Source organism: Sphingobium xenophagum NBRC 107872, assembly GCF_000367345.1.
In the GTDB taxonomy this organism is placed as follows: domain Bacteria; phylum Pseudomonadota; class Alphaproteobacteria; order Sphingomonadales; family Sphingomonadaceae; genus Sphingobium; species Sphingobium xenophagum.
In genome coordinates this window covers 1-54432 of sequence record NZ_BARE01000010.1, presented here as the reverse complement: position 1 = coordinate 54432, position 54432 = coordinate 1, and the positions used below count along the sequence as shown (strand labels likewise).

The 54432-nt window shown below is 65.0% G+C and carries 60 protein-coding genes (1 of these 60 only partly in view); 19 read left to right on the top strand and 41 right to left on the bottom strand.

The window, feature by feature from the left end:
• The 6 genes from pheS to SX1_RS05650 all read right to left on the bottom strand — a co-directional run.
• A protein-coding gene (gene pheS, locus SX1_RS05675; protein WP_019052279.1) for a phenylalanine--tRNA ligase subunit alpha crosses the window boundary here: on the bottom strand, positions 1 to 302 show its start. It extends 790 nt beyond the left edge of the window; 302 of the gene's 1092 nt are visible here — the first part of the coding sequence; its start codon is at positions 300 to 302; the stop codon falls past the left edge of the window.
• 64 nt (positions 303 to 366) lie between these two features.
• Positions 367 to 693 (bottom strand): GIY-YIG nuclease family protein, encoded by a 327-nt coding sequence (locus SX1_RS05670; RefSeq protein ID WP_019052278.1) that lies wholly within the window; start codon positions 691 to 693, stop codon positions 367 to 369.
• 58 nt (positions 694 to 751) lie between these two features.
• On the bottom strand, positions 752 to 1366 hold the full coding sequence (locus tag SX1_RS05665) for a LysE family translocator (RefSeq protein ID WP_017184256.1): 615 nt from the start codon (positions 1364 to 1366) through the stop codon (positions 752 to 754).
• A 215-nt stretch (positions 1367 to 1581) separates the two neighbouring features.
• Entirely contained in the window at positions 1582 to 1944 is a 363-nt protein-coding gene (rplT, locus tag SX1_RS05660; protein ID WP_017184255.1) for a 50S ribosomal protein L20, read from the bottom strand.
• Between the two features lie 13 nt (positions 1945 to 1957).
• Positions 1958 to 2161: a 50S ribosomal protein L35 gene (rpmI, locus tag SX1_RS05655; protein WP_004208916.1), complete on the bottom strand. Its 204-nt coding sequence runs from the start codon at positions 2159 to 2161 to the stop codon at positions 1958 to 1960.
• A 130-nt stretch (positions 2162 to 2291) separates the two neighbouring features.
• Positions 2292 to 3101 carry an inositol monophosphatase family protein gene (locus tag SX1_RS05650; RefSeq protein WP_019052277.1) on the bottom strand — a complete coding sequence of 270 codons (810 nt, stop codon included), beginning with the start codon at positions 3099 to 3101 and terminating at the stop codon, positions 2292 to 2294.
• A 65-nt stretch (positions 3102 to 3166) separates the two neighbouring features.
• Here SX1_RS05650 and SX1_RS05645 point away from each other — a divergent pair, with 65 nt between their 5' ends.
• Together SX1_RS05645 and SX1_RS05640 are read left to right on the top strand one after the other, a co-directional pair.
• Positions 3167 to 3589 carry a VOC family protein gene (locus SX1_RS05645; RefSeq protein WP_026149538.1) on the top strand — a complete coding sequence of 141 codons (423 nt, stop codon included), beginning with the start codon at positions 3167 to 3169 and terminating at the stop codon, positions 3587 to 3589.
• 55 nt (positions 3590 to 3644) lie between these two features.
• The gene (locus SX1_RS05640; protein WP_017184252.1) at positions 3645 to 3881 is read left to right on the top strand and encodes a hypothetical protein; all 237 of its coding nucleotides are present in this window, start codon (positions 3645 to 3647) and stop codon (positions 3879 to 3881) included.
• Between the two features lie 5 nt (positions 3882 to 3886).
• On the opposite strand, the gene SX1_RS05635 is transcribed toward SX1_RS05640, so the two are convergent.
• On the bottom strand, positions 3887 to 4822 hold the full coding sequence (locus SX1_RS05635) for a ribose-phosphate pyrophosphokinase (protein ID WP_006952279.1): 936 nt from the start codon (positions 4820 to 4822) through the stop codon (positions 3887 to 3889).
• Positions 4823 to 4956: 134 nt separating this feature from the next.
• Here SX1_RS05635 and SX1_RS05630 point away from each other — a divergent pair, with 134 nt between their 5' ends.
• Both SX1_RS05630 and gltX read left to right on the top strand, forming a co-directional pair.
• The gene (locus tag SX1_RS05630) at positions 4957 to 6618 is read left to right on the top strand and encodes an NAD+ synthase (RefSeq protein WP_019052275.1); all 1662 of its coding nucleotides are present in this window, start codon (positions 4957 to 4959) and stop codon (positions 6616 to 6618) included.
• A 39-nt stretch (positions 6619 to 6657) separates the two neighbouring features.
• Positions 6658 to 7986: a glutamate--tRNA ligase gene (gene gltX / locus SX1_RS05625; RefSeq protein ID WP_019052274.1), complete on the top strand. Its 1329-nt coding sequence runs from the start codon at positions 6658 to 6660 to the stop codon at positions 7984 to 7986.
• 46 nt (positions 7987 to 8032) lie between these two features.
• Here the strand turns inward: gltX and SX1_RS05620 are convergent, their stop codons facing one another.
• The 4 genes from SX1_RS05620 to hemC all read right to left on the bottom strand — a co-directional run bounded on the left by SX1_RS05620 (position 8033) and on the right by hemC (position 11385).
• Positions 8033 to 8776, bottom strand: a complete 744-nt coding sequence (locus SX1_RS05620; protein WP_017184249.1) for an esterase/lipase family protein — start codon at positions 8774 to 8776, stop codon at positions 8033 to 8035.
• Positions 8777 to 8885: 109 nt separating this feature from the next.
• Positions 8886 to 9794, bottom strand: a complete 909-nt coding sequence (locus tag SX1_RS05615; RefSeq protein ID WP_019052273.1) for a hypothetical protein — start codon at positions 9792 to 9794, stop codon at positions 8886 to 8888.
• Positions 9791 to 10462, bottom strand: coding sequence for a uroporphyrinogen-III synthase (locus SX1_RS05610; RefSeq protein ID WP_019052272.1), 672 nt, complete (start codon positions 10460 to 10462; stop codon positions 9791 to 9793). Before SX1_RS05610 ends, SX1_RS05615 begins: the two co-directional genes overlap by 4 nt.
• Complete coding sequence (gene hemC / locus SX1_RS05605) at positions 10459 to 11385, bottom strand: hydroxymethylbilane synthase (RefSeq protein ID WP_019052271.1); 927 nt, start codon at positions 11383 to 11385, stop codon at positions 10459 to 10461. Before hemC ends, SX1_RS05610 begins: the two co-directional genes overlap by 4 nt.
• Positions 11386 to 11429: 44 nt before the next feature.
• On the opposite strand from hemC, the gene tsaD reads away from it, so the two are divergent.
• Genes tsaD through SX1_RS05590 form a run of 3 tightly spaced genes read left to right on the top strand, consistent with a single transcriptional unit; the run spans position 11430 to position 15011 of the window.
• On the top strand, positions 11430 to 12464 hold the full coding sequence (tsaD, locus tag SX1_RS05600) for a tRNA (adenosine(37)-N6)-threonylcarbamoyltransferase complex transferase subunit TsaD (RefSeq protein ID WP_026149536.1): 1035 nt from the start codon (positions 11430 to 11432) through the stop codon (positions 12462 to 12464).
• A gap of 11 nt (positions 12465 to 12475) precedes the next feature.
• Positions 12476 to 13447 carry an NAD(P)H-dependent glycerol-3-phosphate dehydrogenase gene (locus SX1_RS05595; protein WP_019052269.1) on the top strand — a complete coding sequence of 324 codons (972 nt, stop codon included), beginning with the start codon at positions 12476 to 12478 and terminating at the stop codon, positions 13445 to 13447.
• A 22-nt stretch (positions 13448 to 13469) separates the two neighbouring features.
• Complete coding sequence (locus tag SX1_RS05590; RefSeq protein WP_370670732.1) at positions 13470 to 15011, top strand: lipopolysaccharide biosynthesis protein; 1542 nt, start codon at positions 13470 to 13472, stop codon at positions 15009 to 15011.
• Here SX1_RS05590 and SX1_RS05585 read toward each other — a convergent pair whose 3' ends face one another.
• Positions 15012 to 16025, bottom strand: a complete 1014-nt coding sequence (locus tag SX1_RS05585; RefSeq protein ID WP_019052268.1) for an adenosine kinase — start codon at positions 16023 to 16025, stop codon at positions 15012 to 15014.
• 111 nt (positions 16026 to 16136) lie between these two features.
• Between SX1_RS05585 and SX1_RS05580 the strand changes: the two genes are divergently transcribed.
• On the top strand, positions 16137 to 16805 hold the full coding sequence (locus SX1_RS05580) for an EI24 domain-containing protein (RefSeq protein WP_026149535.1): 669 nt from the start codon (positions 16137 to 16139) through the stop codon (positions 16803 to 16805).
• Positions 16802 to 17176, top strand: a complete 375-nt coding sequence (locus SX1_RS05575) for a hypothetical protein (protein WP_019052266.1) — start codon at positions 16802 to 16804, stop codon at positions 17174 to 17176. The genes SX1_RS05580 and SX1_RS05575 overlap by 4 nt, the downstream gene beginning before the upstream one ends.
• Here SX1_RS05575 and queG read toward each other — a convergent pair.
• Positions 17173 to 18207, bottom strand: a complete 1035-nt coding sequence (gene queG, locus SX1_RS05570; protein WP_019052265.1) for a tRNA epoxyqueuosine(34) reductase QueG — start codon at positions 18205 to 18207, stop codon at positions 17173 to 17175. The genes SX1_RS05575 and queG overlap by 4 nt on opposite strands.
• A 34-nt stretch (positions 18208 to 18241) precedes the next feature.
• Between queG and SX1_RS05565 the strand changes: the two genes are divergently transcribed.
• Genes SX1_RS05565 through msrB form a run of 3 tightly spaced genes read left to right on the top strand, consistent with a single transcriptional unit; the run spans position 18242 to position 20889 of the window.
• A complete protein-coding gene (locus SX1_RS05565) occupies positions 18242 to 19207 on the top strand; it encodes an ABC transporter ATP-binding protein (RefSeq protein ID WP_019052264.1) in 966 nt (321 codons plus the stop codon).
• Entirely contained in the window at positions 19204 to 20394 is a 1191-nt protein-coding gene (locus SX1_RS05560) for an ABC transporter permease (protein ID WP_026149533.1), read from the top strand. Before SX1_RS05565 ends, SX1_RS05560 begins: the two co-directional genes overlap by 4 nt.
• An 18-nt stretch (positions 20395 to 20412) precedes the next feature.
• A complete protein-coding gene (gene msrB / locus SX1_RS05555) occupies positions 20413 to 20889 on the top strand; it encodes a peptide-methionine (R)-S-oxide reductase MsrB (protein WP_019052262.1) in 477 nt (158 codons plus the stop codon).
• On the opposite strand, the gene SX1_RS05550 is transcribed toward msrB, so the two are convergent.
• The 4 genes from SX1_RS05550 to SX1_RS05535 form a co-directional block, all read right to left on the bottom strand.
• Positions 20870 to 22633 (bottom strand): hypothetical protein, encoded by a 1764-nt coding sequence (locus tag SX1_RS05550; RefSeq protein ID WP_174302221.1) that lies wholly within the window; start codon positions 22631 to 22633, stop codon positions 20870 to 20872. The two genes, msrB and SX1_RS05550, sit on opposite strands and share 20 nt — an antisense overlap.
• Positions 22611 to 23000 carry a GtrA family protein gene (locus SX1_RS05545; RefSeq protein WP_019052260.1) on the bottom strand — a complete coding sequence of 130 codons (390 nt, stop codon included), beginning with the start codon at positions 22998 to 23000 and terminating at the stop codon, positions 22611 to 22613. The genes SX1_RS05550 and SX1_RS05545 overlap by 23 nt, the downstream gene beginning before the upstream one ends.
• Before the next feature lie 10 nt (positions 23001 to 23010).
• Complete coding sequence (locus SX1_RS05540) at positions 23011 to 24534, bottom strand: NAD(P)/FAD-dependent oxidoreductase (RefSeq protein WP_019052259.1); 1524 nt, start codon at positions 24532 to 24534, stop codon at positions 23011 to 23013.
• Positions 24535 to 24716: 182 nt separating this feature from the next.
• Positions 24717 to 25049 carry a UrcA family protein gene (locus tag SX1_RS05535; RefSeq protein WP_017184300.1) on the bottom strand — a complete coding sequence of 111 codons (333 nt, stop codon included), beginning with the start codon at positions 25047 to 25049 and terminating at the stop codon, positions 24717 to 24719.
• Between the two features lie 195 nt (positions 25050 to 25244).
• Here SX1_RS05535 and SX1_RS05530 point away from each other — a divergent pair, with 195 nt between their 5' ends.
• Positions 25245 to 25631 (top strand): hypothetical protein, encoded by a 387-nt coding sequence (locus tag SX1_RS05530; RefSeq protein ID WP_019052258.1) that lies wholly within the window; start codon positions 25245 to 25247, stop codon positions 25629 to 25631.
• 402 nt (positions 25632 to 26033) lie between these two features.
• On the opposite strand, the gene purH is transcribed toward SX1_RS05530, so the two are convergent.
• The 5 genes from purH to SX1_RS05500 all read right to left on the bottom strand — a co-directional run bounded on the left by purH (position 26034) and on the right by SX1_RS05500 (position 32077).
• Positions 26034 to 27623 carry a bifunctional phosphoribosylaminoimidazolecarboxamide formyltransferase/IMP cyclohydrolase gene (gene purH, locus SX1_RS05520; RefSeq protein WP_019052256.1) on the bottom strand — a complete coding sequence of 530 codons (1590 nt, stop codon included), beginning with the start codon at positions 27621 to 27623 and terminating at the stop codon, positions 26034 to 26036.
• 113 nt (positions 27624 to 27736) lie between these two features.
• On the bottom strand, positions 27737 to 29488 hold the full coding sequence (locus SX1_RS05515; protein WP_043145346.1) for a heparinase II/III family protein: 1752 nt from the start codon (positions 29486 to 29488) through the stop codon (positions 27737 to 27739).
• A gap of 14 nt (positions 29489 to 29502) precedes the next feature.
• Entirely contained in the window at positions 29503 to 30165 is a 663-nt protein-coding gene (gene rpe / locus SX1_RS05510; RefSeq protein WP_019052254.1) for a ribulose-phosphate 3-epimerase, read from the bottom strand.
• 78 nt (positions 30166 to 30243) lie between these two features.
• Positions 30244 to 30735, bottom strand: coding sequence for a hypothetical protein (locus SX1_RS05505; RefSeq protein WP_019052253.1), 492 nt, complete (start codon positions 30733 to 30735; stop codon positions 30244 to 30246).
• A 52-nt stretch (positions 30736 to 30787) separates the two neighbouring features.
• On the bottom strand, positions 30788 to 32077 hold the full coding sequence (locus tag SX1_RS05500) for an RsmB/NOP family class I SAM-dependent RNA methyltransferase (protein ID WP_019052252.1): 1290 nt from the start codon (positions 32075 to 32077) through the stop codon (positions 30788 to 30790).
• 140 nt (positions 32078 to 32217) lie between these two features.
• Between SX1_RS05500 and SX1_RS23720 the strand changes: the two genes are divergently transcribed.
• The 3 genes from SX1_RS23720 to SX1_RS05485 all read left to right on the top strand — a co-directional run bounded on the left by SX1_RS23720 (position 32218) and on the right by SX1_RS05485 (position 33996).
• Entirely contained in the window at positions 32218 to 32391 is a 174-nt protein-coding gene (locus SX1_RS23720) for a DUF1674 domain-containing protein (RefSeq protein ID WP_019052251.1), read from the top strand.
• A gap of 176 nt (positions 32392 to 32567) precedes the next feature.
• A complete protein-coding gene (locus SX1_RS05490; RefSeq protein ID WP_017184308.1) occupies positions 32568 to 32996 on the top strand; it encodes a hypothetical protein in 429 nt (142 codons plus the stop codon).
• A 103-nt stretch (positions 32997 to 33099) separates the two neighbouring features.
• On the top strand, positions 33100 to 33996 hold the full coding sequence (locus SX1_RS05485; protein WP_019052250.1) for a UTP--glucose-1-phosphate uridylyltransferase: 897 nt from the start codon (positions 33100 to 33102) through the stop codon (positions 33994 to 33996).
• Positions 33997 to 34053: 57 nt separating this feature from the next.
• Here the strand turns inward: SX1_RS05485 and SX1_RS05480 are convergent, their stop codons facing one another.
• The 7 genes from SX1_RS05480 to SX1_RS24760 all read right to left on the bottom strand — a co-directional run bounded on the left by SX1_RS05480 (position 34054) and on the right by SX1_RS24760 (position 39383).
• Complete coding sequence (locus SX1_RS05480) at positions 34054 to 35016, bottom strand: NAD-dependent epimerase/dehydratase family protein (protein WP_019052249.1); 963 nt, start codon at positions 35014 to 35016, stop codon at positions 34054 to 34056.
• Between the two features lie 33 nt (positions 35017 to 35049).
• Complete coding sequence (ssb, locus tag SX1_RS05475; RefSeq protein WP_017184311.1) at positions 35050 to 35598, bottom strand: single-stranded DNA-binding protein; 549 nt, start codon at positions 35596 to 35598, stop codon at positions 35050 to 35052.
• Between the two features lie 28 nt (positions 35599 to 35626).
• Entirely contained in the window at positions 35627 to 37486 is a 1860-nt protein-coding gene (gene feoB, locus SX1_RS05470) for a ferrous iron transporter B (protein WP_019052248.1), read from the bottom strand.
• Positions 37483 to 37737, bottom strand: coding sequence for a FeoA family protein (locus tag SX1_RS05465; RefSeq protein ID WP_017184313.1), 255 nt, complete (start codon positions 37735 to 37737; stop codon positions 37483 to 37485). Before SX1_RS05465 ends, feoB begins: the two co-directional genes overlap by 4 nt.
• An 88-nt stretch (positions 37738 to 37825) precedes the next feature.
• The gene (locus SX1_RS05460; protein ID WP_019052247.1) at positions 37826 to 38491 is read right to left on the bottom strand and encodes a COQ9 family protein; all 666 of its coding nucleotides are present in this window, start codon (positions 38489 to 38491) and stop codon (positions 37826 to 37828) included.
• 9 nt (positions 38492 to 38500) lie between these two features.
• Positions 38501 to 38857, bottom strand: a complete 357-nt coding sequence (locus tag SX1_RS24765) for an EamA family transporter (protein WP_255209705.1) — start codon at positions 38855 to 38857, stop codon at positions 38501 to 38503.
• Between the two features lie 76 nt (positions 38858 to 38933).
• Complete coding sequence (locus tag SX1_RS24760) at positions 38934 to 39383, bottom strand: EamA family transporter (RefSeq protein WP_255209704.1); 450 nt, start codon at positions 39381 to 39383, stop codon at positions 38934 to 38936.
• Positions 39384 to 39452: 69 nt separating this feature from the next.
• On the opposite strand from SX1_RS24760, the gene SX1_RS05450 reads away from it, so the two are divergent.
• Entirely contained in the window at positions 39453 to 40547 is a 1095-nt protein-coding gene (locus tag SX1_RS05450) for an alkene reductase (protein WP_019052246.1), read from the top strand.
• 110 nt (positions 40548 to 40657) lie between these two features.
• Here SX1_RS05450 and ribH read toward each other — a convergent pair whose 3' ends face one another.
• The 9 genes from ribH to SX1_RS05405 all read right to left on the bottom strand — a co-directional run bounded on the left by ribH (position 40658) and on the right by SX1_RS05405 (position 51289).
• A complete protein-coding gene (gene ribH / locus SX1_RS05445; protein WP_017184317.1) occupies positions 40658 to 41080 on the bottom strand; it encodes a 6,7-dimethyl-8-ribityllumazine synthase in 423 nt (140 codons plus the stop codon).
• 10 nt (positions 41081 to 41090) lie between these two features.
• Positions 41091 to 42371, bottom strand: coding sequence for a 3,4-dihydroxy-2-butanone-4-phosphate synthase (gene ribB, locus SX1_RS05440; protein WP_026002606.1), 1281 nt, complete (start codon positions 42369 to 42371; stop codon positions 41091 to 41093).
• 72 nt (positions 42372 to 42443) lie between these two features.
• A complete protein-coding gene (locus SX1_RS05435; RefSeq protein WP_019052245.1) occupies positions 42444 to 43058 on the bottom strand; it encodes a riboflavin synthase in 615 nt (204 codons plus the stop codon).
• A gap of 80 nt (positions 43059 to 43138) precedes the next feature.
• Complete coding sequence (gene ribD / locus SX1_RS05430) at positions 43139 to 44092, bottom strand: bifunctional diaminohydroxyphosphoribosylaminopyrimidine deaminase/5-amino-6-(5-phosphoribosylamino)uracil reductase RibD (protein WP_019052244.1); 954 nt, start codon at positions 44090 to 44092, stop codon at positions 43139 to 43141.
• 35 nt (positions 44093 to 44127) lie between these two features.
• Positions 44128 to 44604 (bottom strand): hypothetical protein, encoded by a 477-nt coding sequence (locus tag SX1_RS05425; RefSeq protein WP_017184321.1) that lies wholly within the window; start codon positions 44602 to 44604, stop codon positions 44128 to 44130.
• A gap of 99 nt (positions 44605 to 44703) precedes the next feature.
• Positions 44704 to 45423, bottom strand: a complete 720-nt coding sequence (locus tag SX1_RS05420; protein WP_019052243.1) for an energy transducer TonB — start codon at positions 45421 to 45423, stop codon at positions 44704 to 44706.
• A 116-nt stretch (positions 45424 to 45539) separates the two neighbouring features.
• Positions 45540 to 46805 (bottom strand): DUF445 domain-containing protein, encoded by a 1266-nt coding sequence (locus SX1_RS05415; protein WP_019052242.1) that lies wholly within the window; start codon positions 46803 to 46805, stop codon positions 45540 to 45542.
• A gap of 68 nt (positions 46806 to 46873) precedes the next feature.
• Entirely contained in the window at positions 46874 to 50038 is a 3165-nt protein-coding gene (locus SX1_RS05410) for an efflux RND transporter permease subunit (protein ID WP_019052241.1), read from the bottom strand.
• 81 nt (positions 50039 to 50119) lie between these two features.
• Positions 50120 to 51289: an efflux RND transporter periplasmic adaptor subunit gene (locus SX1_RS05405; RefSeq protein ID WP_026149531.1), complete on the bottom strand. Its 1170-nt coding sequence runs from the start codon at positions 51287 to 51289 to the stop codon at positions 50120 to 50122.
• A 262-nt stretch (positions 51290 to 51551) separates the two neighbouring features.
• On the opposite strand from SX1_RS05405, the gene SX1_RS05400 reads away from it, so the two are divergent.
• Entirely contained in the window at positions 51552 to 51800 is a 249-nt protein-coding gene (locus SX1_RS05400; protein WP_026002607.1) for a GlsB/YeaQ/YmgE family stress response membrane protein, read from the top strand.
• Between the two features lie 73 nt (positions 51801 to 51873).
• On the opposite strand, the gene SX1_RS05395 is transcribed toward SX1_RS05400, so the two are convergent.
• The 3 genes from SX1_RS05395 to SX1_RS05380 all read right to left on the bottom strand — a co-directional run bounded on the left by SX1_RS05395 (position 51874) and on the right by SX1_RS05380 (position 53117).
• Positions 51874 to 52131 carry a GlsB/YeaQ/YmgE family stress response membrane protein gene (locus SX1_RS05395; protein ID WP_017184327.1) on the bottom strand — a complete coding sequence of 86 codons (258 nt, stop codon included), beginning with the start codon at positions 52129 to 52131 and terminating at the stop codon, positions 51874 to 51876.
• 283 nt (positions 52132 to 52414) lie between these two features.
• Positions 52415 to 52714: a CtrA inhibitor SciP gene (gene sciP / locus SX1_RS05385; protein ID WP_006952381.1), complete on the bottom strand. Its 300-nt coding sequence runs from the start codon at positions 52712 to 52714 to the stop codon at positions 52415 to 52417.
• A gap of 106 nt (positions 52715 to 52820) precedes the next feature.
• Entirely contained in the window at positions 52821 to 53117 is a 297-nt protein-coding gene (locus tag SX1_RS05380; protein WP_026002608.1) for a hypothetical protein, read from the bottom strand.
• A 107-nt stretch (positions 53118 to 53224) separates the two neighbouring features.
• Here SX1_RS05380 and mnmA point away from each other — a divergent pair, with 107 nt between their 5' ends.
• Positions 53225 to 54346 (top strand): tRNA 2-thiouridine(34) synthase MnmA, encoded by a 1122-nt coding sequence (gene mnmA / locus SX1_RS05375; protein ID WP_019052237.1) that lies wholly within the window; start codon positions 53225 to 53227, stop codon positions 54344 to 54346.
• The last annotated feature ends 86 nt before the right edge of the window (positions 54347 to 54432 follow it).

The window sequence follows — 54432 nt, the reverse complement described above, 5'->3', positions numbered from 1 at the left end:
CCCACATCGGCGGGCAGCGTCATGTCGATCTTTTCCGACGCCAGACGCGCATCCAGCGCCGCCTGCTCCAGCGCCGCCTTCTTCGCGACGATCGCGGCGGTCACGGATTCGCGCAGATCCTGGATCGGCGGCCCCTTTTCCAGCCGCTCGTCCGGCGACATGGCCCCCAGCGTCTTGAGCAGCCCGGTCACGACCCCGTTCTTGCCCAGCGCGCCCACACGGAGCGCTTCCACCGCGTCCAGCGTGTCTGCGGCATCAATGTCGGCGATCAGCCCGGCTTTCAATGCGCTAATGTCTGTCATAAATCTTCGTCACCACCATCTCGTCATTCCCGCGAAAGCGGGAACCCATCTCCCGACCTTTCGGTCAGTCGCTGCGTAGGGAGGGCAATGGCTCAAAGCCAAAGCCCAATGCCAGATCATCCCAATCGGGATTTTCCGCTTCTATCAGCCCGATCTTCCATTGCCTGTTCCATTTCTTGATCCGCTTTTCACGTAGGATGGCACTTTCCAAACGGTCATGCGGCTCGAACCAAACAAGACGTTTCACGCCGTAGTCTTTGGTGAAGCCGTCGATCAAGCCGTTTCGATGCTCATAGAGACGCTTTACAAGGTCGACCGTCACGCCGGTATATAATGTGCCGTTCCTGCGGCTCGCCAGAATATACACCGATGGGCTGATCTCGCGCTTCATTCACACCGCCGGAGATGGGTCCCCGCATTCGCGGGGATGACGCTGGATACAGAAGGGCTTACGCCCGCGCGCCCAGCAATGCGCCGCCAAAGCCTACGAACATCACGCCGCTCGCCCGGTTGAACAGGCGCTGGCGGTTCACCGGCTCCAGCCAGCGGGCCAGCTTGACCCCGCCCAGCGCGTAAATGCTGTACCAGAAGCTTTCGATCACCACGAAACTGACCACCAGGATCGCCAGCTGCACCCCGAACGGACGGTCTGTGTCGATGAACTGCGGAAACAGGGCCGCCGCAAAGATGATCAGCTTGGGATTGGACAATCCGGTCAAAAGCCCGGTCGCATAAAGCGCATGATGGGACCGTGCGGGCGCGGCGGTGGCGGCAAGGCCGACTGGCGCGCGCCATGCCTTGATCCCCAGCCAGACCAGATAGGCGACCCCGGCATAGCGCAGCACGTCGAAGAGGCGCGGCGAAGCCTTGAGCAACGCCCCAAGCCCCAGCGCCGACGCGATCAGGCACAGCAGCACCGCACTCATCAGACCCGCCATGGTCGCCAGCGCTCGGCGCGGGCCATGGGCAATGCTCTGCGTCATCACATGCAGCATGTTCGGCCCCGGCGTGGCGGAGATCAGGAACACGGCGGTCACATATAGCCACCAGAGATGCAACGACATCGGGTTGGTCCTTTTGATGTCCGGCCAACCCCAAATCCGTTCGGGCTGAGCCTGTCGAAGCCCCCGCCCTGAGCGTAGCGAAGGCACCTCACTCCGTTCGGTGGTGCCCTTCGACTTCGCTCAGGGCGAACGGGTTAGTAGGATCGCAACAAACAAAAAGGGCGCCGGAAGCATCTGCCCCGGCGCCCTTTTGACGATCTTGCGACCGACCGGCCTTATGCTGCGGGCAGCGCAGCCTTGGCCTGGGCGATGATGGCGCTAAACGCCTCGCCTTCGTGCATCGCAATGTCGGCCAGAACCTTGCGGTCCAGCTGCACGCCGGCCAGCTTCAGGCCGTGCATGAATTGCGAATAGGTCAGGCCTTCAGCGCGGACACCCGCGTTGATGCGCTGGATCCACAGGCCACGGAAGCTGCGCTTCTTGACCTTGCGATCGCGGTAAGCGTACTGGCCGGCCTTTTCGACCGCCTGACGGGCGACGCGGATGGTATTCTTGCGACGGCCATAATAACCCTTCGCCTGTTCCAGAATCCGCTTGTGCTTGGCGCGGGTGGTTACACCCCGTTTGACGCGTGCCATTGTCCCTTACTCCTTACTTCAGGCCGTAGGGTGCCCAGAGGCGGACGTGAGCCACGTCGGCATCGGACAGCACGGAAGTACCACGGTTCTGGCGAATATATTTGGCGTTGTGGCTGATCAGGCGGTGACGCTTGCCAGCGACGCCGTGCTTGACCTTGCCGGAAGCGGTGAACTTGAAGCGCTTCTTCACACCGCTCTTGGTCTTGAGCTTGGGCATTTTCGTCTCCTTTGCGTAGCGCGACGATTGCAGACAGCCCCGGCAGCCCTAGTTAGCCGGGCGGTCCCACTGAATCGCGAAGGGCGCGCATAGGCGGGTATGCACGGAAAGGCAAGCGATTCGCGGAATTTCAATGATGATGGTGGTCTGTCGCCCCAGCCATCGCTTCCAGCACATCTTCCAGCCGCGCCGGATCGCCCAGCGCCAGAACACGCCCATCGCTGTCCGCCGTCAGCGGCTCGCCATTCCAGTCGCACATCAACCCGCCCGCGCCCTCGACCACCGGCACCAGCGCGGCAAAATCATAGGATTGCAGACCCGATTCGATCACGATGTCGAGGAAGCCGGACGCGACCAGGCCGTAATTATAGCAATCGCCGCCATAGACCGGCCCCTGACGCGGCGATCCACCGGAAACCGCCGCGACCAGCGCCATATAATGAGGCACATCGCCATCGTCGAAGAGGTGCGGGCTGGTCGTCGCAATGCCTGCCCCCTCCAGTGCGCGGCAGAGGCGGGTGCGAACCGGCTGGCCATTGAAGGTGGTCGGCTGCCCCGCCATCCCGGCCCAGCGTTCCTTGGCGATCGGCTGGTCAATGACGCCGATCGTCGGCCAGCCGCCCTGTGTCAGCGCGATCAGCGTGCCAAAGATCGGCCGCCCGGCGATGAAGCTGCGGGTGCCGTCGATGGGGTCGAGTATCCACACCCGCTCGGCGCCTTCCCGCACCGATCCATATTCCTCGCCAATGATGCCGTCGCCCGGACGCTCCTTCTCCAAAATCGCTCGAATCGCCGCCTCGGCGGCGCGATCGGCCTGCGTCACCGGCGATCTGTCCGCCTTATATTCCATGTCATAGCGGGCGCGGAAAAAGGGGCGGATCGCCGCGCCGGCGGCGTCGGCAAGGTGGTTGGCCAGGGCCAGGTCATCACGGGTGGTCATGCCCTTCGCCTAGCGGCTGCGCGGCCGTTGCGCTAGACTGCGGATCTATGGAGAAGGAGGGAAAGATGCCCGGTTCGCCCGTTATCCCATGCCTGCGCTATGCCGATGCCCCCGCCGCTATCGACTTTCTGTGCGAAGCCTTCGGCTTCATGCGCCACGCCGTCTATGCCGATGATGCCGACCCCGGCATCATCCACCATGCCCAACTGGTGCTGAATGACGGCATGGTGATGCTGGGCAGTGTGCAGGACATGGCCGCCGAATCGCTCTACACATGGTCCACCGCGCGCGACCTGGGCGGGGTGACGGGGTGCGTCTATGTCGTGGTGCCCGATGTCGATGCCCATTGCCTTCATGCCCGCAACGAAGGCGCCGTGGTGGTCGATGAGCCGCACGATAATGACGGTTATCCGGGGCGCGGATACAGCGCGCTCGACCCGGAAGGCAATGTTTGGAGCTTTGGCAGCTACGATCCCTGGGCCGCTTAAGCCTTCGGCAACCTGGTCGCGCTAGTCTTGCGGACTGGATGACGGGAGCGGGCGCATGGCGCTGATCGGCTGGTTTTTGAGTTTTGTCGGCCTGTTCGCAGGGCTTGCGCTGCGGCAGGACATGCCGGTCGGCGGCGCGGCCACCCTGTCCAACCTGCTGATCGCGCTCGCAGTACTGGCTTGCCCCATGATCTGGCAGGGCAAGCCGCTTGGCATATCACGCGGCCAGCGCGTTGTGGCCGCGCTGATCATGATCCTGTCCTTGCCGCTGGTACTGCTGCCAGCGGGTTAGACCGCTCAATCGAACAGGCTGGACACCGAACTTTCGTCCGCAATCCGCTTGATCGCCTCGCCCAGCAACGGGGCGATCGGCAGGTGGCGGATATGGGCGGCATTGTTGACCGCGTCCGTCCCCTGGATCGAATCGGTGATCACCAGTTCCAGCAGGTCCGACGCCTCGACCCGCGCGACCGCGCCGCCCGACAGCACGCCATGGCTGACATAGGCGACGACTTCCTCTGCCCCGGCGGCCTTCAATGCGCTCGCGGCGTTGCACAGCGTCCCCGCCGAATCGACGATGTCGTCGATCAGCACGCAGAAACGGCCCGACACGTCACCGATGATGTTCATGACTTCCGATTCGCCCGCGCGCTCGCGGCGCTTGTCGACGATGGCAAGCGGGGCGTTGTCGAGCCGCTTGGCCAGCGCCCGCGCGCGCACCACGCCGCCGACGTCGGGCGACACGACCATGATGTTGCGATCGCCAAAGCGCGCCTGAATGTCGGCCGACATGACCGGCGCACCGAACAGGTTATCGGTCGGAATGTCGAAGAAACCCTGGATCTGTCCCGCGTGCAGATCGACCGACAGGACGCGGTCGGCACCTGCCTTGGTAATCAGGTTGGCGACCAGCTTGGCGCTGATGGGCGTGCGCGGGCCGGGCTTGCGGTCCTGCCGGGCATAGCCGAAATAGGGGACGACCGCGGTGATACGCTTGGCCGATGCGCGCTTGAGCGCATCGATCATGATCAGCAATTCCATCAGATTATCGTTGGTCGGATAGCTGGTGGACTGGATCACGAACACGTCCTCACCCCGGACATTTTCGTGGATTTCCACGAACACTTCCTCATCTGCGAAGCGGCGGACGCTGGCGTCGGTCAGGGGAATTTCGATATAATCGGCGATGGCGGCCGCGAGCGGCTTGTTGGAATTGCCGGTCATGAGCTTCATGGCCAAGTTCCCCTGCTATTTGGCGGCGTGACGAATTGATGACGCTGCGTGAAAACGCCGCCCCTTTAGCCGCGTCCGTTCCTGCTGGAAAGGCGCTTTTGCGCGTGGCGGCAAAATGCTCTAACGGCCCGTCCATGACCGACAAACTCGTGATCGCCCTTGCCCAGATGACCCAATCGGTGGGCGACCTTGCCGCCAATGCCGACGCGATGCTGGCATGGCGGGACAGGGCCGTGGGCGCGGACCTGATCGTCTATCCCGAATTGCAGCTGATCGGCTATCCGCCCGAAGATCTGGTGCTGAAACCGGCTTTGGTCGAGCGCGCGAATCAGGAGCTGGACCGGCTGGCGCAGGCGACGGCGGATGGCGGCCCGGCGATGCTGGTCGGCACCGTGGTTGCCGCCCAGGGCGTCCTGTTCAACGTCGTCGCGTTGCTGGAAGGCGGCGCAGTCACGCAGATCCGGCAAAAGCGCGAACTGCCCAATTATGGCACGTTCGACGAAAAGCGCCTGTTCGCACCCGGCCCGCTGCCCGCACCGATCGCCTTTCGCGGGGTGAAGATCGGCGTACCGATCTGCGAGGATATCTGGTTCCCCTTCGTCACCGCGCATCTGAAAGCGGAAGGGGCGGAGATTTTGATCAGCCCCAATGGCAGCCCCTATGAGGTGGACAAGGATGACCGCCGCCAGACCATGGTGGCGGGCGCACGGGTGCGCGAAACCGGCCTGCCGCTGGCCTATCTCAACCGCGTCGGCGGGCAGGACGAACTGGTGTTCGACGGCGCGTCCTTCGTGATGAACGCCGATTTCGGCATCGCCCAGCAAATGCCCGACTGGGAAGAAGCGCTGGTGCTGACCCATTGGGAAAAATGGGACGGCCAGTGGGTCTGCCTGCCTGGCGAGGTCCATGTTCTGGATGAGCGGCCTGCCGACATTTATAATGCGATGGTGCTGGGCCTGCGCGACTATGTGAACCGCAATCGCTTTCCCGGCGTGGTGCTGGGCCTGTCGGGCGGGATCGATTCGGCGCTCTCCGCCGCGGTCGCGGTCGATGCGCTGGGGGCCGATCGCGTCTGGTGCGTGATGATGCCGTCGCGCTTCACCAGTCAGGAAAGCCTGGACGATGCCGTCGAATGCGCGCGGCTATTGGGCGTGCGGTACGACACTATCCCCATCGAACCGGCAGTCGGCGCGTTCGACACGATGCTGGGCGAGGTGTTTGCGGGTCGGCAGCGCGACCTGACCGAGGAAAATATCCAGTCGCGTATCCGGGGTGTGACGCTGATGGCGCTGTCCAACAAATTCGGCCACATGCTGCTGACCACCGGCAACAAGAGCGAGATGTCTGTCGGCTACGCCACCATCTATGGCGACATGGCGGGCGGCTATTCGGTGTTGAAGGACGCCTATAAGACAACGGTGTTCGACCTCTGCCGCTGGCGCAACGACAATGTCCCGACGCTGGGCGAAGGCTTTGGCCCCGCCGGCCCGGTCATGCCGCAGCGGGTCATCACCAAGCCGCCAAGCGCCGAACTGCGCCCCGACCAGCGCGATGATGACAGCCTGCCCCCCTATGAGGTGCTGGACCCAATCCTCTATGGCCTGGTGGAGGAAGAATTGTCGGTGGAGCAACTGGTCGCGCGCGGGTTCGATCGCGATACGGTCGCGCGGATCGAACGGCTGCTCTATGTCGCGGAATATAAACGCCGCCAGTCCCCGCCCGGCGTCAAACTGGGCAGCCGCAATTTCGGCCGCGACCGGCGCTATCCGATCACCAACGCATTTCGTACCCTTTAACAACCTCCGTTCGAACCGAACGGGGAATGAGTGATAAACATGACCGTCATCACCCGCTTCGCCCCCTCGCCCACCGGCCACCTTCATGTCGGCAATATCCGCGCCGCGCTGCATAACTGGCTGTGGGCGCAAAAGAGCGGCGGACAATTTCTCCTGCGGCTCGACGATACCGACCTCGAACGCTCACGCACCGAATATGCCGACGCCATCCGCGCCGACCTGCAATGGCTGGGGCTCCGTTGGGACGCCGAAGCGAAGCAGTCCGACCGTTTCGCCCTCTATGAAGCACGGTTCGAGGCGCTCAGGGCGTCGGGCCATGTCTATCCCGCCTATGAGACGCAACAGGAACTGGAGCTGCGGCGCAAAATCCTGCTGGGGCGCGGCCTGCCGCCGGTCTATGATCGCGCCGCGCTGACGCTGACGCCGGATCAGATCGCCGCCTATGAAGCCGAAGGACGCGCGCCCCACTGGCGTTTCAAGCTGGACCATGACCAGCCCATCGTCTGGACCGACCTCATCCGCGGCGAGCAGCGCTTCGACCCCAAAACATTGTCCGATCCGGTCATTCGCCGCGCCGATGGCAGCTGGCTCTACATGCTCCCGTCAGTGATCGACGACATTGACATGGGCGTCACCCACGTCCTGCGCGGGGAGGATCATGTGTCCAACACCGCGACACAGATCCAGATGTTCACGGCCTTGGGCGCGCCACTCCCGGCCTTTGCCCATGAAGCGTTGCTGACGGGAAGCGAGGGCAAGCTGTCCAAGCGGCTGGGTTCGCTCGGCGTCGCCCATTTCCGCGAAATCGGGCTGGAGCCTGCCGCCATCGCCTCGCTGCTGGCGCGACTGGGCAGTTCGCAACCCATCGAGCCGTTCGCGGACATGCAGCCGCTGATCGACAGTTTCGACTTTGCCCATTTTGGCCGCGCCCCCGCCCGCTTCGATGAAGGCGAACTCGCCACCCTCAACCAGAAGATCGTTCATCTGCTGCCCTATGACGCGGTTGCAACCCGTCTGCCCGATGGCATGGATGGCCAGGCATGGGACGCCATCCGTCCCAATCTGGAGACGGTTGCGGGTGCCGCCAACTGGTGGCGGATCGTCACCGGCCCCGTGGACGCACCCGCGCCGGATGCGGAGGACCGCGACTTCCTGACCCGCGCCCACGCCATCCTGACGGACGCCCCCTTCGACGCCGACATCTGGCGCACGCTGACCCATGCGCTGAAGGAGGAAAGCGGTCGCAAGGGGAAGGCGCTGTTCCTGCCGCTGCGTCGTGCGCTGACCGGACTGGATCACGGGCCGGACATGGGACAATTGCTGCCGTTGATCGGGCGGGACGAAGCCCTGGCCCGGTTGCGGACCTAGCGGACCTAAAGGCGATCCGATCCGCTCTACGCGGGCCTGGATCGCCTCAGGCGCGCGTCAAGGCCAGCGCCTTGCCCACAGCGGCGATGCCTTCCGGTGCGGCCGCGAAACCCATATGGGTGCAATCCACCTCGATCGCGCTATCCCGCTCCCCCCGGCGACCCTTCGCGCATTCGGGCAGGACTACCCCGTCGCGCCGCGACCAGAGCGCCACGGTCGGAACGGGCGGCTTGACCTCCCGCATGCAGGGAAAGGGTGGGCGATCGACCGGCGTACCTGACACCAACTGATACAGCCGCCAGGCATGATTGGCGCGCGGGTCGCCGGAAAAAGGCGTGCCCAGCGTCACCACGCCGCCGACCTTGGCCGTCGCCAGCTTGGCATATTCGCGCGCATATAGGCCGCCAAGGCTCCAGCCGACCAGCGTCACCGGCCCGCCGGTCGTCCGCCTTATTTCGTCCACCCGGCGGTCGATCGCGTCCAGGCTGTCCGGCTTCGGGCCATAATTGCGCCCCATGCCCCAATGATGGGCATCAAATCCGGCCTTGTTGAGGATCGCGCGCATCGGCTCCATTCGCGCGTCTGATGCCAGCAGGCCTGGGATCAGCAGCAGCGTGCGACCATCGCCCTGGATCGTCCGCGCCAATATATCGGCCTGCGCCCGCGTCCGCGCCAGATCGAAGGGCAGCGCCATATTGCCGACCAGATGCTGAATCGAAGGCCGGGCGGCACGGGGGCCGGACGCCAGGCGATCCTTCCAGAAAGTGGTGACGGCAGCATAAGGAGGCACGACGACAAAATCCCTTTGGCCTGAAGGCAAAGATGACACTGTCGTGACAAACGCCGTCCGCGTCCATCGGTTTCGTCGCAACTGATAAACTGTTTATCGCAATATCGGATCAGGGGGCAAGCGGCGACGTCTGCGCGACCGGCGCGCCCTCCGCACTGCGCAATACGCGCGGTTCCAATATGGCTGCCGTTTCGATCAGGTCAAGAGCGCGACGCGCCTCGAGATAGCGGCGGGCAAGCTGGATCCAGCGATCAGCGGCCGCACGGCCTGGCAGCCGCTCGACCTCTGCCAGCGCGGCATTGACTCGCCCGCCGTCTAGATAGTGGATTGCCCGGTCGAACCCGGCCTGCGGACGGGGCGAAGGAGACGACGCCCGGCGGATCGTCACCAGTTCGCGCGCTTCATGCTCCAGCGCGCTCCACCAGCTGGCATTGGCAGGCGGCGTCGTGGCCCGCTCGCCAATGTCGATCAGCCCGCCGCGCAGATCGGCCAGTGTCACCGGCTCCCGCGCGGCATTGATGATGGTCGCGACCGCGCGCGGCTGGGCCTGGCCGAAGCGGAGCCGCAACTGTCCTTCGATATAGCCCAATGGCGTCCCGCTATCGAGCGCCCGCCGCGCGGCAAAGGCGACCAGCAGCCCCTCCGCTCGCGCAGCATTGCCCGACGCCGCCTGCGCCTCCACGGTGATGCGCGTCAACCGCTCCTCCAACTGCACCACGCGCGCGTCGAGCATCTGCGCGGCGTCAATGGACAAGGAGCGCTGCGTCAGGGTCCGTGGGACAGTGCTGGCCTGTGGCGCGGCCATGCTGGCCGCCTGTGGCTGCGGTTCGTCCATGCGGCTCTGGATTTGCGGCCAGGCCCAGATGGTGACGCCGACCCCCACCACAAAGGCCAGAAGGATCAAAACCAGCAGCGGCACCATGCTCCGTCGCCGGGCGGAAGGCGGGGTCGGGGTCATGCTGCCAAGGCCATCCTCGTCGCTCATGCTGCCCCTCTTGCCTGTCATGACATCCGTCATTCGCACAAACCGCGCAAGAGAGCCAGCATGTCGTCATCCCCCGGCTGGTCGGGCGCATGGCCGCTGGCCCAGCCGCTCCCGCACGCCGCCAGCGCTTTGGGGCTGATGGCCACGATATGCAGCGCAGCACGCGCAATCGGCGCGACCTGCTCCGCCAGCCGCTCGCCCGCACGCGGGGAATGGACGAGCAGCACCGATCCCGGCGTCGCATCGTTCAACAGCGCAGGATCGGGCGGCAGACTGGTCATGCTATACACCGCGATCCGCCTGACATGCAGCGATCCTGTCGCCATGGGCGCAACCGTCGTGCCCGCCAGATGCAGCACCGTGCGATGGCCCTCGGTTGCGATCCGCGCGGCGATCGTGCTGGCGTCGGCATCGCCTGCGCGCACCCCGTCAAAGCCCTGCGCCCGCATGGCCGCCGCCGTCGCGCTGCCCACGGCATAAGCGGGCAGCCCGCGATAGGCCGCCAGTGCCGGGCCCGCCAGCCGCGCGGCATGAGCGCTGGTCATCAAAAGCGCGTCGAAATTCCCGGCAGGCGGCGGCGTCCATTCCACCCCCTGGGGCGCGAACAACGGATGCACGACCGCCTCCCATCCCAGCCGCGCCAAGGCCTGCGCCGTCCTGCCCGCCCCCGGTTCGGGCCGCAGGACAATAACCCGCCTCATCCCTCGAACAGGGACCGCAGCGCCGGGCTGGCCCGGTCCAGCAGCGATCGACCCATCGCCTGCGCGGCATCGCTGTCATGCCGGTCGATCCGCGCTTCATCGCGCACGGTCTCCTGCCCGCTGGGGCTGATGATCTCTGCGCGAAGGTGCAGCCGGTCGCCATCCACCAGCGCCAGCGCGGCGATCGGCGAATGGCAGGTGCCGCCCAGACCCATCAGCACGTTCCGTTCGGCCATGACGCAATCGAACGTATCGGCGTCACTGATTGCGGCCAGCGCCGCCAGCACGGCTTCATTGTCGACCAGCGTCTCTATCCCGACCGCCCCCTGCGATGGGGCGGGCAGCATCATGTCGACGGGAATCGTGATACCGACATCCCCCTGCCCCAGCCGGTCCAGCCCCGCCGCCGCCAGCAGCGTCGCATGAACTTCGCCCGCCGCCAGCTTGGCGAGCCGCGTCGCGACATTGCCCCGGAACAGCGTGATGGTGGCGTCCGGTCGCAACCGCGCCACCTGCGCGGCGCGGCGCGGCGAACTGGTGCCGACCACCGGATTGTCGGGCAGCGCGTCGAAACTGTCTGCTCCGACCAGCTTATCGCGCACATCGGCGCGCGGCAGCATCGCGGCGATACGCATCGCAGCGGGACGCAGCGTTTCCACATCCTTCATGCTGTGGACGGCGAAATCTATGTCACCCTCCGCCAGCGCACGGTCCAATTCCTTGGTCCATAACGCCTTTCCGCCAATTTCCGCCAGTGCGCGGTCCTGTATCCGGTCGCCACTGGTCTGGACGGTGACGATGGCCACGGCGCTATCGGGCCAGCCATGGGTGTCGCACAAAGCGCGGGCGGTCATGCGGGCCTGGGCCAGCGCAAGGGGCGAACCCCTGGTGCCGAGGCGCAACGGTCGGTCGAACAAAATCATATGCGGCTTGCTCTAATGGGCGCGGGCATTAGATGGAAGCGGCAATGACAATCATCCTTGGCCTGGAATCGAGCTGCGATGAAACCGCAGCGGCACTGGTGACGGCCGACGGCAGGATATTGGCGCATCGGCTGGCCACGCAGGAAGAGGCGCACCGCCCCTATGGCGGCGTCGTGCCTGAAATCGCCGCCCGCGCCCATGTTGAGGCCTTGGCGCCCCTGATCGAAGCGGCGCTGACGGATGCGGATATGACGCTCAATCAGGTCGATGTGATCGCCGCGACCGCCGGGCCGGGCCTGATCGGCGGGGTGATGGTGGGTCTGGTGACGGCCAAGGCGCTGGCCCATGCGGCGGGCAAGCCGTTGATTGCGGTCAATCATCTGGAGGGCCACGCCCTTTCGCCCCGCCTGTCCGACCGGACGCTGCAATTCCCCTACCTGCTCTTGCTGGTGTCGGGCGGCCATTGCCAGATTTTGCTGGTGCGCGGCCCCGGCGACTATGCGCGTCTGGCCACCACGATCGACGATGCGGCGGGCGAAGCGTTTGACAAGACCGCCAAGCTACTGGGGCTTGGTTATCCCGGCGGGCCGCAGGTGGAAAAGGCGGCGGCGCAGGGCAATGCCAGGGCCGTTCCCCTGCCCCGCCCGCTGCTCGGCACGGCGGAACCGCATTTTTCCTTCGCGGGCCTCAAAAGCGCGGTCATGCGCGCGGTCCAGTCCGGGCAATATTCGAAACCGGACATTGCGGCGAGTTTCCAGCAGGCGGTGATCGACTGCATGATCGACCGCACCCGCCGCGCGCTGACGCAGGCGGACGGCATGACCGCGCTGGTCGTGGCGGGCGGCGTCGCAGCCAATCAGGCGATCCGCGCCGCGCTCGAACAGCTGGCGGCGGACCATGACCTGCCCTTCGTCGCGCCGCCCTTGTGGCTGTGCACCGACAATGCAGCGATGATCGCCTGGGCCGGGGCGGAGCGCTTCGCCGCAGGACTGATCGACGATCTGACCGTTCCCGCCCGGCCGCGCTGGCCATTGGATCCCGCAGCGGAAAAGGCGCGTGGCGCCGGAGTGAAAGCATGAATGGGCAAGGCATGAAGGCGGGCGTCATCGGAGCCGGCGCATGGGGTACGGCGCTGGCGCAGCTGCTCGCCGCCGACGGGCCGGCCGTGACGCTGTGGGCGCTGGAGACCGAAGTGGTCGACGCGATCAATGGCGGGCAGGAAAATCCGCTCTATCTGCCCGGTATCAAGCTGGCCCCGTCGATCCGGGCGACCGGCGCGATGGCCGACCTTGGCGATTGCGACATGGTGCTGGTCGTCAGCCCGGCGCAACATCTGCGCGATGTCGTCCGTCAGGCTCCAGCCGGTGTGCCGCTGGTCCTGTGTTCCAAGGGGATCGAGGCCGGCTCCGGCCTGCTGATGGGTGAAGTGGCGCGCGCCGTGCAGCCGACGTCGCCCATCGCCGTCCTGTCCGGCCCGACCTTCGCCCATGAAGTAGCCAAAGGCTTGCCGACCGCGATCACATTGGCGTGCGACGATGCCGTGCTGGGCGCGCAACTCGCGGCACGGATTGCCCGCCCGGCGTTCCGGCCCTATCTGTCCGACGACGTGACCGGCGCGGAAATTGGGGGCGCGGTCAAGAATGTGCTGGCGATCGCCTGTGGCGTGGCGGACGGCGCGGGTCTGGGCCTTAATGCCCGCGCGGCGCTGATCAGCCGGGGCTTTGCCGAAATGACGCGCTTTGGCCTGGCGCGCGGGGCGCGGGCGGAGACGCTGGCCGGACTATCGGGGCTGGGCGATCTGGTGCTGACCTGTTCCTCCACCAATTCGCGCAACTTCTCGCTGGGCAAGGGGCTGGGCGAAGGACGTAGCGCCGCTGAGCTCCTGTCCAACCGCCGTACCGTGGCCGAAGGCGCGTTTACCGCCCCGGTGCTGCGCGATGCGGCGCGCGCGGCAGGGGTCGAAATGCCGGTGGTCGAAGCTGTCTGCGCCCTGCTGGCCGACGCTGCACCGCTCGGCACCGTGATCGACGCGCTGCTCGCGCGTCCGTTGCGGCCCGAATAAGCCATCGCGCGCCCGCACCATCATGGCTACATTTGGGTCAACAAACGCGACGACAGAGGGGAATCGATTGGCCGGGCAGCATCCTGCGCCTAAGGACGAGGATGACATCGCCGCCCTGGCGAAGGGCGGGCGGACCAATGTGTTCGGCTTCCTTCTTCGCCTGGCCGCGCGGCTGCCATTCCTGTTCATCGCCGGTCGCGTCTATGGCGCCGAAGCGCTGGGCCGCTTTGCCTATGCCGTGCTGGTGGTGGAATTTGTCGCGCAACTCGCGACGCTGGGGCTGAAGCGCGGGCTGGCGGGGGCGCTCAGCCAGACCGAACGGCCCCACGCCCATGTCGTCACCGACGCAATGCTGGTGACGATGATCGCCGCGCTGGCGGGCGCTGGCCTGCTGGTTGCCTTTCCGCAGGCCATGTTCCCCAATAGCGGCATCAACGGCCTCGACCGGCTGCTGGCGCTGGTCGTCATCGCGGTTGCCGGGTCGGACGTGGCGCTGGCCGCCTGCGCCTATAAATTCGACGTTGGCGCGACAGTGCGGGCGCGCTCTATCATAGAACCCTGGGCCATCAGCATCGGCGCCTTCGCCTTCGCCTTTTATTCGACCCGTGACGGGCTGATCCTGTCCTACGCCGTGTCGATGATCGCCGCCTTCATCGCCTCCATCATTCCGATGGCGCGACATTATGGCCTGCCTGTGGGCTGGCGGCCTGATTCTGGCCGACTGTGGCGGCTGGCGCGGCGCAACCTGCCGCTGGCGGCCGCCGACGGGGTCGAATGGGGATCGCGGCGGCTCGACATGGCCATATTGGGCCTGTTCGTCAGCCCGGCGGTCATCGGCATCTATTATGTCGCGCAACAGGTCGCATCGCTGCCGCAGAAGCTCAAGACCAGCTTCGACCCGATATTGGGCCCGGTCATCACCCGCAATCTGGCGGAGGGCAATCTGGCCGGGATCGCGCGGCAGGTCAGCCAGGTCGGGTTCTGGATCATCGCCGCGCAGGCGGGAATTGCGCTGGCGCTCGGCATCCCCGGCGAAGCGGTGATGGGGCTGGTTGGCCCGCATTTCGTCAGCGGCACCGGGGCGCTGGCCTTCCTGCTGCTGGCCGAAGTGATCGCCGCCACCGCGGTCGTCAGCGAATCAGCGCTGGTCTATATCGCGCGCCACCGCAATTTGATGATCTCGCTCGGCATGATCGGCTGTCAGGCCGTTTTCAGCTTCGCGCTGATCCTGCTCGCCCGTCGACTTGGCCTCCCGGTCATGGCGGTCGCCGCCGCCCCGGCGCTGGCGCTGTGCCTTGCGCTGGCGGTCGGCGCCTTCGTCAAGGCGCGGCTGCTCGCGCGACTGCTCGATGCGCCGATCAACGCCTGGCGCTGGCCGTTGCTCAGCGCAGCAGGCGTTGCCTGCATCGTCGGCGCGGCCTTCGTCGCCCTGCCGCCGCGCCTGGAATGGGTCGAACTGGTCGTCGGCGTCTGGGCGATATTGGGCGCTTATGGCGTGGTCATCTGGCGCTGGGGCTTTGGCCCCGATGACCGCACCCTGTTCCGCAAGCGCAAGGCGGACTGATCAGGCGAACAGCCTGTCGCGGATCACGCCCAGATCATCCTCCGGCCGCGCGCCCCAGTGGGAGATCACTTCGGCCGCCGCCGCTGCACCCAGCGCCAGGCAATCGGCCACGCTGCGCCCGTCGATATGGGCGGCAAGGAAACCGGCGGCGAACAGATCGCCAGCGCCCGTCGTGTCGATGATCTGCGCGACCGGCGCGGCGGGTGCCTCGTAACGCATGCCATCGACGATCGCGACCGCACCCTTTTCGCTGCGGGTCGACACCAGCACCGGCACCTTGGCCGCCATCGTCGCCACGGCCTTGTCGAAATCGTCGATCTGCGCGAGCGACTGGATTTCGCCTTCATTGGAAAAAAGGATGTCGATCTGGCCATGATCGATCAGGTCCAGAAAATCGGCGCGATGCCGGTCGATGACGAAATTGTCGGACAGGGTGAAGGCGACCTTGCGCCCCGCACCGCGCGCCGCGTCGATCGCCGCCCGCATCGCCGCGCGCGGCTGCTGCGGGTCCCACAAATAGCCTTCCAGATAGAGGATGCCGGCCGACCGGATCATGTCGAGGTCGAGCGCGGCTTCGGGCAAAAATTGCGATGCGCCCAGAAAGGTGTTCATCGTGCGCTGCGCGTCGGGGGTCACCAGAATCAGGCAGCGGGCGGTAGGCACGTCGCCAGTCATCGCCGGTGTGTCGAACCGGATGCCGAGCGCGCGAACGTCATGGGCGAATACCGTGCCCAGCTGATCGTCATTCACCTGGCCGATAAAGCCGCACGTCTTGCCCAGCGCGGCGAGTCCCGCCAGCGTGTTGGCAGCTGATCCGCCGCTGATTTCCTTGGCCTGGGGCATGTCGGCATAGAGCGCTTCGGCCATATCGGCGTCGATCAGCTGCATCCCGCCCTTGGTCAGCGCATGTTCGGCCAGAAAGGCGTCATCGCTGCGCGCGAGAACATCGACAATGGCGTTGCCGATGGCGACGACGTCAAGCGTCGGGGCCGAAACTGAAGCGGAAGCGGTCACGCAAAATCCTTATGGTACGGGGAATGTCCGGGTGCCGTCTCTATCGGCGCGCGTGTCGCCATGCAACAGCGTGCGATTGACGGGCCTCGCGACAGGCAGGATAAGGACGCGATGGTCCTGACCGCCGCGCTGCGCGCCTTCCCGCTGATCTTCCATGCCGCCGCCAGGCGGCTGCTGGTCAAGACATTGTTGCTGACGCTTCTGGTCTTTGCCCTGCTGGCGGTGGGGCTGTGGGCAGGATTCCATGCGCTGCGCCTCCACTATGGCTGGGGCGGTGGCGGCCTGGCGGAGGCGGCGGCGACCGCGCTGATTGTCGTCGCGGCAGGATGGCTGCTGTTCCGCGCGACCGCGATGGCGGTGATGGGCCTGTTCGCCGACGACATTGTCGCCGCCGTCGAGAGCGACAGTTACCCGGGCGCTGCGGCCCATGCGCGCCCGGTCGGACCGGCGCGCAGCATCCGCTATGCGCTGGCCTCGGTCGCGCGAACGATCGGCTGGAACCTGCTGGCGCTGCCTGCCTATATCGCATTGCTGGTGACAGGCGTGGGGACGATCGGGCTGTTTCTGGCGCTCAACGCCTATCTGCTGGGCCGCGATCTGGCCGACATGGTGGAGCCACGCCATCCCGGCCATCCGCCGATCCCGCGCGGCAGCCGATGGCTTCTGGGGCTCGCTTCGGCGCTTCTGTTCCTTGTCCCGCTGGTCAACCTGCTTGCGCCGATCTGGAGCGCGGCTATGGCGGTCCACATGCTGCACGGCGTCAGAAGGAAGCCTGTATGAACGCCCCCCGCCTTACCCTGATCGCGCTGCTGTCGCTGCCGCTTGCCGCCTGTGGCGCTGGCAGCGTGGTGCCGCAGACCGGAATATCGCCCCCACCCGCCGGTCCCCCGGCCAGCGCCTTTGGCAAGCCCGGCCCCTTGATGGGCGCGGACGCGCGCGCCCTGACCCAGATGTTCGGCACGCCCCGGCTCGACATTCGCGAGGCAACGGTACGCAAGCTGCAATTTGCCAATGGCCGCTGCGTCCTAGACACCTATCTCTACGCCCCCGCACGCGGCAAGGAGCCGGTGGTCACCCATGTGGACGCGCGCTCGCCTACTGGCACGGATGTCGATCCGTCTGCCTGCGCAACGGCGTTGCGGGCGCGCTAAACCGACAACCGCCCGATCGCCCAGGCCGCCGCTTCCGCCACCACCGGATCATCATCGCCCGCCAGCGCCTGCAACCGGCCCAGCAAGCGCACGTCGCCGCTATTGCCCGCCGCAATCGCCGCATTGCGCACCATGCGATTGCGGCCGATGCGCTTGATGGGGGAGCCGGAGAAGATTTCGCGAAACGCGGCATCGTCCAGCGCGAGCAAGTCGGCAAGGGCAGGCGCGGCGAGTTCGGCGCGGCCCACGAACGCCTTGTTCGCTGCGGCCTGATCGGCAAATTTGTTCCAGGGACAGACCGCCAGGCAATCGTCGCAACCATAGATGCGGTTGCCTATGCCTTCGCGCAGTTCGTGCGGGATTGGCCCCTTATGTTCGATCGTCAGATAGGAAATGCAGCGGCGGGCATCGACGACATAGGGGGATGGGAAGGCATCGGTCGGGCAGGCCGTCTGGCAGGCGGTGCAACTGCCGCAATGGTCGACCTCCGGCGCGTCGGGTTCCAGCGCGATTTCGGTGTAGATCGCCCCCAGAAACAGCCAGCTGCCATGCTGGCGGCTGACCAGATTGCTATGCTTGCCCTGCCAGCCCAGCCCAGCCCCCTGCGCCAGCGGCTTTTCCATGACCGGCGCTGTATCGACGAACACCTTGAGCGCGCCGGGTTGCTGATCCACCAGCCAGCGGGCCAGGCTTTTCAGACCCTTTTTGACGACATCATGATAGTCCTTGCCCTGCGCATAGACGGATATGCGCGCGCGGTCCGGTACGTCCGCCAGCGCCAGCGGATCGCGCCCTGGCGCATAGCTCATCCCCAGCATGACGACGCTGCGCACGTCCGGCCACAGGCCGCGTGGCGATCCACGTTGCCCCGCGCGCTCCTCCATCCACAGCATGTCGCCATGATGGCCCGCATCCAGCCATTCGCCCAGCCGCTTCCCGGCCTGCGGTGCCACGTCCGCAGGCGCGATGGCGCAGGCGGCAAAGCCCAGCGACGCGGCCTGCACCTTCAGACGGGTTTCCAAGCTTTCCATTTGCGTTGGCATGGGGGGACACTATCAGGAGCGGATGAACGGCGACACTCCGGCCCCGCCCCTCCGCTATGCGCTCGAAGGCCATGGCCTTGTCAAGACATTCGGCAGTTTCCGCGCGGTCGACGGCGTCGACATCGCCGTGCCTGCCGGGTCCATCTATGGCGTGCTGGGGCCAAATGGCGCGGGCAAGACGACGCTGCTGCGCACCCTGCTGGGCATCATCGACCCGGACGAAGGCACGCGGTCGCTGCTGGGCGACCCCGCCCCGCTGCGGATGGCGCGGCAGGTCGGCTATCTGCCGGAAGAGCGCGGGCTTTATCCGTCGATGAAGGCGTTTGAGGCGATCGCATTCATGGGCGCGCTGCGCGGGTTGCCGCTGAAGCAGGGCCGCGAACGGGCGCGGGCGATGCTGGAGGGGCATGGCATGGGCGGCGCGATCGACAAGCCGATCCGCCAGCTGTCCAAGGGCATGGCGCAGACGGTGCAATTGTTCGGGACGATCATCCACGAACCCCGGCTGATCCTGCTGGACGAGCCTTTTTCTGGGCTGGATGCGATCAATCAGGAGAAGCTGGAGGCGCTGATTCGCGAGCAGGCGCGGCGGGGCGTCACCATCCTCTTTTCCACCCATGTCATCGCCCATGCCGAACGGCTGTGCGAACGGATCGCCATCGTTGCGGGCGGACGCATAAGATTCGAGGGGACAGTGGCTGACGCGCGCGACAAGCTGCGCCCGCAGGTGCGGCTGCGCACCAAAGCCGGTGACTGGGCGTGGCGGCGCGCGCTGCCCGCCGATACCGTCGTGGAGGATGGCGCATGGCATTTCGCCCTGCCGGATGACGGGATCGAGCCGCTGTTACGCGCACTGCTGGATGGGCAGGCGGGGATTGAAAGCCTGTCGATCGAACGACCCGGCCTGCACGACGCCTTCGTCGCCATCGCCGGTGCCGCGACCGCGCGCCAGATGGAAGAAGCGCAGGCACGGGAGCAGGACGCATGAGAGAGATGCTGCGCGCCGCGCTGGTCATCGCCAGGCGGGACTTCACCGCCGTCGTGCTGTCACGCACCTTCATGCTGTTTCTGCTCGGCCCGTTGCTGCCCATTCTGATCGGCATGGCCCTTGGCGGCCTGGGCGAGAAGATTGCCAGCACAGACCTGCGCCCGCTGGTGGGCATCGCCATGCCAGCGGGGGAAGCCGCGAAGCTGGAGCGCGCCCATGCCCGTCTGACCGAACGGATGGGAGATCAGGCGCTGGTCCGGCTGCGGCGCGTGCCGCTGACCCCGGCACCGCGCGAGCAGTTGGCGCGCCCTGATTCGGCGGTGGTGGCGATCCTTTCCGGATCGGTCGCGCACCCGATCCTGACCGGCAAAGCGGAAGATCTCGACAAGTTGCAGGGCGATATGAGCCTGATCGCCAGCGCGGCGCAAGCTGAACATACGCTCCGACTCGTGCAGGTGGAGCGGCAGGAGGTCGCCAAGAGCCTTGGCGCGCAGGCGCAGGCGCGGTTGCTGATCGGCCGCATAGCGCAGGTGGTGATGTTTTTCCTGACGATCCTGCTGGCGGGAATGATCCTGTCCAATCTGGTTGAAGAAAAGACGAACAAGATCATAGAGATATTGGCGGCCGCCGTACCGATAGACGCGATTTTCCTGGGCAAGCTGATGGCGATGCTGGCGATGAGCTTTGTCGGCATCGCCTTTTGGGGCGGCACCGCCTTCGCGATCTTCCTGGCGCTGCATGGGGGCGGGTCCAGCCTGCCAGCCCCCGCGGTGGGCTGGCCGATATTCCTGATCCTTGCCACCCTCTATTTCGCTATGGCCTATACGCTGCTGGGATCGCTGTTCCTGGGGATCGGCGCGCAGGCGGCTACGGTGCGCGAAGTGCAGACGCTGAACATGCCGGTGACCATGGGGCAGATGCTGATCTTCTTTTTCGCCAATTACGCCGTCGACCATATGGGATCACCCGCGGAGGTCGCGGCGACGATCTTTCCGTTCAGTTCACCCTTCGCGATGATCGCGCGCGCGGCGCAATCCGATGCGCTGTGGCCGCATCTGCTGGCGCTGCTGTGGCAGGCGGCGTTCGTGGCGCTGATCATCCGGGTGGGTGTGCTGCTGTTCCGCCGCCATGTCATGCAATCGGGGGGCAGCTGGTGGAAACGCCTGTTCAGGAACACGACAGGCTGAACCATGTTTAATGGCGTCATGAACCGGCGATTCTTCTTGGGCGGCATAGCGACCGGCGCGATGGCGCTGGGCTGGTGGCGGCTGGGCCTTGGCACGGCGGAGGCCGCCTATCCCTATGCCCTGAGCGATGCGGAATGGCGCAAGCGGCTCTCGCCGCTCGCCTATAATGTGCTGCGCAAGCAGGCGACGGAGCATCCCTTCACCAGCCCGCTCAACAAGGAACATCGCGCGGGCATTTTCGCCTGCGCTGGATGCGGACAAAAATTGTTCAGCTCCAAGACGAAGTTCGACAGTGGCACTGGCTGGCCCAGCTTCTACGCGCCACTGCCTAAGGCGGTGGGCACCAGTCGCGATTTCGCACTGGGCTATCCCCGGACCGAGGTCCATTGCGCGCGCTGCGGCGGGCATCTGGGCCATGTTTTCGACGATGGGCCAAAGCCCACGGGTCTGCGCTATTGCATGAACGGCGTCGCGCTCAGCTTCGTGGCGGCCTGATCCGGTAGATTTTCAGCGGACCTTTGGTCGGCAGGGGTTCCAGCCATTGCGGTATCCTGCCGCGCGCCAGCATCGCCGCCAGACCCTTGCCATTGGCTTGGCCATAGAGGCGATATTCGTTGAGCCCGTCACAGGTCACGACATAGCGCGCGCTGGTTGCGCCGATCACTCTTCTTGCCTGGTCCGGTGCATCGACAAAGCCTTCGATCACCGCCGTAATCCCCGCTGCATTGCGGTGATGGGCCGTGCCGATGACGCTATGGCGGGTCTGGACGAGAATGTCGGGGCCAAGGTCGATCGGCGCGAACAGGGTCGTGGGTGCCAGGGTGCGCAGCGGGGCCAGCACCGTGGCCGCGCGGCAATTGGCGCTGGCATTTCGGGCCGGTTCGGGCGTCGCGGCCAACGCCACCCACAGCGCGCAGAGGCCAGCCGGGGTCAGCAGCACGAGTGCGACCGAACCGCCTATCCGCACCATAGCGCTGGCGGACGCCTGCACCCGGCGGAACAGGGTGACCAGCAGCCAGGCGGTGCCGGGCAAAGCGAACAGATGCGCCACGGACACGGCCCGCATGACCATGATCGCGACCAGCATCGTTCCGGCCAGCAGCAGCGCCATTGTCAGCCAGCGCATCCGCACCGGGCCGCTGGCCGCGCGCGCCGCCAATAGCGTGGCGATCAGGCCCAATAGCGAGGGAAGCAGGATGACGCCCACCATCAGCCGGCTCTGTTCCCAGATCGGCCGCCCCTCCATGACCTGCAAATACCAGAGTTTATAGGCCAGCGGTCCCAACGCCGCGAAGGGATCACCCGACAGGCACGCCCCGCCGGTCAGCAGGAAGGTCGCCAACGCCGCGCCGCCCCCGATCGCGCCGACCAGGCAGCGACGTAGTGCGGTGGACGGGCCGATCAATCTTGCGGCGGCAGGCGTCGCAACCGCCAGCGCGACCAAGGGCCAGACATAGACGAAGGAGAGCGCGTCGCACTGCCGCTCCAGTACGGTAGATGGCCCACGCAATAATATGAGCGGGATCAGCGCGGCTGCGCCCAGTGCGACAGTGAAGCCGACGAAGCGCGGCGTTTCGGCCCGGTCGATCCAGTGGCGCAGGGCAAACAGCGCAGCGAACAGCGCTGCATAGGGCAGCCCTTCGCTCGAAATCTGGAGCCAGAGCGCCAGTGCCAGCCCTGAAACGACGCCCCCGCGCACCGGGCGCAAGTCCATCGCCCCGCCCAGTGCCAGCGCGGCTGCCATGATCTGCCAGCCATGATGGTCGATCCTGAGCGGCGTGAACTGGACCAGGATCGACGGGGCGGTCAGCAGCAGGATGACGGCCAGCAACGCCACGATCGTCCCGGCAATCCGGCGCGTGGCGACGAACAGCGCTGCGGTCAGCCCGCCCAGCAGCAGCAGCGGCACGACGGCGCAGGCGACCAGTTCCGCCATGGCCATGCCCAGCAGCGGGCGCAGCAGCAGGATCAGCGCCGCGATCGGCATGTCGACGATCCGCGACCAGTGCATCGGCCCGCCTATGGGCGGGTTCACGCGATGCTGGCTGACATCCCAGAAGGCCTGCCCGCCTATCCAGTCGCGGACCTGCACCAGACGCATGGCGTCATCGGGATCGCGAAAGCCAAGCGTGGCGAAATCGCCCCGGAACAGCCACAGCATAGCCGCGCTGCACAGCAGCCAGGCAAGTAGCGCCAGCAGCGCTGCCCGCTTTCCGTCAGGCGCGGGCAAAGATGCCATATTTGCGGATCGCATAAACGGTAAGGAAGCTGACCGGCACAGACAGCAATTTTGCGATCGCCGGCGCAACGCCGATCAGGCTCAGCCCGCCGACCATGGAAAGGGTAATGCCCATCCCCAGCAGGGCGCTCGCCACAAACCCGGCGCGCTGCGCGTGGGTCGGGCCGGTGCCGGTATCGAACACGAAACGGATGCTGATGGTCCAGTGGACGAGCAGACCGACGGCATAACCGCCAAACGCCGCCAGCATGGGGGCGGCGCCGACATGGTCGAGCATCAGGAACAGCGCCATGTCGCTCGACAGCGCGCAGATGCTGGCCAGCAGATAGCGGGCAAACATCAGACGCGAAACCAGCGCCACCAACATGCGCACCGGATCAGGCAGCCTTCAGGCGCGACGGGACGGCGCGGGTGCTGGCAAGCGCAGCCTGCGCGTCGGCGTCCTGACCTTCTTCCCCGGCCTCATGATATTCGGCATCTTCATTGACCGACCAGACGTCATGGATGCGTGCGCCCGCAACGATGTTGCGCACGGTCAGCATCGCCGTCATCATCGCATGGTCCTGATTATTATAGCGGTGCATGCCGTTGCGACCGACCATGTGCAACGTGGGATAGCGCGCTTCCAGTTCGGTGCGCATCGCCTGCACATTGGCGGCATAGGCGTCGTCATAGACCGGATAGGCCTTTTCCTGCCTTACCACCGCGCCGCCCACGACATCGCCGGGGTTGCACAGGCCCAGCTGCGCCATTTCCTTCGTCGCCAGCGCGACCAGATCGGCGTCGGACGAAGCCCACAGGCCGTCCCCTTCAAAGCAGAAATATTCCAGCCCCACACAGGCGAGCGTCGGGTCCGGCACCATCTCTGGCGACCAGCTGCGGAAATTCTGGATACGCCCGACCTGCACCTTGCTGTCGTGGATATAGATCCAGTTGTCGGGGAAAATATCTTCCCCCTTGACCATCAGCGCCACGGTCAGGAAATCGCGATATTTAAGGTCCATCGCCTCAGGCAAGGTCGCGGGCAGCGGATGGATGCGCCCGGCCAGTTCGCGCATGGGCGCGGACGAAATGACATGCGCGGCATTGATGATGACCTCACCCTCCGGCCCCTGCGCCACCAGCCGCCAGCGATCGGTGCCCTGGTCCTGCTCCAGCCTTTTGAAGCTGTGCGCCATCAACACCTGATTGCCGCCATCGACCACATGATCGCGCGCCTTTTCCCACATCATGCCGGGGCCAAGGCGGGGATAGCGGAATGTTTCCAGCAGCGTCTTGGTCGCCATGCCGTCATTGGGTTTCTTGTTGAGGCCAAGCGAGCGTTTCAGCCCGTCGGTGACGGCGCCCCAGAGTGACAGACCCTTGATCCGCTGCGCTGCCCAGTCCGCCGACATTTCATCGCACGGCATCCCCCACACCTTCTCGGTGTAAGTCTTGAAGAAGATCGAGAAAAGCTTGTGCCCGAACGCATTGACGGTCCAGTCCTGAAAGGAGCGGACATTGCGGTTGGGCAGCAGCTTCGCCTTGGCAAAGCTCGCCATGCAGAGCGTCGAGCGCCAGATGCCCAGATTCCACAGCGCCTCGAACGCGCGCAGCGGGTAGCTGTAGAATTTGCCCTCATAATAGATGCGGCTCATCCGCGGGCGCTGGATGAAGTCGTCGGGCAATATCTCGTTCCACAGGTCCACGACCTGCTGCGATTTCGAAAAAAAGCGATGGCCGCCAATATCGAAGCGGAAACCGTCCAGCTCGACCGTGCGGCTGATGCCGCCGACATAGACCGGGTCTTTTTCTATCACCGTGACGCTATAACCCTGCTTGGTCAGCAGATAGGCCGCGGTCAGGCCCGCCGGGCCTGCGCCGATGATGGCGACGTCCACGCTTTGGTCGATACGCGGCATGACAGGCAATTCCCCCGGATGGTCATTCGTGATCCTGGGAGTGAAGGAAATATTCTAAGGAGTGGTTAATGCGCGGTAAGGATCAGACAGCAAACGCGCCATCGGGCAACAACAGAAAGGGCCGCCCCGCGACGCGGAACGGCCCCCTGCAGTCCCCTTCGTGAGGGGAACCGGGCAGATGATCAGCCCTGGCGCTGGGCCATGGCGTTAAGATCGCTGCGAGCGCCGGTCAGTGCCTCGCCAAAGCAATTGCGATAATCCTGGGTCACGGGGATGATCGAGCCGTTAACGAAACCGCAGACCTGCTTGGCGGCGCGGGTGACGCGATAGTCGGCGCGGCGCAAACCGGCGGTGCTGGCGAGGTTCAAGTCAGCGACCGAAACGGCAATCGAGCGTGTTTCCGTGCCCGCACGACCATCGACGATCACATCCATATTGTCATTGCCCGCACTCGCCACGCCGGGCAGCGCAAGGGCCATCGTGGCGGCCAGCGCCACCAGCGTCTTTGCAGTCATCCTGTTTCTCCTGTCGAACATGCTTTTCTGATTGTCCGCCCCACGTCTGACGTGGAAGTAGGGTCGCGCTCTAAATAAGCGCACAGGCTGTTGTTGAAAAGAGGCCAGTTGATAAAAAATGGCAGAAAACCGTTATTTTGCGGATGCGAAGGGATTGGTGCTTGACCTTTTTCCGTGCTTCGCAAGAGATAGCCCATGCGCCTGACCCGCCTGTTTCCTGTCCTGCTCCTGCTGCCACTGGTCTGCAGCTGCTCCTATAGCGTGATGCCTGACTGGCTGGTCGAGAAGCTGGGAGGGCCGAAGCGGACGGGGCAATATGCTCATGAGCTGCTGAATGAAGCTTATGTCGTTGAACGGTTGAGATTAAAACTGGCACCCCCGGTTCAGGATGGCGCGATACGATTGCAGATTGCGCCTGCTTTCGGCCGCTACGACTATGTTTTGGATTTCACGCCACGCCCGGCCAACTGCCTTATGTTGTGGCGTGATCGTGATTTTGATGATGCCGAGATTAAAAGAAGATGCGACATTATCGTCGTGCGTGTTTGGCGCAGTGCATCAGAAAATGAGGACAACCAATAAGCGGCGGAAAGCCGCGCATTCTATGTTCCAGAAGAGGATTATCGCGATGTCATTCAATCTTTCAACAGCCGCCTGAAAAGTTGGCGGGGGCGAAGATTAGGCATGACAGACGGCACATGGGTTGGGCTGGAGCAATCGCATAAAGGCAGGATCGGTTCGATGACGGCGAATGCTGGAGAGATGCCTTCAGACAATCCCCTGTCCCAGCTTACGCGTGATGCCCACCGACTGGTGCTGGCTTATGGGCCAACTAATTTCTTCCCAAGGTCCTATGATTGGCACAGCATCGCTGATCCGAGCGCGCCCTGCTGGGGCAGACTCGCCGTCGATCCTGACGGCATGGGCGAAGGCGACGATGCTTGCGCGGCCTCGTTCAAGGCGAAGCCGCGATGACACCCGCTCTCAATGCCGGAAGTGGCGCATCCCGGTGAACAGCATGGCAAGGCCCGCTTCATCGGCGGCGGCGATGACTTCATCGTCGCGGATCGATCCGCCCGGCTGGATCACCGCAGTGGCCCCCGCTTCGACCGCAGCCAGCAGGCCGTCGGCGAAGGGGAAGAAGGCGTCGGAGGCGACCGCCGAACCTATGGTGCGCGGTTCGCTCCAGCCTGCCTTTTCAGCCGCATCCTTGGCTTTCCACGCAGCAATGCGCGCGGATTCCAGCCGGTTCATCTGACCTGCGCCGACACCGGCGGTGCTGCCACCCTTGGCATAGACGATGGCGTTGGACTTCACATGCTTGGCGACGGTCCAGGCGAAGAGGCAGTCGGCCAGTTCCTGTTCGGTCGGTTCGCGCTTCGTCACGACTTTCAGCGCGTCGCGGCTGATCCGGCCATTGTCGCGGCTCTGCACCAGCACCCCGCCCGCGATCGTCTTGAGCTGGAGGCCGGGGCGCGCGGGATCGGGCAGGTCGCCGGTCAGCAGCAGGCGCAGATTCTTCTTCTTGGCAAAGATGGCGCGCGCCGCGTCATCGGCGTCGGGCGCGGCGACGACTTCGGTGAAGATACCGCTGATCGCTTCGGCGGTCGGGCCGTCGAGCGGGCGGTTGACGGCGATGATGCCGCCAAAGGCCGACACGCTGTCGCAGGCGAGCGCAGCCTCATAGGCCTCGATCAGGGTCGCGCCGGTCGCCACGCCGCACGGGTTGGCATGCTTGACGATCACCACGGTCGGCGGGCCATCGCGAAATTCGCTGACCAGCTCCAGCGCGGCGTCAGCATCGTTATAATTGTTGTAGGACAGTTCCTTGCCCTGAATCTGCTTCGCCTGGGCAATGCCGTTGGCCGACGGACCAGTGGGCAGATAGAGGGCGGCGGACTGATGCGGATTTTCGCCGTAGCGCAGCGTAGTGCCAAGCGTACTGGCAACGGCCAGCGTTTCAGGAAACATCACGCCCTGATCGGCAAAGGCGAACCAGCTGGCGATCATCGAATCATAGGCCGCAGTCGCCGCATAGGCCTTGGCCGCCAGCATCCGGCGGAAGTCGTAGCTGGTCGCCCCGCCCTTCTCATCCATTTCCGCGATCAGCCGGGCATAGTCGGCCGGGTCGGTGACGATCGCCACGCTCTCATGATTCTTGGCCGCAGAGCGCACCATGGACGGCCCGCCAATATCGATATTCTCGATAATCTCCTCGCGCTCCGCCCCCTTGGCGACGGTCGCGGCGAAGGGATAGAGATTGACCACGACCAGATCGATCGCACCAATCTGATGCTCGTCCATCGACGCAACATGCTCAGGGTTGTTCCGCACGGCCAGCAGCCCGCCATGCACCTTGGGATGCAGCGTCTTGACCCGGCCGTCCATCATTTCGGGGAAGCCGGTCAGGTCGGAAATATCCATGACGGTCAGGCCCGCATCGCGCAGCGCCTTGGCCGTGCCGCCGGTCGACACCAGCTCCACCCCATGCTTCCCCAGCGCCTGCCCCAATTCGATAAGGCCAGCCTTGTCCGACACGGACAGCAGGGCGCGCTTGATGGGATAGTCGGTCATGAGGAAAGGCTTTCTGGTTGCAGGACGAGTTTGCGCCGGTCCCTTAAGGGCAGATGGCGGAAAAATACAGCCCTGGAAGGCGATGACGGCGAAAGCCGATCAAGGCCGAGGCCTCACCCAACCCGCTTGAACAGCCACCCGATGCTCGATCCGCCGGGCAGCGCCTCGCTGGTCACCACCATCTGCTTGGTCGGATGCGGCCTGCCGTCGCCATCGACCCACAGGCTGTCCTCGACGGTCAATATGCCGGTGCCGGTGCGGAACTGCCACAACGCGCCCATATCGATGCGCAGCAGCGCGCCCTGATTGTCCGCGGTCAGCGTCGGTTCGACGCCCGGCGCCAAGTGAAAACGCAAAACGGCCGGGAGTTTGGCGGGCTTGCGACGACGCTGCGCCGGGGTCAGCATATCCTCGCCGCGGATTTCCTTGCCATCGCCGCTGACCAGCAGCAGGCGGCGGTGGACATAGCCGATGCGGCGGACATAGCCGTCATGGGACAGGTCGACCCGGCTGCCATTGTCCAGTTCCTGCCGGTTCAGTTCCACTTCGGTAACGCCGCGCCCCAGCGTGCCGTCGGGCATCAGCGCGGTGCTGTTGCAATCGTCCAGCACCAGCGTGCTGTGCGCGGCGGTCGTGCGCAGCCCCTGCGCCAGATCGCGGGGTATCCATGCCCCCTCAAGTCCCGCGCCGCCGCAATTGACGATCAGGCGATGGGGGCCATCGCTGATTTCGATCGCGCCGGTCGAGGCGCAGCCTGCGTCGGCCAGCCGCGCGACCGGCGGCGGCGCGGCGTCGATCTGGACCACGCTCGCGCCCGCCGCGATCCGCTGATAACCCCAGTCCCGCGCCTGCCGCAGCGGCCGGGCGCGCACCCGGCTGGCCGCGATGACAGCATTGACGATCGCAGGGTCGATCGCGCCCGCGCCCTGCCAGTTGCCAAGGCCGCCATCGCCATGGGTCAGACCCAGCAAGGCGGGGACGATGCGGTTCAGCCCGTCATAGAGGAAGCCGGGAGCCGTTTCGCGCCGTACGTCATAGACCGTGCGCAGCATGGACAGCGCCATCACCGCCTCTACCTGCGCCAGCGGTGACCGGGAAACGATGCCGCCATCGGGGTAGAATCCGCTGTCGATCGCGCGTTTCAGGCCCGCTTCGCCGAACAATTTGCGCGCCGCGCCGCCAGGCATCAGCATGGAAGCGGCGACGATCGCGCTCCAGCCGACGATGCGCGGCAGGCCCATGGGCGCCTTGTCGGCGATACGGTCCAGATGCCGCGCGGTGCGGGCGATGCAGTTGAGGACCAGCGAACGATAGACCAGATCGCTAGACGACAGGATCAGCGGCGCATGGGCAGTCCAGAAGAAGAGCCGCCAGCCTGCATTGTCCGCGCGCCAGGCCTGTTCGCTGGGCGTTTCGGCATGCACGGCCAGCCATTTGCGCATGACATTTTCGGCGATCGGCGCGGCCTGTTCGCGACTGGCGACGCTCGCCAGATCGCGCAGCCAGCGGAAACTATGCAGATAATCGGCAAAGGCGGGATCAAGGTCCAGCCGCGCGAAATCGAGCGTGTCGATAATCTGCTTCTTGCCGCGAAACAGGAAATAGCCCGCGCGGATCGCCTGCCCCGCGCGCGTGTCGCCGGGCAATTCGTCATCGGGAACGGCAAGCAGCTTGAGCGGATATTTGCCGCGCAGCTTGCGGCCGTGGATCGGCGTTTTCCAGCTGAGCAGATAGAAATGATTGGCGATCTTCTGCGCCAGCGACAGCCCCTTGTCATCCGCGACGCGGATGAGACGCTTGCCCTGTTCGATGCCGTCGTCGCTGCTTTCCGGAGCGGCGGGTTCGGGCACCTTGCGGGCGGACATGCGCCGGACCTCGTTCACCCGCCCCGCAGCTTCCGTATATTGTCGGCATAGGCCGATGGCCCGCCGCGGAATGTCGCGGTGCCCGCGACCAGCACGTCGGCCCCGGCGGCGATCGCCTTGGGCGCGGTGGTGAAATCAATGCCGCCATCGACCTGCAACCGTATGTCGCGCCCGCTCTTGTCGATCATCTTGCGACAGGCTTCGATCTTGCGCAGCTGGTTCTCGATGAAGCTCTGCCCGCCAAAACCGGGATTGACGCTCATGACCAGGATCAGGTCGACATCGTCAATCAGATAATCGAGCATCTTGGCGGGCGTACCGGGGTTCAGCACCACACCAGCCTGAACGCCCAGCGACTTGATATACTGGATCGAGCGGTGGATGTGCGGCCCCGCTTCGGGATGGACGGTCAATATGTCCGCGCCCGCCTGCGCAAAAGCGTCGAGATACTGATCGACCGGAGAGATCATCAGATGGACGTCGAACGTCTTTTTCGTGTGCGGTCGCAACGCCTTGACCACTGCCGGGCCGATCGTGATGTTCGGCACGAAATGGCCATCCATCACGTCGATATGGACCCAGTCGCAGCCCGCTTCGTCAATCGCGCGGACTTCCTCGCCCAGACGGGCGAAGTCGGCAGAGAGGATGGAGGGCGAGATCAGGATCGAGGGTGTCATTAACCGTTCGCCTTAGCTATGCCTCGGTCCAAGGGCAACGGGTGATTTGGATGCGGCGCAAGGAACGCGCCCAAGCCGCTATAACATAACGAAAATCGTTGGATCTAGCCGGTGCGAAGGGGTGGTACCGCGCGGCAGCATCTGTTTGACGCCGTGCAGGCCGATCACCTCCTGCCCATCGTCCAGTACCGGCGCGGCGATCAACCGCATGGCGCACGCCCCAATCCCGTCGGCCTGATGAATGTCGACATCCAGCGTAAAGCCCCGCTTGTGGCGAATGGCATAGGTGCGCAGCCGCTCCATCGCCTCGCGCGAATCCGGGGCATAGAGCGATACGGACAGGGCGCGTGGCACGGGAATATGCCGCTCCAGCCCGAAAATATCATAGACGCCGGCCGTCCAGGTCAGGCTGTCATCGGTCAGGTCGCAATGCCAAAGGCCCAGCCCCCGTTCCGCCAGCGCCGCATCGTTGCGCGCCAGCGATGGGTCCAGCATCACCGGGGCGAGATGTTCGTGCAGGTCGTAGAGCGGCCAGCTATGGTGCAAAGGCAAGGGTTCGATCGGACGCACGGCGCACCTTCCAGACAGGGAATGGTCATCCTAAGCGCTCCATGGTTAAGGCTTAGTTCGTTGCTTTTGCAAGGCGCGCGATAAAAAATCCGTCCGCGCCGCCCTGGGTCGCCAATGTGTCGGGCAGCGTGCGTAGCCAGCCTTGCGACGTGGGGATCATGCCGTCGGGCAATTCGCCAGCCTGCGCCGGCACCAGCGCAAAGTCCGGGCGGGCGGCCAGCAATCGGGCGATCTGTTCCTCCCCTTCCGCCTGTTCCAGCGAGCAGGTGGCGTAGAGCAGCACCCCGCCAGGCTTCAACCAGTCGGCGGCGCGGGCGAGCAACGCGCCCTGCAACTCCGCCAGCTCGGCAATCTGGCGCGGGCCGATACGGTGCAGCACGTCAGGATGACGGCGATAGATGCCGGTCGCGGTGCAGGGCGCGTCGAGCAATATGGCGTCGACCGGCTGGTCCGGCTGCCACTGGCGCAGGTCGGCCTGCACGACATCGGCGGGCAGGCCGGTGCGGATCAGGTTTTCGGTCAGCCGCTCCAGCCGCTTTTTCGACTGGTCGATCGCGGTCACGCGCCATCCGGCCGCCGCCAGTTGCATCGTCTTGCCGCCGGGGGCTGCGCACAGATCCAGCACATGACGCCCTTCCCCGGCACCCAACAGACGTGCCGGGCAGGATGCGGCAACATCCTGCACCCACCACGCGCCATCGGCAAAGCCAGGCAGATCGGGAATATTGGCCCCGTCGGGCAGGCGGACATGGCCGGGGGCCAGGCTGACGCCGCCCAGTTGCGCGGTCCATTCGGCGGTGGCGGCCGGATCGCGCAGGCTCACGTCCACAGGCGGGCGGATGGCATAGGCGCGCGCGGCTGCCTCCACCATCGCGCTGCCCCATTGGGCGGCCCAGCGATCGGCGACGGCGGCGGGCAGGGTCGGCGGATCGGGCAGCACCGGCGCGCTGCGCGTCACCGTGCCGAACACGCCATGGACCAGCTTGCGCGGCCCGCCATCGACCAGCGGCAGCGCCGTGGCGATCGCGGCGTGCGGGGCGGTGCCCAGCACCAGCACCTGCACCAGTGCGATGCGCAGCACCATGCGCGCCTTGGCATCATCGGGCAGCGGCAGGCGTGTCGCGCCGTCGATCAGCGCGTCGAGATCGGGCAGGTGGCGCAGCACTTCAGCAGCAATGGCATGGACCAGCGCCCGGTCCGCGCGGTCGGCCAGTCCCTGGCAGGCGCCATGCAGCGCGATCTCCAGCGGGTCGCCGCGCCGCAACACGGCATCGAGCAGTTTGAGGGCGGAACGACGCGCGGGCAGGCCGGGGACGTCAGCGGGGCGGGAAGATTGAGCCATGGGGCAGCGCCTAGGCGATTTTGGACGGATAAGATAGGTTCGCCATGCCACCCCGCCCTTGCGCTTGGATCGGCGCTCGCCCAAATGAAGGCACTGACACAGGGCGCTGCCGTAGCGCTCCGCAATCGAAAGGCGGCTTCATGGGACATTATAATGGCAAGCGCCCCGCGCATGTGCAGCCGCCCGCCCACCTGTCCAAAAGCCCGCCCGTGCCGCAGCCGGACCCGATCGACAACCCGCCTCAGCCTCAGGAAGAGTTAAGCCCGGTTCGCTACGGCGATTGGGAACGCAAAGGCTTAGCGATTGATTTCTAAGCGATAGGCCAATCGGCTCGCCGCCAATATTGCACAATTTCCGATGTTCCGTGCCACCGCCACGAGCGATGGCGCCTGCTGCTCTGGCCTATCCGTCTCCGTCTGCGCAGGACAGGGATGAATAAGGAGAATGGGGCGTGGGCGTACATTTGGTTGCAGACGTGAGTGGAAAAACAGTGTCGGATTATGCGCCGGAGGATGCGGCGCTGCTATGCGCGGTCGGGCGACTGGTATGCGCCTGGACGATGCTGGAACAAAGCCTGGAAACCAAGATCGGTCTGATGCGCGAAAAGATGGGCGACGTTCGTACCGTGGGCGCGCGCACCCGCCCGTCCATGGCCAAGCTGATGACCGAATTGCGCACGATGGTGGCGATGCGCGACCGGCGCAACGCCAGCGCGCTGACCGAAATCGCCGCCATCGAGCGCGACATCCAGCGGATCGACCGGTTCCGCGCGCTCATCATCCAGGGCTTTCACCAGCCGGAGCCAGGCGGCTTTATTTGCCGCGACCATCGCAATATCCACCAATTCGTCACATTTGAGCAATTAGATCACGAAATAAGCGATCTGGAAACGATCGCTAACCGGCTGCTGGCAGTATAGGGTGCAGCGCACACGGGAAATTCCGCCCCTGTGCTTGACCTTTTTCGCATGTGCGGCAAATCATGTCGGGCCGTGGGGGCCTTGGGGTTAAGGGGAGTCCAACTTGAACAAGCCGATTCGCAAAGCTGTTTTTCCTGTCGCGGGACTGGGCACGCGCTTTTTGCCCGCGACCAAGGCGGTGCCCAAGGAATTGCTGCCGGTGGTCGACCGCCCGCTGCTCCAATATGCCGTGGATGAAGCGCGCGAGGCCGGGATCGAGCAGATGATCTTCGTCACCGGGCGCGGCAAGGGCGCGATCGAAGATTATTTCGACATGGCCTTCGAATGCGAAACCTTGCAGCGCGAACGCGGCAAGGATCTGTCCGCGCTGGAAGGAACGCGGCTCGCGCCGGGCAATGCGGTGTTCCTGCGTCAGCAGGAATCGCTGGGCCTTGGCCATGCCATCTGGTGCGCGCGCGACATTATCGGTGACGAACCGTTCGCCATCCTGCTGCCCGACGAATTCATGAAGGGCGCGCCGGGCAATGGTTGCATGAAGCAGATGGTCGACGCCTATGAAAAGGTCGGCGGCAATCTGGTCTGCGCGCTGGAAATCCCCATGGAGCAGACGCCCAGCTATGGCGTGATCGATCCGGGCGCGCGCGATGGCGTGCTGACGGAGGTGAAGGGGCTGGTCGAAAAGCCCGCCGCCGGGACCGCACCGTCCAACCTGATCCTGCCGGGCCGCTATATCCTGCAACCCGATGTCATGAAGATATTGGAAACGCAGGAAAAGGGCGCTGGCGGGGAAATCCAGCTGACCGACGCGATGGCAGCGTTGATCGGCAAGCAGCCTTTCCATGGCGTGACATTTGACGGCCGCCGCTTCGATTGCGGGTCAAAGGCCGGCTATGTCGAGGCCAATCTTGCACTGGCTCTGGAGCGCGAAGATCTGCGCGACCATATCCGGGGATTTGCGCTCACCGAACTGGGCATCGACAGCGTGGCGACGGCGGCTTAGTCGTCCTGTTCTGACGTTCGACATCGTTGGATACCGGGTGGCATGCGAATGTCGAAATCAGTCCGCTAAGGACTGTACCTGCGGCGATACATAGTTGGCGTCATGCGCGAAGGGCATATCGGTCCCTTCGCGCAGCGCCGCCAGCACAGACCCGAAATCCGTTTCGCAGCGAAAGCCCATGATCCGTTCGGCGCGGCTGGCGTCATAGACGCGGCCGATGCTTCGCGGCAGGTTCCAGCCCTGTCGGGCATAGAGGCTGGCCGCATCGGGAAAATGGCGTGCAATGACCGCAGGCGCGTCCTGCTTCAACCCCCGCACCTCGTCGCGCGAAAAGGGCGTCGGCGCGGACAGGATGAATGTTTCGCAGCCCAGGGCCGGCGCCTGTTCCAGTGCCATCAGATGCGCGCGTGCCGCGTCCTCCACCGTCAGGCGGCGATGCAGCAGTTCGTTGGCCTTCATGTTCGGGCCGGACAGCAGCTGATGGGTGTCATCATCTTCGGGAAAGAAACGCCCGGTACGCAGGATGACGCAGCCGATGCCATGTGTCAGGTGGTGGATGCGGCACAGACCCTCCGCCGCCAGCTTGGTCACGCCGTAGATGTTGCGCGGCGCCAGCGGCCCGGCACTTTCATCCAGCCAGATCGCCGCGTCCCCGGCTTCGTCGCGGATGCGCTGGTCAATCATCAGCGACGTGGTGGAGGTCATGACGAAACGATCATGCCCAGCTGCAACCGCTGCCTCCAGCAGGTTGAGCGTGCCGGTTACATTGACATCGACAAAGCGCTGGGTCGGATAGCGGATGATGTCCGGCTTGTGCAGCGCGGCACCGTGAATCACTGCCTCGATGCCGCGTTCGGCAAAGACCCGGTCGATCAGGGCGCGATCGGCGACCGACCCGACGATGTCGGTATCGGTGCCGGACGCCACGTCCAGGCCAGTGACATCATGGCCCGCCCTGCGCAGCAGGGGCGCCAGAAAGCGCCCCAGCCATCCTGAAGATCCGGTCAAAAGAACCTGCATTGGACTGGATTCTTTCTTGCGGACAGAAGCCGATCAGAACGGCACTTCGTCGTCCAGATCATTGTCGAAATTGGGGCTGCCTGCGCTGCCGCGACCGCCGCTCGACGAGCGACCGCCAAAGCCGCCGCCACTATTGCCGCCGCCAAAATCGTCATAGCCGCCCGACGACGCGCCCCAATCGCTGACGCCCTGCTGCGATCGGCCACCACCGCCCTGGCCGCCACCACCGGGCGCGCCATCCAGCATGGTGAGCACGGCCCCTGGCCCCTGTACCATCACTTCGGTCGAATAGCGGTCATTGCCGTTCTGGTCCTGCCATTTGCGGGTACGCAGCTGGCCTTCGATATAGATTTTGGAGCCTTTGCGCAGGAAACGCTCGGCCACGCCGACCAGCCCTTCGCCGCCGATCACGACGCTGTGCCATTCGGTGCGCTCCTTGCGCTCGCCGGTGTTGCGATCCTTCCAGTTTTCGGACGTAGCGATGCGCAAATTGCATATCTTGCCGCCATTCTGGAAGCTCTTGACCTCCGGGTCGGCACCCAGATTGCCGACCAGAATGACCTTGTTGACCGAGCCTGCCATGATTCCTCCGAAAGCCTTAAAGCGGCCCTTATAGTCCTGCTGCGGTCGCGGTCCAGTAGGTCAGGCCCGCGGCGACATAAGCCAGCACGAACAGGTATCCGACCATGAACAGCGGCCATTTCCAGCCGTTCGTTTCCCGCCGCGTCACGGCGATGGTCGATATGCATTGCGGCGCGAAGATGAACCAGGCCAGGAACGCCAGCGCGGTCGGGAGCGGCCACTGGTCCTTCAGCCGATCGCCAAGGCTGCGCTCCAGCAGCGCCTCGTCATCGCCAGCGTCGATAGAATAGACGGTGGCCAGCGCCGACACCGCGACTTCGCGCGCGGCCATCGCCGGGATGAGGGCGAGGGAAATGTCGCGGTTGAAGCCGATCGGCTCCAATATGACATTGAGCCCGCCGGCGATCCGCCCGGCAATCGAATAATCGACCTGGCTGACCGCGCTGCCTTCGGGCGGCTTGGGGTAGGACAGCAGCAGCCACAATATCACGGTGGACGTGAAGATGATCGTGCCCGCGCGCTTCAGGAAGATGACCGCGCGCTGCCACAGGCCCAGCACTATGTCCTGCGGCCGGGGCCATTGATATTTGGGCATTTCCATCAGGAAGCCGCCGCTCGCCCCCTTGGTCACGGTCATGCGCAGGATCAGCGCCACCAGCATCGCGCCGATAATGCCTGAGATATAGAGGCAAAAAAGGACGAACCCCTGAAGCCCCACGCCCGGCAGCACGTCCCGCGCTGGGATGAAGGCGCCGATGATGACGGCATAGACCGGCAGCCGCGCCGAACAGGTCATCAGCGGCGCGATCAGGATGGTGGTGAGGCGGTCCTTGGGATCAGCGATCGTCCGCGTCGCCATGATGCCGGGAATGGCGCAGGCGAAGGAGGAGAGCAAAGGAATGAACGCGCGCCCCGACAGGCCGACCCTGGCCATCAGCCCATCCATCAGGAAGGCGGCGCGGACCATATAGCCGGTCGCCTCCAGCATCAGGATGAAGAAGAAGAGGATCAGGATCTGCGGCAGGAACACCACCACCGATCCCACGCCGTTGATGACGCCATCGACCAGGAAGGACCGCAGCATTCCATCGGGCAGCGCATCGCGCACGCTGTTGGCGGCGGCCTCGGCCAGTCCCTCGATCATGGCGATCGGCGCTTCGGACCAGGCATAGACCGCCTGGAACATGACGAACAGCAGGCCGAGCAACAGCAACAGCCCGAACAGAGGGTGCAGCGCCACCCGATCGACCGCAGCGGTCAGACGGCGCGAAGGGGTTTCGCGCACGATGGCGGCGCGGGCGATCCGCCGTGCCTCATCGCGCACCGCATCGAAATCGCGCTCCGGCAGCGGCGCTTTGGCTTCGGGCGCGACGCTGCCCAGCAGGCCACCAAGCTCCTCACGCAGATGATCAAGCCCCCGCTTGCGCACCGCCACGGTGGCGATCACCGGCACGCCCAGTTCGCGCGACAGGACGGCAGCGTCCAGTTCCAGCCCGTCGCGCGTGGCAAGGTCCACCATGTTGAGCGCGACGATGGTCGGCAGACCAAGGGCGATCAGCTCCAGCGCGAAACGCAAGTGATTGTCGAGGTTGGACGCATCGACCACGATCACCAGCGCGTCCGGCTGCCTTTCCCCCGCCTGCCGTCCCATCACCACGTCGCGCGTGACTTGTTCGTCCGGGCTGGCGGCATTCAGGCTGTATGTACCGGGCAGGTCGACCAGTTCGACCGGACGACCATCGGCCAGAGCCAGCCGCCCCGCCTTGCGCTCCACCGTGACGCCCGGATAATTGCCCAGCTTCTGCCGCGCGCCGGTAAGGGCGTTGAACAGCGCGCTCTTACCCGCATTGGGGTTGCCGACCAGCGCAACGAGCGGCAGCACGCTCATGGCGCAGCGTCCGGTCCAGTGCGGACAGTGACGGCGGCGGCGTGATTGCGACGCATGGCGATGGTCATGCGACCCACCTTGCAGGCGATCGGCCCCTTGCCCCACAGGCCGCCATGGTGCAACGCCTCTACGCTCGCGCCTTCGCACAGGCCAAACTCGCGCAGACGCTGGCCTTCCGACGCGGAAAGCGCGGACCAGTCGATCAGGTCAACATAGGCGGGCTGGCGCAGGGGCAGTTCGGTCAGACGCACGGAATGGATACTCACAGGTCAGTTGCTGCGAGTGACTATCAATACCGATTAGGAAAGGCCAGAAGGAAATGTTCGCCAGCGCGACAGATCACACCGCCGGATAGCGCAGTCGCCCGATGAAGCGCGCCAGGCTGAGCCGCTCGCCGCCGCCCACGCCCTTGACCTGCGCCTTCAGCTTTTCGAACCGCATCACGCCTTCGATCCGCCGGGCCAGGAAAGCACGGCTGTCGGCATGGGCCTCGCTTTCGTCGTCCACGAACACCAGCAACGTGGCGGCATAGACCCCGGCCAATGTCATCCGCTTGGTATAATGGGCAAGGTCCGTGGCAGTGTCGCCCGCCGCGCGCCACATGACATCGGCCGCGCGCCAGCCCAGCCGGGTCGCGCGCGCCGCATTAGTGGGCAGGGCAAGGATGGCGATGGCGCGGCGCAACGCTTCGCGGTCGGGCGCCAGCAGGTCCAGCCGCGCCTCCACCAGCGCGATGATCCTGCGCCGGATCGACAGCGCGTCAAGCGTGTCGGCTGGCAAAGCGTCCAGCATCCGCGCATCGATGCTGGCGAACCAGGCGTCGATCATGTCGACCGGGCCGTCGGCAAAGGCCAGCGCGGCAATATCCGCGTCCACGCCCTTTTCCGCCGCAGCCATCGCGACCGCTTCCTTGCGCCACCCGTCAAAGGCCGCATGGCGCGCCAGTACGGGCGCCAGCAGGACACGGATTTCATCGAGGGTCATGTCGGCAATATCGTCGCTCATGCCACCAATCTAGGCGCGCGAGGGCAAGCGCACAAGCACCAGCGCGGCGGCGACTGCCATCGTCCCCACCATATCGGTGACGCTCAGCCATTCGCCAAACAACACCCAGCCCAGCACCGCCGACACGGCCGGTTGCAAAAGCAGGCTCAGGCCCAGCACCAGCGGCGTGAACCAGCTGATCGCATAGGTCAGCAGCCCCTGCCCAACCAGCTGGCTGCTGAGCGCCAGCACCACCAGCGGGGTCCAGTCGCCCGGCATGATCCGTTCGCCCAGCCACAGCGCGCAGAGCAGCAGCGGCGGGATGCTGAACAGGGTCGACATGGCCAGCACCGACCAACTGTCGAGCCGCACCCGCGCCCGCTGCACGATCAGCAGATAGCCGGTATAGGTCGCCCCGGCGAGCAGGCAGAGCAGATCGCCATGAAGGTAACGCGGCGAAAGTTCATAGCTGCCCCCCCATCATCACCGCCGCACCTGCCGTCGCCAGGGTGAGGGCGATCGCCTGCATGGCCCTGGGCCGCTGGCGCAACACGACCATCCCCCATATCGGCAGCATCAGACCGCTCATATTGCCGAATATGGTGGCGTTGGTGACTTTGGTGTAGAGAATGCCGATATGCCACGCCGCCAGATCCGCTGCGAAGAAAAGCCCCGACCAGATCAGCGCCGACCATTCGCGAATCGTCGGCATCGTGCGGCGCAACCGCGGCAGGGCGAGGATCAGGAGAAATGGCAGGGCCAGCGTCAACCGCCAGAATGCCGCCGCTACCGGCCCCACATCGGCCATCCGCACCAGCACCGGGCCGAGTGGCAGGATGAGATTGGCCAGTATCAGCGCGGGAAATGCAAATTTGGGCATGCCTGCACGGGCACTGGGGGTTGAACTGACCATCGCGGCTCCCTAGCTGGCTTTCAGCTTTACGTCCCGTTGCAATTTGCAACTTTTATAAAGGGAATTTTCATGTCCAAGCTCTTCGAGTCCGTCCAGATCGGCGCCATTGGCGCACCCAACCGCGTCGTCATGGCGCCGCTGACGCGTGGCCGCGCGACTCGCGATCATGTGCCGACCCCTATCATGGTTGACTATTATCGCCAGCGCGCGGGCGCTGGGCTGATCATCAGCGAAGCGACGGGCATTTCCCGCCAGGGTCTGGGCTGGCCCTATGCGCCGGGCATCTGGTCGGACGAACAGGTCGCAGCCTGGCAGCCGGTCACGCAGGCGGTGCATGACGCGGGCGGGCGGATCATCGTCCAGCTGTGGCATATGGGGCGGCAGGTCCATAGCAGCGTCACGGGCGAACAGCCGGTGTCTTCCAGCGCCACCGCTACGGCGGGAGAGGCCCATACTTACGAGGGCAAAGCGCCGTTCGAAACGGCCCGTCCATTGACGCTTGAGGAAATTCCCGGCCTGATCGACACCTATGTCACCGCCGCGCGCAACGCGATCCGCGCCGGTTTCGACGGTGTGCAGATCCACGCCGCCAACGGCTATCTGATCGACCAGTTCCTGCGCGACAATGCCAATTTCCGCACCGATCAATATGGCGGCAGCATCGAAAACCGCGTGCGCTTGCTGGCGGAAGTCACACAGGCGGTGGTCGACGCGATCGGCGCGGACAAGGTGTCGGTGCGCCTGTCGCCCAATGGCGACAGTCAGGGCGTCAATGACAGCAATCCCGGCCCGCTTTTCGCCCATGCCGCCGAAGTCCTGAACGCGATCGGCATCGCGTCGCTCGAACTGCGCGAACCGGGGGAGAAAGGCACGTTCGGCGCAACCGACGTGCCGCGCCAGTCGCCGCTGATCCGTCAGCATTTCAAGGGGCCGCTGATCCTGAACAGCGATTATGACAAGACACGGGCGCAAGCGGATCTGGACAGCGGCCTTGCCGACGCGATCAGTTTCGGTCGCCCGTTCATGGCCAACCCCGATTTGGTGGAGCGGCTGGAAAGCGACGCGCCGCTGAACCCGATCAAGGGGATGGAAACCTGGTATGGTCCGGGCGAGGATGGCTATACCAATTATCCCGCTCTGGAGCAGCAACGGGCCACTGCCTGATCGAAAAGAACCCGTCGCCCCATGGGGGACGACGGGTGTTTCCCGGCCTTCCGGGGCCATGGTCCATCTGCTCTGTCATTGCGCCCCCCGCTTGCGGGGGCGCAAACAGCCTAGGCCCCGAAGCGCTCGCGCAGGGCCAGCATGGCGATGGCCGCCTTCGCCGCCTCGCCGCCCTTGTCCTTTTCGGTCCGCTTGGCGCGGGTCAGCGCCTGCGCTTCATTCTCGACCGTCAATATGCCGTTGCCGATCGCGATCGCATCCATGCTAAGCGCCATCAGGCCGCGCGCGCTTTCGTTCGACACCACCTCGAAATGATAGGTTTCGCCGCGGATCACGACGCCGATGGCGATGAAGCCGTCATAGCGGCCGCTTTCCGCCGCCAGCGCGATCGCGCCGGGGATTTCCAGCGCGCCCGGCACCGTCACCACCTCATATTTATGCCCTGCATCGTCCAGCGCAGCCTTCGCGCCTTCGATCAGCAGGTCGTTGAGATGGTCGTAGAAGCGGGCTTCGACGATCAGGAACTTGGCCATGATAAATCCTTTACAGCTCGATCGGACGCTGCCCAACCACGGCCAGGTCATAGCCGTCAAGCGCGATCAGGCTGCGATGGCTGTTGGTCAGCAGGACCATGTCATGCACGCCCAGTTCGGCCAATATCTGCGCGCCCGCGCCATAGTTGCGCAATTCGTCCATATCGCCGACGGCAATTCCGGCATTTTGCTGGAGCATGCGGGTCAGTATGTCGGGTTCGTCGCCATGCAGCAGGACGATGATGCCCGCCCCTTCCGCGCTGATAATCTCCATCGACCGTTGCAGCAGGCCAGCGCGCGAACCTTGCTTGCCGAACGTATCGGTCAGTGGCGAAAATTGGTGCATCCGCACCAGCGTTGGCGTGTCCGGGTCGACATGGCCCTTCTGCAAAACCAGTTGCTCGGTCCGCGTCGCCTTGTTGTAGAAGCTTATCGCCTTCCAGTCGCCGCCCCACTGGCTCTGGAACGTGGTTTCGGCGCGACGTTCGACGATATGGTCGTGGCGGCGGCGATAGGCGATCAGGTCACGGATCGTGCCGATCTTCATCTTGTGCCTGGCGGCAAAGGGGATCAGATCGTCCAGGCGCGCCATCGTGCCGTCGTCCTTCATCACCTCGCAAATGACGCCGGACGGGTTCAGGCCCGCCAGCCGCGCGACATCCACCGCCGCTTCGGTATGGCCCGTACGCACCAGCACGCCGCCATCCTTGGCCACCAGCGGAAAGACATGGCCCGGCGTCACGATGTCGCCCCGGCCCTTCGACCCGTCGATCGCGACGGAGATGGTGCGCGCGCGGTCGGCTGCGCTGATCCCGGTCGTCACCCCCTCGCGCGCCTCGATAGACACGGTGAAGGCGGTTTCATGGCGGGTGCCATTGTTGCGGCTCATCAGGCTCAGGCCCAGCTCATCGACCCGCGCCTTGCTCAGCGCCAGGCAGATCAGGCCGCGCCCGTGGGTGGCCATGAAATTGATCGCGTCGGGCGTCGCCATCTGCGCCGGGATCACCAGATCGCCCTCATTTTCGCGATCCTCGTCATCGACCAGAATGAACATGCGGCCATTGCGCGCTTCGTTGATGATTTCTTCCGGCGACGCGAGCGCGGTCCCGCCCTCGCGCTTCAACAGATAGGCTTCCAGCTTGCCCAGCGTATCGGCGGTCGGGTTCCAGTCCCCCTCGCCCAGCTTGCGCAGCGAATTGGCGTGCAGACCAGCGGCGCGGGCCAGCCCGGATCGCGACATGCCACCATCGGTGACGAGGCTGCGGACGGTATCAATCAGGGTAGAGGACATGGCAGCGGACTCCTTCCCGAACGCCGGGATGATCCGCATATCACATTGCAATGTGATTATTTCAAGAGGCAATCACATTGTGCGCGTGCGAAGGCTCATCATCCGGTCGAGATAACGGGCCAGCACGTCAATCTCCAGATTGAACGCACGCCCCTGCGACAGCGCATCCAGCGTCGTTTCAGCGGCGGTGTGCGGAATGATGTTCAGGCCGAAATGCACGCTGCCATCCGCCTGATCCTCGACATTATTCACCGTCAGCGAAATGCCGTCGAGCGTGATCGACCCCTTGGCCGCCAGCGCTGCGGCCAGCGTGGAGGGCGCGGCAATGACCAGCCGGGTCGAATCGCCTTCGGACGTGGCCGACACCAGATGACCCACGCCATCGACATGCCCGGTGACGATATGCCCGCCCAGTTCGTCCCCGACCTTGAGCGCGCGCTCCAGGTTCAGCCGACCGCCCTCGACCCACAGGCCCGGCGCGGTGCGCGCGACCGTTTCGGCCGACAGGTCGACCGCGAACCAGTCCGCGCCCTTTTCCACCACGGTCAGGCATGCACCCGAACAGGCGATCGATGCGCCGATCGCCACCGACTCCATGTCATAGGCGCTGCCGATCACCAGCCGCAGGTCGCCGCGCTGTTCCGCCTGGCGGATGGTGCCGATGTCGGTGATGATGCCGGTGAACATAGGTCGAAATCCAATTGTCCGTTCACCCTGAGCGAAGTCGAAGCCCCGCTCAGCCCGAACGGGATGAGTTGGTCGTTCCTCTAAGCGCTCGCCACCGCCTCGTAAACCTCCAGACGATCAACGCCCAGCCGCCGTTCGTCGGTCAGTCGCCAGCGGCCATGCGCGTGGGCCAGGTCCGCAAGGCCGATGTCGCCGATTCCCGCCAGCCCCGCACCGATCAGGATCGGCGCGCGATACAGCAGCAACCGGTCGACCAGCCCCGCCCGCAAAAAGGCCGCCGCCGTTTCCGCACCGCCCTCGACCAGCAGATGATCGACCCGATCGAGCGCCGCTATCTCTTCGGGCGCGCCGATCCGCTCCCAGCCGACAGGCGCGCCGCTACGGCTCAGCAGCACCCGGCGCGGCGAGCGATCTTCCAGCCCCGCCAGCCGCACGTCCAGCCCCGGCGCATCGGCGCGCAACGTGCCGCCGCCGACCACGATCGCATCATGCCGGGCGCGTTCGACATGGGCGTGAGCGCGCGCGTCAGGCCCGGTGATCCAGCGGCTGGACCCATCCGCCAACGCGATCCGCCCATCGAGCGACAGGCCCAGTTTCAGCGTCACATGCGGCCGCCCGCGCGTCTGGCGCAGGACGAAGCCCGCCATCGCGCGCGCCGCTTGCGCCGCCATCAGCCCCATCTCGACCGTCACACCACGTTCGCGCAGCCAGGCCGCACCCTGCCCATCGGTGCGCGGATCGGGATCGCGCAGCGCGATCACCACCCGCGCGACGCCTGCGCGCGCCAGCAGGTCGGCGCAGCGCGGCCCGCGCGGGGACAGATGAAAACAGGGCTCCAGAGTCACATAGGCGGTCGCGCCATGGGCTTGCTCCATCGCCTGCGCCAGCGCTTGCGCCTCGGCATGGGGTCGCCCCCCCTTCTGGGTCCAGCCCCGCCCCACGACCCGATCCTGCCGGACGATCAGGCAGCCGACATTGGGATTGGGGGTGGAAAGGCCACGCCCGCGCCCCGACAAGGCGATGGCGGCGGCCATGTAGCGCCGGTCGGCGGCGGACGTCGACGTCTGGCTCAGGGCTTGGCGACTTCCGGTTCGGATGAAGGCTTTGGCTGGACCTCCGCCTCTGCCTTCACCAGTCGCTGGTCGAGCATGGCGTTGATCTGCTTGACCGCTTCCTTGCGCCGCGCGGTGTTGCGGGCCTCGTCAGCGCGCCAGTCGATGCCGAACGCATCGGCAATCTTCTGCATCTCCACCTGCTTTTTCTGCAGGATGGCGTCGCGCCGGGCCAGGTCCATTTTCTGTTGCAGGATGATCGCGGCATCGCTGCGATTCGCGTCCCAGCTCTGAAAATAGATGATCTTGTTGCGCGTCGGCATGGTGTTGGTGTTGGCATCGGTGATGAAAGCCCACACGATGACCCAGGTGAACGCCATGGAAACCCCCAGCAGCGGCCATTTATGCTGGCGCGGCTGCCGGAAATAGCCCCACAGATCGCCTAGCGCGCTCTTGGGGGAAACGGGACGGGGAAAAATCGCCATGTCGCCCATATAGTGCAGGCCGCGCCCGGATGCAAAAGGGGGAAGGCACGGCAATTGCCGTCGCGCTTCCCCCAACCCCTCCCGCTGGCGGGCGGGGCGCAAAAAAATCTATCGGTCCGTCAATGTGAAGCGCACGGTCATTGTCTTCGTCGTCGCCACCGGCACGCCGTCCCGCGTGGCGGGGCGGAAGCGCCATTTGCGCAGCGCATGGCGCTGGGTCGCGAGCCAGAAGCTCTCGTCCGTTGCCGAAACCCGCGCAATGTCGGTCACGCGCCCTTCGGCATTGATCGTCACCCGCACCGTCACCGATCCTTCCAGCCCCTGACGGATCATGGCGCCGGGATAATCGGGCTGGAACTGGGGCAGCGCGCGCGGATCGATACCCGCGTCGACCAGCACCGGCGCGCGGGGCGGATCGGCAGGCGGCAGGATGATGGTGGGACCAGGATCAATCCCCTCCCCTGTCCCGGCGCTGCCGATCACGACCGGATCGCCCTGCGCCCCAGTCACGATCGGGTCGGCAGTTGTCGGCTGCTGCTGGGTCGGGCGAGTCCTGATCGGCTGCTCGATCGTCGTTTCGACCGGCTCTGGCGGCGGCGCTTTCTCCTCCGGCACGGCATAGGTCTCGAACGGGCGCGTGATCACCGTATCGATCACCTCTTTGGGGATCAGCAGCCACGCCCCGATCACCAGCGCGTGAACGGCGATCGCGCCGCCAATGCCAACCGATGATCCGGTACCGCCGCGATAGCGCGACGGTGCCGGCTTGTCGCCTCCGCCTGCTATATGCCTATGTCCGATAGCTGCCTGCATGATGCTCAAACGCATTGCCCGACTCCTCTCCCGCCCGTCCGCTTTTGAACGGTGCGTGACATATTACATCATGTTCCAATGATATGATGCAACATGATTTTTAGCGATACATGGGGGCCGGATCAGCGCGTTCAGAACAGCGTGTCGACAGTGTGGATAACCAGACCCACCAGCCCGCCGACCAGCGTGCCGTTGATGCGGATATATTGCAGGTCGCGGCCCACCGCGCCCTCCAGCCGGTTGGTGATGGTGCCCGCGTCCCAGCCACGCACCGTGTCGCTCACCAGCCGGACGATGGCGTCGCCATAGGTCGCGGTCGCCCCCACCGCCGCGCGCCGGACAAAGCGGTTGATGACATGGCGCAGCCGCGCATCCTCCTGCAACGTACCACCCAATTGGCGCAGCGCCTCGCCCAGCCGCCCGGCCATCGCCTTGCCCGGATCGCGCACCGCACGCAGCAGGCCGCCGCGCGCCTGTTCCCACAATCCGTCGATCCAGCGCTGCATCGCCGGATTGTCGAGAATCTCGTCGCGGATCTGCGCCGCCTTCGCCTGCATCTCGATGTCGAACTGGATGTCGAAAGCGAGTTTCGCCATCCCCTCTTCGGCCTTCAAGCGCAGGCTGTGCCCCGGATCGGCGGCCATTTCCGCCAGCATCTTGCGCAGCCCGTCGATGATCGCATTGGCCAGATTTTCGTCCAGCCCCGTCCATCGCAACAGCTTGCCCGCCTTGTCATGCACCATCTGGCGGATCAGATGGTCGTTCGCTTCCAGCGTGCGATCGGCCCAATGGATGATACCGTCCATCACCGGCGCATGGCGACCGTCGCGCATCGCCGCCTCGATCGCCTGCCCCACCAGCGGGCCGACATTGATGCCGCGCAGCCGCTGGCCGATCGCGCCTTTGACCATGCCGCCCAGCCGTTCCTGGTCCAGCGCCTCCAGCATGTCGGCGATCAGGCGCGATGCACCCTCGCGCAGCCGCCCGTCGCCCGCCGACGGGCTGGCCAGGAAGCGCCCCGCCGCTGCTGCCACATCCATGCCGCGCATGCGCCGGGCGACCACGGCAGGCGTCAGGAAATTGTCGCGCAGGAACAGGGCCAGCGTATCGCCGATCCGGTCCTTGTTGCGCGGAATGATCGCGGTATGCGGAATGGGCAGGCCCAGCGGATGGCGGAACAGGGCCGTGACCGCGAACCAGTCGGCCAGGCCACCGACCATCGCCGCTTCGGCAAAGGCCTGCACGAAGCCGATGGCCGGGTGCAGATGCACAGTGCTGCGCGCGGCGATGAACAACGCCGCCATCGCCAGCAACATGCCCGTCGCCAGCAGCCGCATCCGTCGCGCGGGATTGGGCTGGCTTTCGCCGATGGACCTGGGGACGCGGAGCAGCTTCATGGCTCCCCAACGGTTACGCCGCCGTTTCGTTCAGGCAAAGCGTTCTTTTGGGAAGGGCACCGCGCGCGTCATTCCGCCGGTTGCACGTGCCCCGGCGTCTCCTTGTCGTCGCCCGGCTTGTAGGTCAGCAGCCCCCGACCCAGGCGCGGCCCGACCCAGCTTTCGATCGCGATCGCCAGGCTGAAGGTCGCAGGGACGATCACCAGCGTCAGCACGGTGGACAGGATCAGCCCGCCGATCACGGTAATGCCCATCGGCGCGCGCCAGGCGCCGTCGCCCGACAGCGACAGGGCCGTGGGCACCATGCCCGCGACCATCGCCACCGTGGTCATAACGATCGGCTGGGCGCGCTTATGACCTGCATCCATGATCGCCTCGAACTTGGGCACGCCCTTTTCCATCTCCTCCAGCGCGAAGTCGATGACGAGAATGGAGTTTTTGGCCACGATCCCCAGCAGCATCAGCAGGCCGATGAACACCGGCATCGACAGTGGTTGCCCCGCGACATGCAGCGCCAGCGCGCCGCCAAGGGGCGCAAGCAGCAGCGACCCCAGATTGACGAAGGGCGGCATGATCCGCTTGTAGAGCAGCACCAACACCGCCAGCACCAGCAATATGCCCGACACCACGGCGATGGCGAAATTCTGGAGCATTTCCAGCTGCCACTTGGCGTCACCCGCATTGATCTTCTGCACGCCCGGCACGCGGCCTTCGTTGATCGCCTTCATCAGCGGCAAAGCGTTGAGCTTGGCCATGCCTTCGCTGGTCACGATGCCCGGCGCCAGATCGGCGCCCACGACGATGCGCCTGATCTGGTTATAACGACGGATCTGCGTCGGTCCCGCGCCAAAGCTGATGTCGGCGACCACCTTCAACGGCACCGATCCGCCATTGATGGTGGGTACGGGCATATTTTCGATCGTGCTGAAATCCTTGCGGCTATCCTCGGCGATCGACACGCGGATTGGAATCTGGCGGTCCGACAGAGAGAATTTCGCGCTGTTCTGGTCAATCTCGCCGATCGTGGCGATACGGATCGTCTGGCTCAGCGCCGCAGTGGTCACCCCCATGCTGGCGGCCAGGTCCAGCCGCGGCTTGATGATGATTTCGGGGCGCTGCATGTCGCCCTGCACGCGCGGCGCGCGCAGTTCGCGGATCTTGGACATTTCCGCGACCAGTTGATTGGCCACCGACTCCAGCTTGACCGGATCGTCAGAGCCGAACATCAGGATGATGTCGCGACCAAAGCCGCCGCCCGACTGCGACTGGAAATTCACCCGCGCATCCGCAATCGTCTGGAATTTGGGCGCAACCTTGCGTTCCCACTCCACCGAAGAGATGGGGCGATCCTTTTTCAGCGTCAGGAATATGTCGGCACTGGTGGTTTCAATATCGGCAAAGGCAGCTTCCACCACATCGCTGTCGGCGGCCAGCATATCGGCCACCTTGCGCGTGATGGCGGTGGTCTGCGCCAATGTGCTGCCCGGCACGGTTTCGATCTTCACCTGGCTGAAATCGGTGTTGATGACCGGCTGGAACGTCATCGGCAGCGTGGCGAAGGCGGCGATCGTGGCGATGAACGCCAGGAAGCCGAAGCCGACCGTCCACATCCGGTGATCCAGAAAAACACTGGTGAAACGACGCCAGCCGCCGCGCGCCCGATGGGCGATGGCGCGGCGATCGTCGAGCGACCAGCGCAGCACCGCCATATAGCGATCCATCAACCACCCCTCGCCATGGCTTTCCGCGCCATGGGCCTTGAGGAAATAGGCGGCGATCATCGGCGTGATCAGGCGCGCGACCGCCAGGCTCATGAGAACCGATACGACCACGGTCATGCCGAACTGGATGAAGAACTGCCCGGAAATCCCCGGCATCAGGGCGACGGGCAGGAACACCGCGACGATCGCCATCGTCGTCGCCAACACGGCAAGGCCGATCTCGTCAGCCGCATCGATGGACGCCTGATAGGCGCTTTTGCCCATCCGCATATGCCGCACGATATTCTCGATCTCCACGATCGCATCGTCGACCAGCACACCGGCCACCAGGCTGAGCGCCAGCAAGGAAATGCCGTTCAGCGTAAAGCCCATCATGTCCATGAACCAGAAGGTCGGGATGGCGGACAACGGGATGGCCAGGGCCGAAATCATCGTTGCGCGCCAATCGCGCAGGAACAGGAACACGACGACAACGGCCAGCACCGCGCCCTCGATCATCGCGGCCATCGCGCTATGATATTGCTCTCTGGTATAATCGACGCTGGTATAAAGCTGCTTGTAGGTAACCTTGGGGTTTTCCTTTTTCAGCTTTTCCAGCTCCTTCATCGCATCGTCATAGACAGTGACGTCGGACGATCCCTTGGCCTTTTCCAGGCTGAAGCTGGTGACCTGGCGCCCGTTCATCAGCGACAGGCTGCGCTGTTCGGCATACATGTCGCGCACATCGGCTATGTCGGCCAGCTTGACCGTGCGTCCGCCGCTGATGGCGATCTGCGTCGCGCCCAGGTCGCGCGCATTGGCGGCGTTGCCCAGCACGCGGATCGACTGTTCGGCGCCTGCGATTTCGGTGCGCCCGCCCGCTGCGTTCAGATTGACCTGATTAAGCTGCTGGTTCACCTGCGCCGCGGTGATGCCGAACGCCTGCAATTTGGCCGGGTCCAGAATGACCCGGATTTCGCGGCTCACCCCGCCGCCGCGGTTGACCGCCGCCATGCCGCTGACCGACCGCAACCGTTTTGCGACCGTATTGTCGACATACCAGGACAGTTCCTCCAGCGTCATGTCGGTCGCTTCGGCGCTGAAATAGGCGATCGGCCCGCCGTCGATGTCGACGCGGGTAACCTGCGGTTCCAATATGCCGTCGGGCAAGTCGCTGCGGATCTGATCGACAGCGTTCTTGACGTCGTTGACCGCCCGGTCGACAGGCGTGCCGATCGCGAACTGGATGTTGCTGAGCGATCGGCCTTCGGACACGAAGGACGTGATTTCATCGACCCCGCTGATGCCGCGCACCGCCGCTTCGACCCGCTGGGTCACCTGGGTTTCCAGCTCGGTCGGGGCCGCGCCGGGCTGGCTGACGACCACACTGACCATCGGGAAGCTGACATCGGGATTATTGTTGATGTCCATCCGGCTGAAGCTGACCAGACCAGCCAGCAACAGCGCCGCGAACATGACGAGCGGCGTCACCGGATTGCGAATGGCCCAAGCCGATATATTGCGAAAATTCATGGGCTACAGCTTCCTTCGCCGGACGCAATCCGTCCGTTCATTCCGTCGCACAGCCGCCCCGATGCGGGCCGCCGAATATTCTTACGAAGCCTTCAGGCGCTCCGGTTTAACCTTCTGTCCCGGCGTCAGGAAGGCGCCGGCCGACGTCACGATCTTTTCATTGCCCGTGATGCCGCTCGTCACGGCAACGCCGGCCTCCGACACCTGACCCACGGTCACGTTGCGCCGTTCGACTTCATTCTTGGCATTGACGACATAGACATAATTGCCCTTGGGATCACTCTGCACCGCCGATTCCGGCAGCAAGGGCGCGTTGCCCGATCCGCTGGTGATCGTGACGGACGCAAAGCCGCCCGGCCGGATCGCAGGCTGATAGGGGAGCGCGATGCGGGCGATGCCCTGCCGCGTCTGCGGATCGACCACAGGCGACACCTGCCATACCCGTCCGGCAAACTGGTCCTTGCTACCCACGGGGGTCACAATGGCGCTGTTGCCCGCACGCAGCGTCGCCAGGTCGCCCTCGGCCACCTGCGCCAGCAATTCCATCTCGCCATCCTTGGCCATGCGGAACAGCACGCCGCTGCCAGAGCCCACAATCTGCCCCGGCTCGACCGCGCGGGTCAGCACCAGGCCGTTGGCGGGCGCGCGAATATCCAGCCGCCCGGTGCGGGCGCGCTGTTCGGCCAGCTGGGCGACGGCGACATTGACGCGGGCCACGGCCGCGTCGCGCGTCGCGGTGCGCTGGTCGATGTCCGCTGCACTGATGAAACCGCGCCCGACCAGCGCCTTGGCGCGATCCAGCTGCGCCTGCGCCAGCTTGGCGTCGGCACGGGCCACATCGACCTGCGCGGCGAGCGAATTGACCTGCTGCGCCTGCACCGACCGTTCGATCACGGCCAGCACCTGCCCGGCGCGAACCCAGTCGCCCGGCTGCACCAATACGCGGGTGACCATGCCGCCTTCACCCACGACGCCGACCGGCATGTCGATCCGCGCGGCCAGCGATCCGGTGGCGGTCACCGTGCGCGCGACGGTCGACTGGCCGGGGCTGTTGACGGTGACGACGGGCACCTGTGCCGTGACCGCAGGCGCAGCGGCGCCGCCACCCCTGGTCGAAATCCATACCGCACCGCCGACCAGCGCCACGATGACCACCGCCGCGACCAGCAACAGCCGCCGCTTGCGCGCACGCGCATCCTCATCGTCGATGACGACCGCTGAGTCGGCCGTGACCTGGGTTTCGTAATTCATGCGATTCTGTCTCTCCGGCGCTTCGCCATCCAGCAACTGTATTATATCAATATAGCACCGGCCTCAACCCCCAATATCATGGGTCAAAGGGGGAGGGCAAAGCGATATTGCGCGATTGTATAAACCGGAACGGTGGAAAGGGCAGGTGGAATTGTTAGCGCAATCATTTGCAATTTCCGCCCGTCAGCGGATTCATTTGCCAAAAGCACCCGATTATGGCGCTATGCGCGTGGGCGCGAAGATCAACAGGGAGGAGCGGGCCATGGACTTGCTGGGTTGGATCATCATCGGCCTGCTGGCGGGGGCAATCGCAAAGCTGATCATGCCGGGGCGCGATCCTGGCGGCTGTATCGTCACGATCCTGCTGGGGATCGCCGGTGCCCTGCTGGCGGGCTTCGTCGGCCGACTCGCGGGCTTCTACGCGCCGGGTGAGCGGGCGGGTTTCATCGCCGCCATATTGGGATCGGTCGCGGTGCTGGCGCTCTATCGCTGGTTCGCCGCGCGACGATAGGCGGGACATAATGAAAAGACCGCGCCCGGTTGGGGCACGGTCTTTTGGGTGGTCAGTCTTTCCAGGGGTGCGGTTAGCGCACCGACCCGCGACGGACCAGATTGACGATCGCCAGCAGGATGACTGCGCCGACCAGCGACACCAGGAAGCTGTAAAGCGACAGGCCGGCATTGTTGATCGAACCGCCGCTGAAAATCATGCCGCCGATGAACGCACCGACGACGCCGACGACGATATTGAGCAGGATGCCCTGCTGCGCGTCGGTCCGCATGATCATGCTGGCGAGCCAGCCGATAATGCCTCCGACGATAAGCCACATAATGATGCCCATGTTACTCTCCTTGACCACGCCCCCAGCGGGTTGGGTGCTGCGGGATTAACGGTGCACGGGGCGGAGCGTTCCATGAGCCAAAAATGATTCCGGGCGGGAAACCATCCCCGTCCCGCGTCGTTACAGGCGGTTTTGCCGGCGCCGACCATTTCAGCGCCACCCGGCCGCTATCGGTGCGGCTGCGCAAGGGCACGTTTCAGGACCGGCCCTCACGCAAAAGGGGCCGCCGGATACTGTCCGGCGGCCCCTTTTCATGCTGCATCAGCGATGCCTGGGCGACAGATTAATATTTCTGCTGCCGTTCATAGAGGGATTTATAATATTGGATGCGCGTCACGCGCAGGCCATGCATGCCTGACCGGTCGACCGCCCGCTGCCAGCCGGCAAATTCTTCCAGCGTCAGATTATAGCGCGCGCACGCTTCATCCACGGTCAGCAACCCGCCGTTGACGGCCGACACGACTTCGGCCTTGCGCCGCACAACCCATCGGGTCGTGTCCGGTGGCGGCAGGCTGTCCAGCGTCAGCGGTTCTCCGAGCGGCCCGACGACCTGGGCTGGTCGTATTTTCTGGTTTTCAATCATTACTACCCTCAAAAGCGGCGCTGGCGTTGTCAAATCCAGCAGCGAAACCTTGATATATGTTCAGCCCTGAAGAACGGCTAAAGCGCCAAGGTAAACGCCACCTTCATCATCCTTTCCCCACAGCTAAACGGTTCGCGATCAGCGGATTAAAGCTTCCTGCAAGCCGAACGGCCTCGATCATGCCGCTGGAACGTGGCGCGAAAATTCCCGCCAGTTCCTGAATCCAGTCTTCCGTTCCATCCTGCCCCCGCAGGACGCCCGCAACCGCCAGCGCCGTCGGGCTGGCCGCCTGCTGTGCCGCACAGGCGGCGCGCAGGAACGGCCAGACCGGCACGCGTCCGCGGCCAAGGGGTCTGGCATGGGCGGGGGTAAGCCCGCCTGTCCTAAGAAAACTCAAATCCATGACGCTGCTTCTACGCGGCAATGGATAAGGGTCGGTAAATGCGCGCTCGCTTCGTCGCAAAGCTGAAACACTGGCACCCGACGCCCATCATCCCTATAGGCACAGCCATGCAGCCAGAGTTTCAGCTAGCCCAATTCCAGTTGACAGGTCCGTTTGACGCGCGGCGCATCGTCGTGGCCATGTCCGGCGGCGTCGATTCCTCCGTCGTCGCCGCGCTCGCCGCCAAAACCGGCGCGGAAGTGATCGGCGTCACGCTCCAGCTTTACGATCATGGCGCGGCGGTCGGCCGCACGGGAAGCTGCTGCGCCGGGCAGGACATACGCGACGCGCGCGCCGTGGCGGACCGCATCGGCATCGCCCATTATGTGTTCGATTATGAAAGCCGCTTTCGCGAATCCGTGATTGCCGACTTTGCCGACGAATATATGGCCGGGCGTACCCCCATCCCCTGCGTCAAATGCAATATGGGGGTGAAATTCACTGACCTGTTCCAGATCGCGCGCGACCTTGGGGCAGATTGCCTTGCCACCGGCCATTATGTCCGCCGGGTGGAGGGGCCGCAGGGCGCAGAGTTACACCGCGCCGCCGATCCCGCCCGCGACCAGAGCTATTTCCTCTTCGCCACCACCCAGGCGCAGCTTGATTATCTGCGCTTTCCCTTGGGCGCCCTGCCCAAGCCCCAAGTGCGCGAAATCGCCGCCGAACTGGGGCTGGCCGTAGCCTTGAAGCCCGACAGCCAGGACATCTGCTTCGTCCCCGACGGCGATTATGCCAAGATCGTGCGCAAGCTGCGCCCCGACGCGGACAAAGGCGGCGACATCGTCCATGTCGATGGCCGGGTGCTGGGCCGGCACAAGGGCATGATCCATTTCACCGTTGGCCAGCGCAAGGGGCTGGAGATTGGTGGCCAGCCCGATCCGCTCTATGTCATCCGCCTGGATGCGGCGGGCAAGCGCGTGATCGTGGGACCAAAGGCCGCACTGGCGGTATCGGGCGCGACCCTCACCGACATCAACTGGCTGGGCCGCGACTTTGCCGGGCCACTGACGGCGAAAGTGCGGTCGATGGCTAAGCCCACCCCCGCGCGTCTGGTGGACGGTCAGCTCTTGTTCGACGCCCCCGAATATGGCGTCGCGCCGGGACAGGCGGCAGTATTCTATAATGGCGACCATGTGCTGGGCGGCGGCTGGATCGCCAGCACGCAGAGCGCGATGGCGGAAGTGGCCTGACCTCCACCATCTCGTCATGCCGGGCTTGACCCGGCATCCCGCTTTTCTCCGCGAGCCACAGAAGAAGCGGGATCCCGGCTTCCGCC

What these genes read in the sequence shown, in the direction of transcription:
- SX1_RS05670 (WP_019052278.1), bottom strand. Translation starts at nt 693, where the DNA reads ATGAAGCGCGAGATCAGCCCATCGGTGTATATTCTGGCGAGCCGCAGG.
- SX1_RS05665 (WP_017184256.1), bottom strand. Translation starts at nt 1,366, where the DNA reads ATGTCGTTGCATCTCTGGTGGCTATATGTGACCGCCGTGTTCCTGATC.
- rplT (WP_017184255.1), bottom strand. Translation starts at nt 1,944, where the DNA reads ATGGCACGCGTCAAACGGGGTGTAACCACCCGCGCCAAGCACAAGCGG.
- rpmI (WP_004208916.1), bottom strand. Translation starts at nt 2,161, where the DNA reads ATGCCCAAGCTCAAGACCAAGAGCGGTGTGAAGAAGCGCTTCAAGTTC.
- SX1_RS05650 (WP_019052277.1), bottom strand. Translation starts at nt 3,101, where the DNA reads ATGACCACCCGTGATGACCTGGCCCTGGCCAACCACCTTGCCGACGCC.
- SX1_RS05645 (WP_026149538.1), top strand. Translation starts at nt 3,167, where the DNA reads ATGCCCGGTTCGCCCGTTATCCCATGCCTGCGCTATGCCGATGCCCCC.
- SX1_RS05640 (WP_017184252.1), top strand. Translation starts at nt 3,645, where the DNA reads ATGGCGCTGATCGGCTGGTTTTTGAGTTTTGTCGGCCTGTTCGCAGGG.
- SX1_RS05635 (WP_006952279.1), bottom strand. Translation starts at nt 4,822, where the DNA reads ATGAAGCTCATGACCGGCAATTCCAACAAGCCGCTCGCGGCCGCCATC.
- SX1_RS05630 (WP_019052275.1), top strand. Translation starts at nt 4,957, where the DNA reads ATGACCGACAAACTCGTGATCGCCCTTGCCCAGATGACCCAATCGGTG.
- gltX (WP_019052274.1), top strand. Translation starts at nt 6,658, where the DNA reads ATGACCGTCATCACCCGCTTCGCCCCCTCGCCCACCGGCCACCTTCAT.
- SX1_RS05615 (WP_019052273.1), bottom strand. Translation starts at nt 9,794, where the DNA reads ATGACGGATGTCATGACAGGCAAGAGGGGCAGCATGAGCGACGAGGAT.
- SX1_RS05610 (WP_019052272.1), bottom strand. Translation starts at nt 10,462, where the DNA reads ATGAGGCGGGTTATTGTCCTGCGGCCCGAACCGGGGGCGGGCAGGACG.
- hemC (WP_019052271.1), bottom strand. Translation starts at nt 11,385, where the DNA reads ATGATTTTGTTCGACCGACCGTTGCGCCTCGGCACCAGGGGTTCGCCC.
- tsaD (WP_026149536.1), top strand. Translation starts at nt 11,430, where the DNA reads ATGACAATCATCCTTGGCCTGGAATCGAGCTGCGATGAAACCGCAGCG.
- SX1_RS05595 (WP_019052269.1), top strand. Translation starts at nt 12,476, where the DNA reads ATGAAGGCGGGCGTCATCGGAGCCGGCGCATGGGGTACGGCGCTGGCG.
- SX1_RS05590 (WP_370670732.1), top strand. Translation starts at nt 13,470, where the DNA reads ATGGCTACATTTGGGTCAACAAACGCGACGACAGAGGGGAATCGATTG.
- SX1_RS05580 (WP_026149535.1), top strand. Translation starts at nt 16,137, where the DNA reads ATGGTCCTGACCGCCGCGCTGCGCGCCTTCCCGCTGATCTTCCATGCC.
- SX1_RS05575 (WP_019052266.1), top strand. Translation starts at nt 16,802, where the DNA reads ATGAACGCCCCCCGCCTTACCCTGATCGCGCTGCTGTCGCTGCCGCTT.
- queG (WP_019052265.1), bottom strand. Translation starts at nt 18,207, where the DNA reads ATGGAAAGCTTGGAAACCCGTCTGAAGGTGCAGGCCGCGTCGCTGGGC.
- SX1_RS05565 (WP_019052264.1), top strand. Translation starts at nt 18,242, where the DNA reads ATGAACGGCGACACTCCGGCCCCGCCCCTCCGCTATGCGCTCGAAGGC.
- SX1_RS05560 (WP_026149533.1), top strand. Translation starts at nt 19,204, where the DNA reads ATGAGAGAGATGCTGCGCGCCGCGCTGGTCATCGCCAGGCGGGACTTC.
- msrB (WP_019052262.1), top strand. Translation starts at nt 20,413, where the DNA reads ATGAACCGGCGATTCTTCTTGGGCGGCATAGCGACCGGCGCGATGGCG.
- SX1_RS05550 (WP_174302221.1), bottom strand. Translation starts at nt 22,633, where the DNA reads ATGGCATCTTTGCCCGCGCCTGACGGAAAGCGGGCAGCGCTGCTGGCG.
- SX1_RS05545 (WP_019052260.1), bottom strand. Translation starts at nt 23,000, where the DNA reads ATGTTGGTGGCGCTGGTTTCGCGTCTGATGTTTGCCCGCTATCTGCTG.
- SX1_RS05540 (WP_019052259.1), bottom strand. Translation starts at nt 24,534, where the DNA reads ATGCCGCGTATCGACCAAAGCGTGGACGTCGCCATCATCGGCGCAGGC.
- SX1_RS05535 (WP_017184300.1), bottom strand. Translation starts at nt 25,049, where the DNA reads ATGACTGCAAAGACGCTGGTGGCGCTGGCCGCCACGATGGCCCTTGCG.
- SX1_RS05530 (WP_019052258.1), top strand. Translation starts at nt 25,245, where the DNA reads ATGCGCCTGACCCGCCTGTTTCCTGTCCTGCTCCTGCTGCCACTGGTC.
- purH (WP_019052256.1), bottom strand. Translation starts at nt 27,623, where the DNA reads ATGACCGACTATCCCATCAAGCGCGCCCTGCTGTCCGTGTCGGACAAG.
- SX1_RS05515 (WP_043145346.1), bottom strand. Translation starts at nt 29,488, where the DNA reads ATGTCCGCCCGCAAGGTGCCCGAACCCGCCGCTCCGGAAAGCAGCGAC.
- rpe (WP_019052254.1), bottom strand. Translation starts at nt 30,165, where the DNA reads ATGACACCCTCGATCCTGATCTCGCCCTCCATCCTCTCTGCCGACTTC.
- SX1_RS05500 (WP_019052252.1), bottom strand. Translation starts at nt 32,077, where the DNA reads ATGGCTCAATCTTCCCGCCCCGCTGACGTCCCCGGCCTGCCCGCGCGT.
- SX1_RS23720 (WP_019052251.1), top strand. Translation starts at nt 32,218, where the DNA reads ATGGGACATTATAATGGCAAGCGCCCCGCGCATGTGCAGCCGCCCGCC.
- SX1_RS05480 (WP_019052249.1), bottom strand. Translation starts at nt 35,016, where the DNA reads ATGCAGGTTCTTTTGACCGGATCTTCAGGATGGCTGGGGCGCTTTCTG.
- ssb (WP_017184311.1), bottom strand. Translation starts at nt 35,598, where the DNA reads ATGGCAGGCTCGGTCAACAAGGTCATTCTGGTCGGCAATCTGGGTGCC.
- feoB (WP_019052248.1), bottom strand. Translation starts at nt 37,486, where the DNA reads ATGAGCGTGCTGCCGCTCGTTGCGCTGGTCGGCAACCCCAATGCGGGT.
- SX1_RS05460 (WP_019052247.1), bottom strand. Translation starts at nt 38,491, where the DNA reads ATGAGCGACGATATTGCCGACATGACCCTCGATGAAATCCGTGTCCTG.
- SX1_RS24760 (WP_255209704.1), bottom strand. Translation starts at nt 39,383, where the DNA reads ATGGTCAGTTCAACCCCCAGTGCCCGTGCAGGCATGCCCAAATTTGCA.
- SX1_RS05450 (WP_019052246.1), top strand. Translation starts at nt 39,453, where the DNA reads ATGTCCAAGCTCTTCGAGTCCGTCCAGATCGGCGCCATTGGCGCACCC.
- ribH (WP_017184317.1), bottom strand. Translation starts at nt 41,080, where the DNA reads ATGGCCAAGTTCCTGATCGTCGAAGCCCGCTTCTACGACCATCTCAAC.
- ribB (WP_026002606.1), bottom strand. Translation starts at nt 42,371, where the DNA reads ATGTCCTCTACCCTGATTGATACCGTCCGCAGCCTCGTCACCGATGGT.
- SX1_RS05435 (WP_019052245.1), bottom strand. Translation starts at nt 43,058, where the DNA reads ATGTTCACCGGCATCATCACCGACATCGGCACCATCCGCCAGGCGGAA.
- ribD (WP_019052244.1), bottom strand. Translation starts at nt 44,092, where the DNA reads ATGGCCGCCGCCATCGCCTTGTCGGGGCGCGGGCGTGGCCTTTCCACC.
- SX1_RS05425 (WP_017184321.1), bottom strand. Translation starts at nt 44,604, where the DNA reads ATGGGCGACATGGCGATTTTTCCCCGTCCCGTTTCCCCCAAGAGCGCG.
- SX1_RS05420 (WP_019052243.1), bottom strand. Translation starts at nt 45,423, where the DNA reads ATGCGTTTGAGCATCATGCAGGCAGCTATCGGACATAGGCATATAGCA.
- SX1_RS05415 (WP_019052242.1), bottom strand. Translation starts at nt 46,805, where the DNA reads ATGAAGCTGCTCCGCGTCCCCAGGTCCATCGGCGAAAGCCAGCCCAAT.
- SX1_RS05410 (WP_019052241.1), bottom strand. Translation starts at nt 50,038, where the DNA reads ATGAATTTTCGCAATATATCGGCTTGGGCCATTCGCAATCCGGTGACG.
- SX1_RS05405 (WP_026149531.1), bottom strand. Translation starts at nt 51,289, where the DNA reads ATGAATTACGAAACCCAGGTCACGGCCGACTCAGCGGTCGTCATCGAC.
- SX1_RS05400 (WP_026002607.1), top strand. Translation starts at nt 51,552, where the DNA reads ATGGACTTGCTGGGTTGGATCATCATCGGCCTGCTGGCGGGGGCAATC.
- SX1_RS05395 (WP_017184327.1), bottom strand. Translation starts at nt 52,131, where the DNA reads ATGGGCATCATTATGTGGCTTATCGTCGGAGGCATTATCGGCTGGCTC.
- sciP (WP_006952381.1), bottom strand. Translation starts at nt 52,714, where the DNA reads ATGATTGAAAACCAGAAAATACGACCAGCCCAGGTCGTCGGGCCGCTC.
- SX1_RS05380 (WP_026002608.1), bottom strand. Translation starts at nt 53,117, where the DNA reads ATGGATTTGAGTTTTCTTAGGACAGGCGGGCTTACCCCCGCCCATGCC.
- mnmA (WP_019052237.1), top strand. Translation starts at nt 53,225, where the DNA reads ATGCAGCCAGAGTTTCAGCTAGCCCAATTCCAGTTGACAGGTCCGTTT.